The 57373-nt window shown below is 62.3% G+C and carries 53 protein-coding genes (1 of these 53 cut by a window edge); 23 read left to right on the top strand and 30 right to left on the bottom strand.

The features are described 5' to 3' along the window. On the top strand, positions 1-1288 hold the 3' portion of the coding sequence (locus tag BHE01S_RS25140; RefSeq protein WP_042268749.1) for an acyltransferase family protein. 734 nt of this gene lie to the left of the window's left edge; 1288 of the gene's 2022 nt are visible here — the last part of the coding sequence; its start codon lies beyond the left edge, outside the window; the stop codon is at positions 1286-1288. Positions 1289-1444: 156 nt separating this feature from the next. Here BHE01S_RS25140 and BHE01S_RS37100 read toward each other — a convergent pair whose 3' ends face one another. Continuing rightward, positions 1445-2257 carry a Fic family protein gene (locus tag BHE01S_RS37100; protein ID WP_084069183.1) on the bottom strand — a complete coding sequence of 271 codons (813 nt, stop codon included), beginning with the start codon at positions 2255-2257 and terminating at the stop codon, positions 1445-1447. A gap of 280 nt (positions 2258-2537) precedes the next feature. Between BHE01S_RS37100 and BHE01S_RS25130 the strand changes: the two genes are divergently transcribed. From BHE01S_RS25130 to ureG, 7 genes are all read left to right on the top strand, one after another. Continuing rightward, positions 2538-3443: an urease accessory protein UreD gene (locus tag BHE01S_RS25130; protein WP_042268726.1), complete on the top strand. Its 906-nt coding sequence runs from the start codon at positions 2538-2540 to the stop codon at positions 3441-3443. Between the two features lie 246 nt (positions 3444-3689). Then, positions 3690-3992 (top strand): urease subunit gamma, encoded by a 303-nt coding sequence (gene ureA, locus BHE01S_RS25125; RefSeq protein ID WP_017773123.1) that lies wholly within the window; start codon positions 3690-3692, stop codon positions 3990-3992. Positions 3993-4009: 17 nt separating this feature from the next. Continuing rightward, on the top strand, positions 4010-4315 hold the full coding sequence (locus BHE01S_RS25120; RefSeq protein WP_042268725.1) for an urease subunit beta: 306 nt from the start codon (positions 4010-4012) through the stop codon (positions 4313-4315). A 41-nt stretch (positions 4316-4356) separates the two neighbouring features. Next, complete coding sequence (ureC, locus tag BHE01S_RS25115) at positions 4357-6075, top strand: urease subunit alpha (protein ID WP_042268724.1); 1719 nt, start codon at positions 4357-4359, stop codon at positions 6073-6075. A gap of 9 nt (positions 6076-6084) precedes the next feature. Then, positions 6085-6750: an urease accessory protein UreE gene (gene ureE / locus BHE01S_RS25110; protein WP_042268723.1), complete on the top strand. Its 666-nt coding sequence runs from the start codon at positions 6085-6087 to the stop codon at positions 6748-6750. Next, the gene (locus BHE01S_RS25105; RefSeq protein ID WP_042268747.1) at positions 6737-7417 is read left to right on the top strand and encodes an urease accessory protein UreF; all 681 of its coding nucleotides are present in this window, start codon (positions 6737-6739) and stop codon (positions 7415-7417) included. Before ureE ends, BHE01S_RS25105 begins: the two co-directional genes overlap by 14 nt. A gap of 14 nt (positions 7418-7431) precedes the next feature. Then, positions 7432-8091: an urease accessory protein UreG gene (gene ureG / locus BHE01S_RS25100; RefSeq protein WP_042268722.1), complete on the top strand. Its 660-nt coding sequence runs from the start codon at positions 7432-7434 to the stop codon at positions 8089-8091. A 10-nt stretch (positions 8092-8101) separates the two neighbouring features. Here ureG and BHE01S_RS25095 read toward each other — a convergent pair whose 3' ends face one another. The 17 genes from BHE01S_RS25095 to BHE01S_RS36255 form a co-directional block, all read right to left on the bottom strand. After that, entirely contained in the window at positions 8102-9145 is a 1044-nt protein-coding gene (locus tag BHE01S_RS25095) for a CgeB family protein (RefSeq protein WP_167337708.1), read from the bottom strand. 66 nt (positions 9146-9211) lie between these two features. Beyond that, positions 9212-10519: a lipid IV(A) 3-deoxy-D-manno-octulosonic acid transferase gene (gene waaA / locus BHE01S_RS25090; RefSeq protein WP_042268720.1), complete on the bottom strand. Its 1308-nt coding sequence runs from the start codon at positions 10517-10519 to the stop codon at positions 9212-9214. Positions 10520-10628: 109 nt separating this feature from the next. Beyond that, the gene (locus tag BHE01S_RS25085) at positions 10629-11513 is read right to left on the bottom strand and encodes a Kdo hydroxylase family protein (protein WP_042268719.1); all 885 of its coding nucleotides are present in this window, start codon (positions 11511-11513) and stop codon (positions 10629-10631) included. Positions 11514-11703: 190 nt separating this feature from the next. Beyond that, on the bottom strand, positions 11704-12705 hold the full coding sequence (waaC, locus tag BHE01S_RS25080) for a lipopolysaccharide heptosyltransferase I (RefSeq protein WP_245639854.1): 1002 nt from the start codon (positions 12703-12705) through the stop codon (positions 11704-11706). A gap of 181 nt (positions 12706-12886) precedes the next feature. Beyond that, positions 12887-13969, bottom strand: a complete 1083-nt coding sequence (locus BHE01S_RS25075; RefSeq protein WP_245639853.1) for a pilus assembly protein TadG-related protein — start codon at positions 13967-13969, stop codon at positions 12887-12889. 48 nt (positions 13970-14017) lie between these two features. Next, a complete protein-coding gene (locus tag BHE01S_RS25070; protein WP_322787330.1) occupies positions 14018-14395 on the bottom strand; it encodes a TadE family protein in 378 nt (125 codons plus the stop codon). A gap of 182 nt (positions 14396-14577) precedes the next feature. Further along, positions 14578-15546: a type II secretion system F family protein gene (locus BHE01S_RS25065; RefSeq protein WP_042268716.1), complete on the bottom strand. Its 969-nt coding sequence runs from the start codon at positions 15544-15546 to the stop codon at positions 14578-14580. Between the two features lie 45 nt (positions 15547-15591). After that, positions 15592-16569: a type II secretion system F family protein gene (locus tag BHE01S_RS25060; protein WP_042268715.1), complete on the bottom strand. Its 978-nt coding sequence runs from the start codon at positions 16567-16569 to the stop codon at positions 15592-15594. Positions 16570-16600: 31 nt separating this feature from the next. Continuing rightward, positions 16601-17992, bottom strand: a complete 1392-nt coding sequence (locus BHE01S_RS25055; RefSeq protein ID WP_042268714.1) for a CpaF family protein — start codon at positions 17990-17992, stop codon at positions 16601-16603. Between the two features lie 12 nt (positions 17993-18004). Then, complete coding sequence (locus BHE01S_RS25050; protein ID WP_042268713.1) at positions 18005-19213, bottom strand: AAA family ATPase; 1209 nt, start codon at positions 19211-19213, stop codon at positions 18005-18007. A 64-nt stretch (positions 19214-19277) separates the two neighbouring features. Beyond that, a complete protein-coding gene (locus BHE01S_RS25045) occupies positions 19278-19571 on the bottom strand; it encodes a hypothetical protein (RefSeq protein WP_042268712.1) in 294 nt (97 codons plus the stop codon). Between the two features lie 21 nt (positions 19572-19592). Then, a complete protein-coding gene (locus tag BHE01S_RS25040; protein ID WP_084069181.1) occupies positions 19593-21479 on the bottom strand; it encodes a type II and III secretion system protein family protein in 1887 nt (628 codons plus the stop codon). Positions 21480-21584: 105 nt separating this feature from the next. Further along, positions 21585-22421, bottom strand: a complete 837-nt coding sequence (gene cpaB / locus BHE01S_RS25035; protein ID WP_042268744.1) for a Flp pilus assembly protein CpaB — start codon at positions 22419-22421, stop codon at positions 21585-21587. Between the two features lie 83 nt (positions 22422-22504). Further along, positions 22505-23059 (bottom strand): A24 family peptidase, encoded by a 555-nt coding sequence (locus BHE01S_RS25030; RefSeq protein WP_407669550.1) that lies wholly within the window; start codon positions 23057-23059, stop codon positions 22505-22507. Positions 23060-23118: 59 nt separating this feature from the next. Continuing rightward, positions 23119-23289, bottom strand: coding sequence for a Flp family type IVb pilin (locus BHE01S_RS36265; protein WP_062859882.1), 171 nt, complete (start codon positions 23287-23289; stop codon positions 23119-23121). A gap of 76 nt (positions 23290-23365) precedes the next feature. Next, complete coding sequence (locus BHE01S_RS36260; RefSeq protein ID WP_062859881.1) at positions 23366-23536, bottom strand: Flp family type IVb pilin; 171 nt, start codon at positions 23534-23536, stop codon at positions 23366-23368. Between the two features lie 97 nt (positions 23537-23633). Further along, the gene (locus BHE01S_RS36255) at positions 23634-23804 is read right to left on the bottom strand and encodes a Flp family type IVb pilin (protein ID WP_062859880.1); all 171 of its coding nucleotides are present in this window, start codon (positions 23802-23804) and stop codon (positions 23634-23636) included. A gap of 788 nt (positions 23805-24592) precedes the next feature. Between BHE01S_RS36255 and BHE01S_RS25025 the strand changes: the two genes are divergently transcribed. The 4 genes from BHE01S_RS25025 to BHE01S_RS39585 all read left to right on the top strand — a co-directional run bounded on the left by BHE01S_RS25025 (position 24593) and on the right by BHE01S_RS39585 (position 28558). Next, on the top strand, positions 24593-25798 hold the full coding sequence (locus tag BHE01S_RS25025) for a glycosyltransferase family 87 protein (RefSeq protein WP_052406088.1): 1206 nt from the start codon (positions 24593-24595) through the stop codon (positions 25796-25798). 15 nt (positions 25799-25813) lie between these two features. Beyond that, positions 25814-27085 (top strand): glycosyltransferase family 87 protein, encoded by a 1272-nt coding sequence (locus BHE01S_RS25020; protein ID WP_084069179.1) that lies wholly within the window; start codon positions 25814-25816, stop codon positions 27083-27085. Between the two features lie 48 nt (positions 27086-27133). Then, positions 27134-28192 carry a glycosyltransferase family 2 protein gene (locus tag BHE01S_RS25015; RefSeq protein WP_084069191.1) on the top strand — a complete coding sequence of 353 codons (1059 nt, stop codon included), beginning with the start codon at positions 27134-27136 and terminating at the stop codon, positions 28190-28192. A 66-nt stretch (positions 28193-28258) separates the two neighbouring features. Continuing rightward, positions 28259-28558 (top strand): superinfection immunity protein, encoded by a 300-nt coding sequence (locus tag BHE01S_RS39585; RefSeq protein ID WP_042268710.1) that lies wholly within the window; start codon positions 28259-28261, stop codon positions 28556-28558. Positions 28559-29011: 453 nt separating this feature from the next. On the opposite strand, the gene BHE01S_RS25005 is transcribed toward BHE01S_RS39585, so the two are convergent. Together BHE01S_RS25005 and BHE01S_RS25000 are read right to left on the bottom strand one after the other, a co-directional pair. Then, positions 29012-30292, bottom strand: coding sequence for a glycosyltransferase family 87 protein (locus BHE01S_RS25005; RefSeq protein ID WP_084069177.1), 1281 nt, complete (start codon positions 30290-30292; stop codon positions 29012-29014). A gap of 408 nt (positions 30293-30700) precedes the next feature. After that, positions 30701-31963 (bottom strand): glycosyltransferase family 87 protein, encoded by a 1263-nt coding sequence (locus BHE01S_RS25000; RefSeq protein ID WP_245639852.1) that lies wholly within the window; start codon positions 31961-31963, stop codon positions 30701-30703. Positions 31964-32253: 290 nt separating this feature from the next. Here BHE01S_RS25000 and BHE01S_RS24995 point away from each other — a divergent pair, with 290 nt between their 5' ends. Next, the gene (locus tag BHE01S_RS24995) at positions 32254-33507 is read left to right on the top strand and encodes a glycosyltransferase family 87 protein (protein WP_052406081.1); all 1254 of its coding nucleotides are present in this window, start codon (positions 32254-32256) and stop codon (positions 33505-33507) included. Positions 33508-33716: 209 nt separating this feature from the next. Here the strand turns inward: BHE01S_RS24995 and BHE01S_RS24990 are convergent, their stop codons facing one another. Continuing rightward, positions 33717-35111, bottom strand: a complete 1395-nt coding sequence (locus BHE01S_RS24990) for a phosphomannomutase/phosphoglucomutase (RefSeq protein ID WP_042268737.1) — start codon at positions 35109-35111, stop codon at positions 33717-33719. A gap of 248 nt (positions 35112-35359) precedes the next feature. Between BHE01S_RS24990 and BHE01S_RS24985 the strand changes: the two genes are divergently transcribed. From BHE01S_RS24985 to BHE01S_RS24975, 3 genes are all read left to right on the top strand, one after another. Then, positions 35360-36622, top strand: a complete 1263-nt coding sequence (locus tag BHE01S_RS24985) for an oligosaccharide flippase family protein (RefSeq protein ID WP_042268709.1) — start codon at positions 35360-35362, stop codon at positions 36620-36622. After that, positions 36622-37461, top strand: coding sequence for a glycosyltransferase (locus tag BHE01S_RS24980; RefSeq protein ID WP_157025617.1), 840 nt, complete (start codon positions 36622-36624; stop codon positions 37459-37461). Before BHE01S_RS24985 ends, BHE01S_RS24980 begins: the two co-directional genes overlap by 1 nt. Positions 37462-37789: 328 nt before the next feature. Continuing rightward, positions 37790-39076, top strand: coding sequence for an O-antigen ligase family protein (locus BHE01S_RS24975; protein ID WP_042268707.1), 1287 nt, complete (start codon positions 37790-37792; stop codon positions 39074-39076). A gap of 38 nt (positions 39077-39114) precedes the next feature. On the opposite strand, the gene BHE01S_RS24970 is transcribed toward BHE01S_RS24975, so the two are convergent. Then, positions 39115-39858, bottom strand: coding sequence for an LrgB family protein (locus tag BHE01S_RS24970; protein WP_245639851.1), 744 nt, complete (start codon positions 39856-39858; stop codon positions 39115-39117). Then, complete coding sequence (locus BHE01S_RS24965) at positions 39855-40226, bottom strand: CidA/LrgA family protein (RefSeq protein ID WP_042268706.1); 372 nt, start codon at positions 40224-40226, stop codon at positions 39855-39857. Before BHE01S_RS24965 ends, BHE01S_RS24970 begins: the two co-directional genes overlap by 4 nt. Before the next feature lie 184 nt (positions 40227-40410). Here BHE01S_RS24965 and BHE01S_RS24960 point away from each other — a divergent pair, with 184 nt between their 5' ends. The 4 genes from BHE01S_RS24960 to cysC all read left to right on the top strand — a co-directional run bounded on the left by BHE01S_RS24960 (position 40411) and on the right by cysC (position 44952). Beyond that, positions 40411-41838 carry a mannose-1-phosphate guanylyltransferase/mannose-6-phosphate isomerase gene (locus tag BHE01S_RS24960; protein ID WP_042268705.1) on the top strand — a complete coding sequence of 476 codons (1428 nt, stop codon included), beginning with the start codon at positions 40411-40413 and terminating at the stop codon, positions 41836-41838. 79 nt (positions 41839-41917) lie between these two features. Continuing rightward, positions 41918-43078 carry a glycosyltransferase family 4 protein gene (locus BHE01S_RS24955; protein WP_042268704.1) on the top strand — a complete coding sequence of 387 codons (1161 nt, stop codon included), beginning with the start codon at positions 41918-41920 and terminating at the stop codon, positions 43076-43078. A 32-nt stretch (positions 43079-43110) separates the two neighbouring features. Continuing rightward, the gene (gene galE / locus BHE01S_RS24950; protein ID WP_042268703.1) at positions 43111-44142 is read left to right on the top strand and encodes a UDP-glucose 4-epimerase GalE; all 1032 of its coding nucleotides are present in this window, start codon (positions 43111-43113) and stop codon (positions 44140-44142) included. A gap of 189 nt (positions 44143-44331) precedes the next feature. Continuing rightward, complete coding sequence (gene cysC / locus BHE01S_RS24945; RefSeq protein ID WP_245639850.1) at positions 44332-44952, top strand: adenylyl-sulfate kinase; 621 nt, start codon at positions 44332-44334, stop codon at positions 44950-44952. 73 nt (positions 44953-45025) lie between these two features. Here the strand turns inward: cysC and BHE01S_RS39245 are convergent, their stop codons facing one another. Further along, positions 45026-45727, bottom strand: coding sequence for a hypothetical protein (locus tag BHE01S_RS39245; protein ID WP_245639849.1), 702 nt, complete (start codon positions 45725-45727; stop codon positions 45026-45028). Here BHE01S_RS39245 and BHE01S_RS24935 point away from each other — a divergent pair. Beyond that, on the top strand, positions 45716-46102 hold the full coding sequence (locus BHE01S_RS24935; protein ID WP_042268702.1) for a GtrA family protein: 387 nt from the start codon (positions 45716-45718) through the stop codon (positions 46100-46102). The two genes, BHE01S_RS39245 and BHE01S_RS24935, sit on opposite strands and share 12 nt — an antisense overlap. Before the next feature lie 67 nt (positions 46103-46169). On the opposite strand, the gene BHE01S_RS24930 is transcribed toward BHE01S_RS24935, so the two are convergent. The 6 genes from BHE01S_RS24930 to BHE01S_RS24905 all read right to left on the bottom strand — a co-directional run bounded on the left by BHE01S_RS24930 (position 46170) and on the right by BHE01S_RS24905 (position 54173). Beyond that, positions 46170-48053 carry a polysaccharide biosynthesis protein gene (locus tag BHE01S_RS24930; RefSeq protein WP_042268733.1) on the bottom strand — a complete coding sequence of 628 codons (1884 nt, stop codon included), beginning with the start codon at positions 48051-48053 and terminating at the stop codon, positions 46170-46172. 5 nt (positions 48054-48058) lie between these two features. After that, the gene (locus tag BHE01S_RS24925; RefSeq protein ID WP_042268701.1) at positions 48059-49093 is read right to left on the bottom strand and encodes an MraY family glycosyltransferase; all 1035 of its coding nucleotides are present in this window, start codon (positions 49091-49093) and stop codon (positions 48059-48061) included. 8 nt (positions 49094-49101) lie between these two features. Next, positions 49102-50058 (bottom strand): UDP-glucose 4-epimerase family protein, encoded by a 957-nt coding sequence (locus tag BHE01S_RS24920; RefSeq protein ID WP_042268700.1) that lies wholly within the window; start codon positions 50056-50058, stop codon positions 49102-49104. After that, positions 50055-50900, bottom strand: coding sequence for a glycosyltransferase family 2 protein (locus tag BHE01S_RS24915; RefSeq protein ID WP_042268699.1), 846 nt, complete (start codon positions 50898-50900; stop codon positions 50055-50057). The genes BHE01S_RS24920 and BHE01S_RS24915 overlap by 4 nt, the downstream gene beginning before the upstream one ends. Positions 50901-51060: 160 nt before the next feature. Beyond that, on the bottom strand, positions 51061-53064 hold the full coding sequence (locus tag BHE01S_RS24910) for an ArnT family glycosyltransferase (protein WP_157025613.1): 2004 nt from the start codon (positions 53062-53064) through the stop codon (positions 51061-51063). A gap of 134 nt (positions 53065-53198) precedes the next feature. Continuing rightward, the gene (locus tag BHE01S_RS24905) at positions 53199-54173 is read right to left on the bottom strand and encodes a glycosyltransferase family 2 protein (protein WP_042268697.1); all 975 of its coding nucleotides are present in this window, start codon (positions 54171-54173) and stop codon (positions 53199-53201) included. Between the two features lie 686 nt (positions 54174-54859). On the opposite strand from BHE01S_RS24905, the gene BHE01S_RS24900 reads away from it, so the two are divergent. Then, a complete protein-coding gene (locus tag BHE01S_RS24900; protein ID WP_042268696.1) occupies positions 54860-55732 on the top strand; it encodes a sulfotransferase family 2 domain-containing protein in 873 nt (290 codons plus the stop codon). Positions 55733-56036: 304 nt separating this feature from the next. Continuing rightward, entirely contained in the window at positions 56037-57176 is a 1140-nt protein-coding gene (locus BHE01S_RS38020) for a methyltransferase domain-containing protein (protein WP_157025611.1), read from the top strand. Positions 57177-57373: the final 197 nt, after the last annotated feature.

The following is a 57373-nucleotide window of genomic DNA, read 5'->3' as shown; positions in this document are numbered from 1 at the left end:
GTTCGAAGGCGTCGGCCTTGCCCTGATTACGCTGGCTATCGTGCGCTTCAACTCCCGACTGATCTGGCCTGGCGGCTTCGCAATTGTGCCCGTGCTCGGCGCGGCGCTGGTGATTGCTGGATCGAGGCAGCGCTCGCCGTTCACCGGCAACGCGCTCGCACAATGGCTCGGCACCCGTTCGTATTCACTCTACCTCTGGCACTGGCCAGTGTGGGTGGTGCTGTTCTACGTCGATCGGCAGCATGATCCCGTGAGCATCGCGGGGGGTATCGCCGCAGCAATGCTGCTCGGCGAAGCTTCTTATCAGCTCGTCGAACAGCCTTCGCGCAGCTATCTCGCACGGGTTGCGCGGCCCGCGCGCCTTTTGCGTCTTGGCGCGGCGCTGGCGGGCTTGACGCTCGTTGCGGTGGCCGCCCGGTATCAGCACGTGCCGAACCGGGTGCCGCTCCAATGGAACATGGCCGAAGACGAGCAACTCGATTACAGCCCGATGCGCGACCGGTGCCTTGCCCGATCCGGCGGCACATCGCCCGCATGCATGTTCGGCAGCGGTCCGTTGCGGGCGATTGTCCTCGGCGACAGCCACGCGGACGCAATGGTGAGCGCGGTCCAGAATGCCTTGCCGGCTGGTGCAGTCATGGAACTGAGTTATGCCGGCTGCCTGACCCTCTTCGGTCAGCACGTGATCCCGGGCTCGCCCGCCACCCTGGACTGCCCCGACTTCAACAACTGGGCATTGCGCAAGCTGGCCTCGCTCGACCCGGCGATCCCGGTGTTTATCGTCAACCGTACGTCGGACTATGCGTTCGGGCCGATCGACGACAGCGCGTTCAGCCATCATCCGCTCGTCTACTTCTCCCGACGGTACGATTCTGCGACGCCCGCGTTCCTCGCGGAATTTGCGCAGCATCTGGTTGCATCGACCTGCCAGATCGCAAAGTTGCATCCGGTCTATCTGGTGCAGCCGGTGCCGGAAATGCCATTCGAAGTCCCGCGGGCGATGTCGCACCAATTGATGTTCGGGTGGGGCACCGGCGACCTGTCCATTTCGCTCGACGACTACACCAGGCGTAACGAGTTCGCGCGCACGGCACAGGAGTCTGCGGCAACACAATGCGGCGTGAAGCTGCTCGACCCCAGGCGCTGGATGTGCGACCACGGACGTTGCTGGGCAACCCGGCAGCTAAGGCCGTTGTATTACGACGCGGATCACCTCAGCGAATTCGGCAACAAGCGGCTGATACCGATGTTCCGCGAGGCGTTCGCGCACTCCCCGGTGGCGCACTGAATCAGGGGAGGGCATGGCGTCAAGCAGGATGGCCGGTCGACCAGCGCATTAACTCAGGATATCTGTTACCCGATCGTGGTCGTTGCCTCATGTATTTTGCTACCTGCCATTGGTGCTCCATCCTCGAAAAACTGTCGCGCCACGGAACTCCGGCTCTCAGGGCTGCGAGGATTCGTCGTCACCGCTGGTTTGCGCCGATGCCGGGTTGAAAGCCTCGCGCACCACCTCTTCAATGCGGGCAATGACCTCATCGGGCAGATGCGGGTACGTCTTGCGTTTGTTCGACGACAACCTTCCGTTGTTCGATTGCACCATGCGGATGAGCGCCGACAGGTCCGGGCGCGGAAGATTGAGTTCGCCGTTCAGCTGCTCAAACGCGGCGTCGAATCCGCTTGGCCAGTGCAGCTCGCGTGGCAACTCGGTCCTCACGGCCTCGATGAGCATGCGGTGCAGGAAACGGACTTCCCCTGTCGCGTCGAAGAACCGGTAGGGTCGCCCACCCGGTGACGAAACCACGTGCGGCGCGTCCTCGCCGGGCGCATATCGCCACAGTCGCGTGGTCGGGCGGGAGAACCCGTTCAGCACGTCAAGATACAGGTCTTCGTGGCGCCTGAAGACCGCTGAGACCGGCACGATGGCCCCGCCATTCAATCGCCGGGCACCGTTGATCACATGGTGAATAAGGAAGCGGTGAATACGCCCGTTCCCATCCAGAAAGGGATGCAGGTAGACAAATCCAAAGGCTGCACAAGCGGACCGCACGAGGACGTTGGGGCACCGATATCCGCCAGCGCCGGTCTGCTCGTTGATGAACGCCTCCCAGCCTCGCATGGCGCGCGCAAGGTCTTCGGGCGGTGGGGGGAAAAACGTGACACGCCCCGTTCCATCCTCGAGCCAGTTCTGTTTCCAGTTCGGCCATATGACTCGAAAAACATTCAGAAGTCTCGAAATATTTTCGCAAATAGCCATTTCGAACGAAGAATACTCGAAAAATCGTCGCTACAAGCCTTGTTGAAAGGCACTCCCCCGCCGGTATCGTTGCGGCAGGAAAAGCCTTTAGCGGCAGAAAAGCCGCGCCTGGATCGCGAGAGCTTTTCGCGTTCTGGATGTACAAGACGTCATCCGTCTGGGCACCGAACCGCCGGCGTGATATGCAAACGGCCCTGATACGCACGCTTCCCCGGCCCGTTATCCGCGCTCGGGCGCGCGTGCTATCCTCCACGCCATTGCCCCGTCCCCCTCGCCACGCATGTCGCTCCACGTCGATCACGCCGCACTCGCCAATACCACCTTTCGCAGCACTGCTCACCAGGAATGGGCCGCGAAACTCGAACTCGGCTTCGAGCGCCAGGGTACGCGCACCGCGCTCACGCATCGCCTGCACGCGGGGCCGTTGCGCGTGCAACGGCCGCTCTACCCCGAAGGCGAAGCAATCTGTCACGCGGTGATCGTCCATCCGCCGGCAGGCATCGCGGGCGGCGACCGGCTCGACATCGACGTGAACGTGGGCGACGGCGCTCACGCCGTGCTCACCACGCCGGGCGCGACCAAGTGGTACAAGTCGAACGGCCGCGTGGCGCGCCAGCGCATCAACCTGCGCGTGGGCGCGGGCGCGAAGCTCGACTGGCTGCCGCAGAACAACCTCGTGTTCGACCACGCGCACGCCGAACTCGAATTCGCACTCACGCTCGGCGCGGGGGCCACGGCCATCGGCTGGGACGCGACGCAACTGGGCCGCCAGGCCGCGGGCGAGCGCTGGTCGGCGGGTATGGTGCGAGCGCTCACGCGCGTGACGCGGGCGGCGTCTGAAGGCGAAGACGACGATCAACTGCTCTGGCTCGAGCGCGCCCTCATCGACGCGAACGACCCGCTGCGCGACGCGCCGCAAGGCCTCGCGGGCTACCCCGCTTTTGGCGTACTGTGGGCCATCGGCCCCGCGTGCAACGAGGCGCTCGCGCAAGACCTGGCCGCCATCCTGCCTTTCGACGACGCGCTGCGCTCGGGGGCGACCTGCATCGCGCCCGGCGTGGTGCTCGTGCGTGTGGTCGGGCGTTCGATGGAACCGCTGCAGCACACGCTCACGCAGTGCTGGACGGCGCTGCGGCCGTTCGTGCATGGCGTGAAGGCAGCGCCGCTGCGTTTGTGGACGACCTGAAGGCACATTGCATTGGCATGCACTGCATCGGTGCAATACGGGCCATCTGCGCACGATAACGCAGCGCAACAACGTCAGCTCGGTGCATGAACGCATCGGCATTGGTGCAACCACGCTGTCCCCTTCATTGGCACACACCTTGCTCGGAGCTTGCATCGATTCGTGCGCGCCGCGCACGAGGCCGCAAGCTGCGCGTAACCTCGCTCCCTTAAGCTGGGTCGACAACTTGCCCAACTGACCAGAACGATGAAGCTCACGCCACGCGAGAAAGACAAGCTCCTGATCTTCACCGCCGCGCTGCTCGCCGAAAGGCGCCGCGCCCGCGGCCTCAAGCTCAACTACCCGGAGGCGGTTGCCTTCATCAGCGCGGCGCTGATGGAAGCAGCCCGCGACGGCAAGACCGTCGCCGAGGTCATGCATTACGGCACGACGCTCCTCACGCGCGACGACGTGATGGAAGGCGTGCCCGAAATGATCCCCGACATCCAGGTCGAAGCGACCTTCCCCGACGGCACCAAGCTCGTCACCGTTCACCATCCGATCCCCTGAGCCGGGAGGAGCCAGCCATGATCCCCGGCGAAATGCTGATCGACGACGGCGAAATCGAACTCAACGCGGGCCGCGAGACCGTCACCGTGACGGTGGCCAACACGGGCGACCGCCCCGTGCAGATCGGTTCGCACTTCCACTTCTACGAGGTCAACGCGGCGCTCTCGTTCGACCGCGAAGCCGCACGCGGCTTTCGCCTGAACATTGCCGCGGGCACGGCCGTGCGCTTCGAGCCAGGTCAGGAGCGCACCGTGGAACTCGTGGCGCTCGCGGGAGACCGCGCGGTATACGGATTCAACGGCCGCGTAATGGGCCCGCTCTGAGCGCGGCCAGCGAATTCAGGCGATTTCATCAGGAATCCGACATGACATTGAAGATCGGCCGCCGCGCCTACGCGGAGATGTTCGGCCCCACCACCGGCGACCGCGTGCGTCTCGCCGACACCGAACTCATCATCGAGATCGAGCGCGACTACACCGTCTACGGCGACGAAGTGAAGTTCGGCGGCGGCAAGGTGATCCGCGACGGCATGGGCCAGTCGCAGCGAGCCCATGCGCAAGTCGCGGACACCGTCGTCACGAACGCCGTGATCGTCGATCACTGGGGCATCGTGAAGGCCGACATCGGCATCAAGGACGGCCGCATCTGGAAGATCGGCAAGGCCGGCAACCCCGACGTGCAGCCGGGCGTGACGATTCCCATCGGCGCCGCGACCGAAGTGATCGCGGGCGAAGGCCAGATCGTCACGGCGGGCGGCATCGACACGCATATCCACTTCATCAGCCCGCAACAGATCGACGAAGCGCTCGCCTCGGGCGTGACGACCATGCTGGGCGGCGGCACGGGCCCGGCCACGGGCACCAACGCCACCACCTGCACGCCGGGCCCGTGGCACATGGAGCGCATGCTGCAGGCCGCGGACGGCTGGCCGATCAACCTCGGCTTTCTCGGCAAGGGCAACGTGAGCCTGCCGAAGCCCGCCGAAGAACAGATCGCCGCGGGCGCGATCGGCCTGAAGCTGCACGAGGACTGGGGCTCGACGCCTGCCGCCATCGACAACTGCCTGAGCGTGGCGGACGCGACCGACACGCAGGTGGCCATTCATACCGACACGCTCAACGAGTCGGGCTTCGTGGAAGCGACAGTGGCCGCCTTCAAGGGCCGCACGATCCACACGTACCACACCGAAGGCGCGGGCGGCGGCCACGCGCCCGACATCATCAAGGTGTGCGGCGAAGCGAACGTGCTGCCCTCCTCGACGAACCCCACACGCCCGTACACGATCAACACGCTCGACGAGCATCTCGACATGCTGATGGTGTGCCATCACCTCGACCCGTCGATTGCCGAGGATATTGCGTTTGCCGAGTCGCGCATCCGCCGCGAGACCATCGCCGCCGAGGACATCCTCCATGATCTCGGCGCGCTGTCGATGCTCTCTTCGGATTCCCAGGCGATGGGCCGGGTGGGCGAAGTGATCATCCGCACCTGGCAGACCGCGCACAAGATGAAGGTGCAGCGCGGCGCCCTGCCCGAAGACGGGGGTGCCGGCAACGCGCGCCACGACAACTTCCGCGTGAAGCGCTACGTGGCGAAGTACACGATCAACCCGGCGCTCACGCACGGCATCGCGCACGAAGTGGGTTCGCTCGAACCGGGCAAGTGGGCCGATCTCGTGTTCTGGGAGCCGGCGTTCTTCGGCATCAAGCCTTCGCTGATTCTCAAGGGCGGCATGATCGCGCTCGCGCAGATGGGCGACCCGAACGCCTCGATTCCCACGCCGCAGCCCGTGCATTATCGCGAGATGTTCGCCACGCGCGGGCGGGCGCTCGCACAAACGTCGCTGACCTTCGTGTCGCAGCTCTCGCTCGACAAGCGCATGCCCGAGCGCTACGGCCTGCAAAAGCGCGTGGTGGCCGTACGCAACTGCCGCAGCGTGACGAAGGCCGACATGATTCACAATGCCTGGCAGCCCACCATCAGCGTCGATCCCGAGACGTACCAGGTCGTCGCCGACGGCCAGTGGCTCACCTGCGAGCCCGCCACGGTGCTGCCGATGGCACAGCGTTACTTCCTGTTCTAAAGTTTAGCCATGCGCACGATCGACAAACGACTCACTGCGAAGCTCGCGCCGGTGCTCATGCAGCGTGCCCCCACACTCACGCTGCCCTACGACGCGCGCTGCAAGAGCCGCCTGGCGGCCACGCTCGACACGGGCGAGGAAGTGGGCGTGGTGCTGCCGCGCGGCACGGTGCTGCGCGACGGCGACATGCTCGTGGCCGACGACGGCGGCCTCGTGCGCGTGATCGCGGCGAGCGAAAGCGTGTTGCGTGTGCGCGCGCCCGATCGCCTCACGCTCACGCGCGCCGCGTACCACCTCGGCAATCGCCATACGCCGGTGGAAGTGGGCGTGGACGAACTCAAGCTCGAAGCGGACCCCGTGCTCGAGGACATGCTCAAGCGGCTGGGCGCGCAGGTTGAGCGCGTGCAGGTGCCGTTCCAGCCGGAATCGGGCGCTTACGGAGGCGGCCACCGCCACGGCCACGACGAAACCTTTGCCGACGACTACGCGCTCGCGCAACGCGTGTACGACGAGCATCATGGTCACGCGCATGCGCACGACCAGACGCACGACCATGCGCACGGTCATTCGCACAATCGCGCTCATGGCGACGATCACGCGCACGACCACGGCTGCGGACACGACCACGGTCATTGCGACGGCCATGCGCACGACCACAGCCATGAACATCGCTGAGCTCACAGCGCTGCTGCATCTCGCGTCGCCGGCGCTGCCCATCGGCGCGTTCAGCTACTCGCAGGGACTCGAAGCCGCAATCGATGCGCAACTCGTCACGAACGCCGACGACGCCGCGCACTGGATAGCAGGCGGCCTCGCGAACGTGCTCGCCTGCGGCGAGCTGCCTTTTGTGGCGCACCAGATGGAACGCTGGCGCACGCACGACGCGCGCGCGCTGACCGTTGCGAACGAAGAATTCGTCGCGAGCCGCGAGTCGGCGGAACTACGGCGCGAAACCGCGCAGATGGGCTGGTCGCTGCGCCAGCTCTGCGCGCAGCTCGAATGGGGCGACGCACAGCGGCGCGCCACGCTGGAGCGCATGACGCCCGTTGCGCAACCCACGGCCTTCGCATTCGCCGCGTGGTGCCACGAGGCCGCGCCGGGCGCCGCGCTCGCCGCCTATGCGTTCAGCTGGATCGAAAATCAGACGGCCGCCGCACTCAAGGCGGTGCCGCTCGGCCAGCTTGCAGGCCAGCGCATCATCGTCGCACTGCGCCCGGCAATCGAAAAAGCCGTGGCGCGCGCGCTCGCGACGCCCCCCGAGGCGCTCAACACTTTCGCGCCTCAGCTCGGCGTGCTTTCCGCGCGCCACGAATCGCAGTACTCGCGGCTCTTCCGCTCCTGAAATACACACGAACCATGAATTCGCACGCACCCAGCAAACGAACGAAGAAACTGCCGCCGCTGCGCGTCGGCGTGGGCGGACCCGTCGGCTCCGGCAAGACCACCCTGCTCGAAATGCTCTGCAAGGCCATGCGCGAACGTTACGACCTCGTCGCCATTACCAACGACATCTACACGAAGGAAGACCAGCGCCTGCTGACCGTCGCGGGCGCCCTGCCCGCCGAGCGCATTATGGGCGTGGAAACAGGCGGCTGCCCGCACACGGCGATCCGCGAAGACGCTTCGATCAACCTCGAAGCCGTCGACCAGATGCTCACGCGCTTTCCCGATGCGGACATCGTCTTCATCGAATCGGGCGGCGACAATCTCGCGGCCACCTTCAGCCCCGAGCTTTCGGACCTCACGATCTACGTGATCGACGTGGCGGGCGGCGAGAAGATTCCGCGCAAGGGCGGCCCCGGCATCACGAAGTCGGATCTGCTCGTCATCAACAAGACCGACCTCGCGCCGCTCGTGGGCGCGAACCTCGACGTCATGGCCTCCGACGCGAAGAAAATGCGCGGCGAGCGGCCCTTCGTCATGTGCAACCTGAAGGCACTCGACGGGCTCGGCGAGGTGATCGCGTTCATTGAAAAGCGCGGCCTGCTCGTCACGGACAACGCGTCAGCACGTTGACGTCACCCCGTCAACGCACTGCGCTGAACGTCGCGAGCAACGCCTGAACCCGATGGTCGCAAGTATGGCGCTGTACCACTTCCCGGAAACCATTTGCGCTGATTCGCAAACGCTCGTCCTCGTTGTCGAGGAGCCATCGCAGCTTTCGCTGCATGTCCTCGAGATCCTGATAGACGCACAAATGCTCGTTGTCGGTGAAATAGTTGTGAAGATCCCGGGCGTTATCCGTCAACAGGCATGACCGGCTGGCGAGCACCTCGAAATACCTCATGTTCAGGCCGAGCCTGACCGTCCGGTCCGCATTGAGGACCACACGTGCCTTGTTGTGAAGCGCATTCAGAGGCGCACCGAGGATTCGATCGCCTTTGTGGATACGGCGCAGCATATCGCGTGGCAGCCGGCTTTTCTTGATCCACGAATGTCCATATAGCGCGATGTCCTGAGTCACCTCGAATGCGCTGGCAATGACCTGATCGCGCCACGGACTCCAGGCACCGAGGAATACCAGGTCGATCTCCTTCGTACTGCCGGCAATCGGGTAATGCTGACGAACATTGGCACCGTGCGGCAAGTAGCGAGCCTCGCGGCCGTGCGACTGAATCGCCTCGACGACAGCGGGTGCGAATGCAAAGTAGAAGTCAAAGTCGCGCGTGGCCCGTTCCACTTCGGACCAGTTGTCGTTTTGCTCGACCCACCAGCCTGCCTTCGTGACTTTTGATTCCCGCAGCTGGAAGATTTCGGCTCTTTTGCCATGAATGCAAAACACGACATCGGGCTTATAGGCAGCCACTTCTTCGCTGAGCCGGGTCGCCAGATAGTTTACCTCGCCCAGGTGATGCTTGCGGAACAAATCCGTCCCTCTTGGGACAAGGCGAAGCGTACGGGCGAGCTTGTTGATCCTGCGAAAAACATAGCGGTAGGCCCAGTGGACATGATCCTCGATGATGAAGGTCTTCGCCTCCACACCAGCCTTCTCGAAAGCATCGGCGTAGTCTTCAGCCAACGGCGGAAAGCGGGGATGCGCGATGAGGATTCGCGAGATCGTCTTCGTCATAGGCGCCTGTCCAGCAGTGTCCATGTTGTCGTTGTGCGCCTTGCGCATGCGCTGCTGCACGCGAATTTATGCATCCGGGACGAGCGCCTGCACAACATCCACCGTGCGCGCCGTCGCGCCGCGGTGGCGTGACGCAAACGCCGCCGCGGCTGCACCCATGGCGACCCGGCGCGGTCTGTCGTGGAAGAGTTCGCGCAAGGCGCGCGCGAGATCGGCGGGGTCCTGAACCTGAAGGGCCGCGCCCGCGGCCGTGGCGTCGGCGGTGGCCTGGGTGAAATTGAACACGTGCGGCCCGATCAGGACCGGTACGCCAACAGCACACGCTTCGATCAGGTTCTGCCCGCCGAGCGGCAAGAGACTGCCGCCAATGAACGCGAGATCGGCGGCAGCGTAGTAAGCGCCCATCTCCCCCATCGAGTCGCCGAGCAGCACGCTTACGTCCTGCGGCAACACGCGCACGCCCGCATGCGCAGAGGCCGCGGCAGCCGCGGCCGGCGCCCAGCGCGAGCGCCGCTCGACCTTGAAGTTCCTGCGCTCCACGAGCGCCGCCACTTCGTCGAAGCGCTGCGGATGGCGCGGCACGAGGATCAGCAGCGCGTCCGGTACATCGAGTGCCGCGAAGGCCTGCAGCACGAGTTCCTCTTCACCTTCGCGCGTGCTCGCCGCCACCCACACCGGCCGCTCGCCGATCGCGCGCCGCCACTCGCGGCCACGCGCGATCAGCGCCGGCGGGCTCGCCATGTCGAACTTGAGGTTGCCGAGCACCGCCACGTTGCGCGCGCCGAGCGCGGTGAGGCGCTCCGCATCCGATGGACTTTGAGCGAGTACGCGCGTGAAGCCGCCGAACACCTCGCGCGCGCCCGCGCCGAACTTCGCCGCACGCCTGAACGAGCGCGCGGACATACGCGCGTTGGTCAGCACGAGCGGCATGTCGGCGCGCTTGCATTCGTCGATGAGTGTCGGCCAGACCTCGGTCTCCATCACGAGACCAAGTGATGGCCGCCATGCGTGCAGGAAGCGCCGCACCGCATGGGGCATGTCGTACGGGAGGTAGCAGCGCAGCACGCGATCGCCGAAGAGCTGCTCGCCGGCGGCGCGGCCGCCTGGCGTCATGTGCGTGAGCAGAACGCGTGCGTCGGGCCGCGCGGCCATCAACGCGTCGACAAGCGGCTGCGCCGCGCGGGTCTCGCCCACGGAGACGGCATGCACCCAGATGAGCGGCGCGTCGTCCTCGGGCAAGCGCCCTGCCGCATAGCCGAAACGCTCGCCAATATGTTCGCGATAGCCGCGCTCGCGGCGCGAGCGGATGAATAGCCGCAGCACCGCGAGCGGTGCAATGAGCCACCAGGCTGCACGATAGATCGCCCTCAGCATCGGACCTCCGCGTCGGCCGGGGTCATGCGAAACGCCGCGGCCGCGCGGCAGGAGGCGTCGATTGGTGTGTCGATTGGCACATTGATCGGCAGGCTCATCGCGCGTGGATTCAAACCAGTTCCTTGCCCTTGAGGCGTTCTAGAATGCCGAGCGGCGCCCATTCGGGATGCACCATCTCCTTCACCGGCAGGAAGAAAGTCTGCTCCATCATGAACTGGCCGGACATCACGGCGTGCGACGTGTGATCGGAGAAGCACACCCACACGCTGCCCGGCGGAAAGCCGATGGTCTCCTGCGGGCTCGACTGCTGATAGCCGAGATCGGCCTTCATGCCGTCGTGGAGATTGAGCATCAGATGGTCGTACTCGCTGCGAGGCGACTTCGTGATGTGCAGCAGATTCTGCAGCCATGCCGAGCCCGGAAACTGCGGCTTGATGTTGGGCAGGAAGCGCTTTGCCATGTCCTCGAACGGCTCGCCCACGCGCCACACGCGCGGCACGCCGTTCGGGTTGACGTTGGTGAACACGCGCAGGATGCGCTCGCCGTAGTTCGGACGCGAGGGGAAGGCATCCACGTGCAGGCGCGAATCGTCCTTGCGCCACGAAGTCTGGCGCGTTTCCACCTGATGCAGGCGCAGGCTCGTGGGCGCCACACGCAGCTTGCCGGTGTACTCGGGAAAGAGGCCGTCCACCAGCGTGCGAGCGCACGTCTGGTAACGCGCGATCAACGCGCGCACCGCCGTCTGCGTGACGGTGTCGCCGAGCACACCGTGCAGCGCGCCGCCGTTCGGGTCGAGGCTGATGTTCTTGCGCTTGGGGTCGGCGATCGCGGGGTCGAGCAGCGCGCGCTCGCCGCCTTCGATCGCAAAGGCCAGGTTCGGAAAATACAGCACCTTGCCCTGCTCGACGGCGTTTAGCAGCGTCTCGCGCGGTTGCGAGAGCTGCTGGCCGTGCCAGTCGGCGGAAGTGATTTCGATGATCTGGGATTCGTTCATTTGGTCGCCCCTGGAAGCGATGGATCTGATTGCCTGCCGGTGTGGGCCCATGCCGGCCAGGCCCTGGCGCTCGCTCGTGCACGTTTGTGCACCCTCGTGAGCGCCGATTCTTATACCCGCAGCCTCCGGAGTGCGCCTTGACGCGCCGCAGCCCCTCAGTCGGTCAGGCGCCTGCGCCGCGGCCGCGCCGCTACAGCAGCCCGAAGCCCGCCAGCGCGCCCTTCACCTGCGCGAGCGTTGGCGGCTGGCCTGCCGTGCCCAGATTGACGACGTTCGGCGACCAGTAGCCGCCCGTGCGCCAGGCGGTCGCGAAATTGTACAACTCGACGCTCGGGCGCTTCAGCGCCGCCGCGATGTGCACGAGCCCGGTGTCCACGCCCACCGTGGCCGCTGCGCCGTCGATGAGGCCCACCACGGCAGGCAGCGAGAGCCTGGGCGGCACGATCGCCGCTTCGCCGAATTCGCGCGCGAGGCGCTCGCTCGTGGCGCGCTCGGCCTCGCTGCCCCAGGGCAGCACGAGCGACGCGCCGCGCCGCACGAGCGCCTGGCCCAGTTCGATCCAGTGCGGGTCGGGCCACTGCTTGTCGGCGCGCGACGTGGCGTGCACGAACACCACGTAGGGCACCGGCAGATTCAGCCCGACTTCCGCGAGCGCCTGGGCGGCGCGGTAGGTGTCGAGACCGAAGTCGATGTCGTCGGCGCTGGAGGGCGGCGGGAGGTCGAGCGCGCCCGCAACCAGCTGGCGCGTGCGCTCGACCACGTGGGTGCGCGGCTCGATGCGGATCGAGCGGTCGTAGAAGAAGCGCACGGGCCATTCGTAGCCCGCGCCGTCGGTGCGGTTGCCGAGGCCGACGAGCGGCCCGCGCGCCCAGCTCGCCACCCAGGCCGTCTTGATGAGCCCCTGGCAGTCGATCACGAGGTCGTACTTCTCGGCCGCGAGCGCACGGCGAAACGCGCCGATCTCGCGCCAGTTGGCGCTCGACAAGAGCCCCTTGCGCCAGCGGCGCAGCGAAAACGGAATCGCGCGGCGCACGCCCTCCACGAGCTCGACGAGCGACTGGAAGCTCTCTTCGACGAGCCAGTCGATCTGGGCGTCGGGGTACCGCCGCCGGATATCGGCGATGGCGGGCATGTTGTGGACGACGTCGCCAAGCGACGACACGCGCACGATGAGGATCTTTTGCACGCTCAAGGCTCTTGGTGCGGACGAATTAAAAAGGTCCGCAATTTTAGCGCGCCGGGCGAAGTCAAGCGAAAAAGTGGGGGAAAGGGTGAGCATGGGTGCGGAAATCGGCACCCCCCGAAAGGCATTGAAGAGGGGCAAAACGCCGGCACGCGCAATGGCGAGGCGCCGGCACTGCGGCAACCTGTCCTTACTGGACCAGTCTCGGCGGTGTGTAAGCCCCGTAACTCGGCCCCACCCCTCCCGAATTGGCTGTCTCGCAGTGGCTCATGTCGTTGGACATCTGCACGAGCACATAAGGCGTGGAACCGTTATTGGCATCGAGAATGTGCAGGCAGGCGAAAGCCAGGACCGGCTGAAACCCGCTCGTCGTCGGATCGTTCACCACGACCACCGTCGCCCATGCGCATTGCCCATTGCCCGCAGCGCTGCAGGCGGCAGCATTCTTGAAGACCGAGTTTTCCTCGCCCGTCTGGATCCACGTCCCAGGAGAAGCCCCGACCGAGAACGTGGTGCTGTTGCCGCTGGTCAACAGGCCAGTGGCATAGCTGGCGCTGTTATTACTGGAATTGAACGTCGTCCATTGGCCGGATTGACAGGTGCCGTACTGATAACTGGATCCGATCTGGAAGATGTACGGCTGCCCCGCAACCTGAGGCGTCGAGAAGCCGGACACGTTGCCGCTGGTGGGCGAGAGCTTGGGCGAATTGGTCGACGAATTCCAGTAATTGTTGTATAGGCACTGCGACATCGCCAATGGAAACAGCCCGCCTGGTCCCACATTGCCAGGCGAAGACAGGACGGCTGTCGCTACCGCGCTGGCTTTGAGGATATTGACGCCGAACACGCTGCTCAGAAAGCCTCTCACCGATCCGTTCGCGTTCGAGCCGTCTTTGCGGATCGTCACCTGCACCGCAGCCAGGTCGTTCGCTCCCGGTGTGAACGGCAACGCCTCGAGGCCGTATGGCGTTCCCGTAGCGTTCCAGTATCCGGTCGCGACCGTACTCGTCTGCACATAGGCACCCTGCACCCGGTTGGTCGAAGTCGAGGTCGAGAACGTCGACGCCGTCGCTGAGGCCGTCGTGAAATCCGGCTGGGTCGCGGTGCTGTTGCTGCACTCGGTACGCGGCTTCAGGCACCCTGCACCGGCAAGCGCGGCCGCATCGGCGGCATTCTGCAGTTCGTTTCGGGCGACCATCAGATTGCCGATGTCGACGGCCAGCGCCGCGGTTCCCAACAGAAAGATCATGAACACCGCGACCGTGATGGCCACTGCCCCTTTTTGCTTCCTTCTGCTCCCCGTGCGCATGATTGCCCCCCTTTATTCGTTGTTCATGACGGTTGTGGCGGACAGCGTAATTGCACCCGTGATGGGCGCCACCATCCGTCCCAGAGCCAAACCGTTGTACTGATAGGAGACGGTCACGGAAAGCGGTTGACCGAAATTGCCGCCGGCGCCGGTCGTGACGACCACCGGCGTATTCTGCTGACCGAACGTCAGCAGATAGCTCGACGTGTAGTTCGTCACGACCGTCTGAACGTCGCTTGCGGTGGGCTTCGGGCTCTTCAGCACGACTCCGGCGCGGGCGCCTTCCCGGGCGGCATTGGTGATCACGGCCTTGTCGTAAAGGAACAAGCCCATTTCGATGATGCCGAACAGCAAGATCAGCAGCACCGGCAGCACGAGGGCAAACTCCACCGCAGCCACGCCGCGCTGCGCGTGCCGGCTGCGTCCACGCCACGGGCTCCCTGCGCGCCCTTTTCCCCGTCCCGCGCGTAACGGAAGCGCCGCCGCGCCGGTCTTTGCTGTTTTCATAACTCCCCCGATTGAATCACCCGTACAGGGCCTGGTCTGTTTCTGCCAAATGCTCCGGCCGCCCGCTAGCCGCCGTTCATGGTCGGCAGCATCGTCCGATAGATATGCAGCATCGCCGGCCCCATCAGCACCACCATCAGCGCCGGAAAAATGCAGAACATCAGCGGAAACAGCAGCTTGAGCGCGATTTTCGCGGCCTTTTCTTCTGCAAGCATGCGCCGGCGCGTGCGCAGCGTATCCGAGAGCACGCGCAGCGAATCGCCGATGCTCGTGCCGAAACGCTCCGCCTGGATGAGCATCGTGCTGAAGGAGTCGACATCTTCAACACCCGTGCGCATGGCGAGGTTGCGCAACGCTTTTTCCTTCGAGTAACCCGAGCGCATTTCGAGGAGCGTGAGATCCAGTTCGTCGGCGACGACCGCGCTGCGCAACCTGATTTCCTCCGCCACGCGCATTAGCGCCGCATCGAGACCGAGGCCCGCCTCGACGCAGACCGTCAGCAGATCGATGGCGTCGGGGAAGTCCTCGAAAATCGCCCGCTTGCGCTGCGCGACGAAGCGCGCGAGCACCAGACCCGGCAGGTAGTAGCCAAACACCACAAGCGACACGAGAACCACCGCGAAACGCGTAACCGAACTCGCCGCTCCGCCGCCGCTAATCAACCACATGGCCGCAAGCGTAGGCAGCAACAGCGCCAGCACCGTGCGAGTGCCGAAGAAAATCGCCACGGCACCCGGCGAGCGCCAGCCCGCATTCATCAGCCGTACGCGCAGCGCCGAGACCTCCCAGCCTTCCTTAGGCGTCGAGAGCCGGGAAAGCGGCTCGGAAATCTGCACGAGCTTTTCATACCAGGCCTCGCTGGTGGCATCCGGCTGCGCACCGGGAACAGGCGCGCCGCGACCGCCGCCCACTTGTTCGATGCGCCGGCGCATGGTCCTGGGTGCAAGGACATACATGCCGGCCAACGACAGGCCGAATACGCAGGCAAAGAGACAAACCAGCAACAACAACCGTGTCGAATCGAGCGCTAACATGGCTCCCCCTTTGGAATTTTGTCGATGGTGCGAGACATGGCGTCGTCAGACACGAATCCGCACGATGCGCCGCCCCCAGAACATCCCGGCCGCCAGTAGCGCGCTACCGGCTTGAAGCATCATCACGCCTGCCGGGTCGCGCCACAGCACTTCGAGAAAGTCCGGATTCACGAGGGAGATGGCCCCACCCGTGACCACCGGCAGCAGACCCAGCACCCGCGCCGAGAGAACCCCCTCCGCGGCGAGCACACGCACCTTGTCGAACAGTTTGAAGCGCTCGCGCACGAGGCCCGCAATGCCGTCGAGCAACTCGGCCAGGTTGCCGCCCGTCTCGCGCTGGATCAGCACGGCGATGACGAGATAGCGCAGATCCCCCACCGGCACGCGCTGCGCCAGCGCCGTCAACGCCTCGTTGAGCGACACGCCATAGTTGATCTCGTCGAACGTGGTGCGGAACTCGGCGCCCATCGGGTCGGCGAACTCGGTGCCGACCAGGTCGATCGCGCCGGAGAACGCATGGCCCGAGCGCAACGCGCGCGCAAGCATGTCGCAGGCGTCGGGCAACTGCTTCTGGAAGCGCCGCATCCGCTTCGTGCGCCTGTAGCGCACGTACGTCAACGGCATCAGCGTGGACGACGCGGCAGCGGATGCCAGCATGGCGAGCGGCACATGAATGAACATCCCCGCGACGATTACGACGACCGGCATGAGCGCGCACATCGCGATGACGCGTGAGGCCGTCCAGCTGATGCCAGACTGCTGCACCCACGCCTCGAACGAGCGAATGCCGGGAATGAGCAGCAGCATGCGCTGGCCAAACGTCGAGCCATCGAGCTTGCGCGCCTTGAGGATGGACATCGCCTCCTTGCGCCCCACGCCGCCCGTCGCCACGGCCTCGATGCGCGATTCGAGGCGGCGCGCAACGGCGCCATGCCGGCTGTTCCACCATTCCCACGCGCCCTGGCTGGCAAGCACTACCGCTACGAAGAGCAGCAGAATCGCCAGAATGAAGGTTGTACTCATGCCACGCTCCCCCGGATGAACGTCGTAAATGTCAGACCGTGTCGTAACGGCGGCCCGGATCGAAAATCTGCTCGGGCAGGTTCACGCCAAACGCCGCGAAGCGCTCGCAGAATTTCGGCCGCACGCCAGTCGCACAGAAGTGGCCGCGCACGTTGCCATTCGAGTCCATGCCGGTGCGCTTGAACGTAAAGATCTCCTGCATGTTGATGATGTCGCCCTCCATGCCGGTGAGCTCCGAAATACTCACGATCTTGCGGCGGCCATCGGTCAGGCGCGCGGCCTGCACGACCACCGAGATCGCGGAGGAGATCTGATGGCGCATCGTGCGCGGCGGCAAGGCGAGGCCCCCCAGGCTGATCATGTTCTCGAGGCGCGTGAGCGCATCGCGCGGCGTGTTGGCGTGGATCGTCGCGAGCGAGCCTTCGTGGCCGGTGTTCATCGCGTTGAGCATGTCGAGCGCTTCCGCGCCGCGCACCTCGCCGAGGATGATGCGGTCGGGACGCATACGCAGCGCGTTGCGCACGAGCGCGCGCTGAGTGATCTCGCCTTTGCCTTCGATGTTCGGCGGACGCGTTTCGAGCCGCAGCACGTGATCCTGGCGCAGCTGAAGTTCGGCCGCGTCCTCGATCGTCACGATGCGCTCATCGTTCGGAATGAAGCCCGAGAGCACATTGAGCATGGTCGTCTTGCCGCTGCCGGTGCCGCCGGAAACGAGAATGTTGACCTTGGCGCGTGCGAGGCCCTCCAGCACCTGAGCCATGGGCGGCGTGAGCGTTTGCAGCTCGATCAGGTCGGCGACCAGCAGCGGCTTGACCGCAAAACGCCGGATCGACACGAGCGGACCGTCCACGGCCGAAGGCGGAATGATGGCGTTCACGCGCGAGCCATCGGGCAGACGCGCGTCCACCATCGGACTCGATTCATCGATGCGCCGCCCCACCCGCGAGACGATCTTTTCGATCACCTTCATGAGATGGGCGTCGTCGTAGAAGTTGACGTCGGTGAGTTCGAGCTTGCCGCGGCGCTCCACGTAAGTCTGGCACCACGTGTTCACGAGAATGTCCGAAACGGTGGGGTCGCGCAGCAGCGGCTCGAGCGGACCGAAGCCGAACATCTCGTCGTACACGTCGATGGCCAGCTGCTTGCGTTCGAGGTCGTTCGCAAGCGCCTTCTGCTCTTCGAGTATGCGGCCCACGAGCGCGTTGATCTCGCTGCGAATCTGTTCCTGCGGCATGCGTGAGAGACGCTCGAGTTCCACCCGCTCGAGCACGGCATGATGCGTGTCGTATTTCAGCTTCTGGTACGCCTCGGTCTTCACCCGGGACGGCGTCGCCGGGGCCGTGGCGGCGCCGCCGCCCGTATCGGTGCGCTCGACGATCGTCGGTTCGAGGCGCTGCGCAAAGATCTGCTCGCGAAGAGACATGACTTTTCTCCTTTACATCAATCCGAGTTTGGCCGGCGCCTGGCGCCCGAGCATGCGCGCGAACAGCGACTCGCCCTTGCCCCGCGCGGCCGCACCGGTCGCGTTGGGTAGCGCGACGCTCGACGCCAGCGTGCGCAGGCAACGCGTCACCGCGCTGCCGGGCGCTGCCACGGCAATCGGCACCCCCTGATTGACGGCTTCGGCAACGGCGCGCGCGTCGTCGGGAATGACGAGGAACGGCTTCATGGCGAGCACGCTGTCGGCGGCCTCGCGCACGCGCTCGCCGTGACGCGTCTGGCGGTTCAGGAGCAGGCGCAAGCGATCCGGCCCGTAGCCGAGCGAGTGCAGGATCTCCTGCAAGCGGCGTCCCGCCTGAAGATGCGGCATGCTCGCCTGCAGGACGACGTGGATCTCGTCGCTGCGATCGAGCGCGAGCATGGAAAGCGGATTGATCGTCTGGCCGAGATCGAGGATCACACAGTCGTAACGGGGCGCGGCGACGCCGAGCACCCATTCGAGCCTGTCCTGACGCATCTCGCCCGCCTTGATCGGATCGCCCGCGCCCGCGAGGATGTCGAAGTTCTCCGCTGCATGCATCACGCTCGCCTCGAAGAGCGCCACGTCCATGCGGTCGACTTCGGCGCACAGCTGCGGAAGCGTCGAGGGCGGCGTCTCCGCCGTCACGAGAAACGCCGCGTCAGCGTAGAGCTGGTTCAGGTCGATCAGCAGCACGCGCCGGTCCTGCGTCTGCGAGACGATATGCGCGACGTTCGCCGCGATGAAGCTCGTCCCCACGCCGCCCTTGCACGACATGAACGACACGATGCGCGACGCGCGCGTGCTCCCATGCGCACGCTGACCGATTGCACGCTGCAGCGCTTCGCCGATCGTGCGGCCGTCCGGCGGCCCCGTGACGACGTCGCGAAAGCCCGCGCGCATTGCCGCGATGAGTTCGTCAGGCGAAGCCTCCGGAATCAGCAGAATGCATGTGAGCCGTTCGCAGCGACGGCACAGCTCGCTCACGGAAGGCAACTGGGCCTCCTGCAAACCCCGCGCGTCGACGATCAGGACATCGAACGCGTCGAGCGTGTCGCCGCGCTCGACGAGATCGAACGGCGTGCCGACACTACGCGTCGTGCGGTACGGGCCGCATCCCGCAATCGTGCGCATGATCTGCGCAAGCCGCTCTGCGTCTGTCGAGGTAATGAGTATGTCGATCATGATCGTATGTCCCCGCTGTTGTTTCCTTCTCCGGCCAGTTGCGCGCGCGTGTGCTTGACACCGCTCATTGGCTACCGCTGCTCACACCAATCGTGTAGGGGTTCGCAGATGTCACCGGATGCTGGAACGACTTGTCATAGTTATCCATCGCCGATGCCGCCGACTTGCCGTCCACGCCTGGCTGCGATGCGTGTCGGCCTGCGTCCGGGTCGATGATTTGCGCCTGCATCGAGTGGCGCACGGCTTGCCCGAAGTGCGCCTCCCAGATCGGCGAGCTGGTCATGCAGCCGCCGAGCGCCGCGACGAGCGGTGCGATCAGCAGGAACCGGCGAACGAATGCAAAGTTTTCGAGTTTCATTTTGGTCTCCTGATCGCCAGGTCAATGAGCGGTGACTTCGTTCGACGCGATCCGTGCTGCCTCGCGCTCGATTCGCTGCGCGCGTGCCGCGCTGTCCTCGCCTGGCGGTGGCACAAGGACCTGCGCATCTACCTGCTGCGTGGGTACGGGCTGCGCGAGCGCTTCAGCGGGCGCCGGGCCTTTCGGTGCCGGCGACGCCTCGCGTCGCGAAGAGACCTGCGGTGCGGGCAGCGCGGCCGGCGTCTGCGGCGCGGCCGGTACGGCGGGCGCGGCTGGCGCGACGGGCGTTGTGCCAGGTGCGGGTTCAGCCGGTACGGCCTGCGTGCCAGCGGGCGCGGGCGCGGGCGGCGCAAAACGACCCTCGTTGCGATGGGCGCGGCCTTCCATGTTGCCCGTTGCATACACGTCGGCTTCGTGGACCTGCGAGAAGCTGTCAGTAGGCATCTGGAGTTGCGCGACATCCGCCACCGGCTTCACGAGGTGCGGCGTGACGATGAAGATCAGCTCCGAACGATCCTGCTGGAACGAGGTGCTCCTGAGCAACGCCCCCAGCACCGGAATCTCACCGAGGCCCGGCACGGCCTTTAGCGAGCCGGTAATGTTGTTGCTGATGAGCCCGCCGATCGCGAACGACTCGCCATCATGCATCTGGACCGTGGTGGAAGCACGCCGCGTCGTAATGAGCGGCAGGATGCTGACGCCGCTAACGTTCGACGCGCTCAGCGTAACGCCCGTGGGCGACAGTTCCGAGACTTCCGGCGCCACCTTCAGGTTGATGCGCCCGCCGTTGAGCACCGTGGGCGTGAACTTGAGCCCCACGCCGAATTCCTCCTGCTGCAGCGTGATCGCCGTGGCGGACGTGCCGCCGCCGCTTTGCGGCACGGGGATGAAGATCTTGCCGCCAGCGAGGAAGGTGGCTTCCTGACCGCTGATGGTGACAAGGTTCGGCTCCGCCAGGATCTTCACGAGGTTGTCGGTCTTCTGCGCGTCGATGGCGAACTTGAGCGGGTTGTTGTTCGCCTTCGAGAAGCCGAATGCGCTTGACACGCCTGCGAGCAGATTGCTCACCAGCGCCCCCGTCCAGGATCCGAAGCCGCCCTGGATATTAACGGCTGAGCCGAGCTGGTCGATCAGCGTCTTGTCGACTTCGGCGACCTTCACTTCGAGCATGACCTGCTGCGGCGAATCCACGCTCAGCATGTTGATCACGCCGCCCGTGTGTGCGCCGTTGTTGCTCTGACCGCTCACGCCGAACACCTGGGCGATTTCCACGGCCTGCTGGGCGGCCTGCGCGCTCGACACATGGCCGGCGAGCACGATGTTGTCGGCCGCCGTCGAAACGCGGATGTCGCGCTCTTGCGGCATGAGTTGCGCAAGCGCCGCCTGAAGGCCGCCGGCGTCGGCGCTGACGATCACGTCGATCACCTGGCATGCGCCGCTCTTGCCCTGGACGATCATGTTGGTCGTCCCGACCGCCTGGCCGACGATGTAGAGCGTTTGCGGCGAAACCATGGTCGCCTGGGCGACCTCGGGATTGCCGAGCGTACGGTTGCGCACCGGTTCGTCGATCGGCACGAGCATCGACTTGCCAAGCGGCACGACTACGCTGCTCTCGTTGCGAATGGCGCCCACGCAGTTCGGTCCGCGCAGCGGTCCCGCCACGGCTTTGGGCGGCGCGCTGCTGCCTTGCGCCGGTCCCATGCTGATGGTCATCTGCACGGGGCCCTTGCCCATGGGAACCGCAGCGCTTGCGGCCGGCTTCCCCTGCGCTGCGTTCGCGTTTGATTGCTGTGCCCAGCCCGGAGTCGAAGTCATCAACCCGGCGCAAACCCAGGCAAGCGTTGCGACACGCCACGGACGAACGCCGTTGCGGGCCCCCGTGGACCCCACGTTTACTTTGGTATCCATATCGTTATACCCCGTACTTACCTGCGTTTTAATGGCGGCTATACCGCTCACTCGCCTTCTGCCCGGATGGTCATCGCCGGGCTCAGGCAGCCGTTCTGCCTTGTTTCAGAAACACTCCTGACTGCCGGTCACACCCGACAGCACACCGATACAGTTGCGCTTTGCCGGCGCACGCTCGGCGTACTTCACACGCACCGGGTGCGCCGGTTCCGGCAGCGGCACGGGTGGCGGCAGCGGGCCACCCAGCAGAGTCTGCTTGGTCGCGCCGTCCGTCATGAGTTTGTTGTCGTCCACCTGGTTGCGCAGCACGAGTGAGAGCGTGCCCACGCTGCGCGCCAGATCGAGCTTCTCCGCCTGCTCGGGCGTCACTTCGAGCGTCACGGCGTTCACGACCTTGGGCGCGGTATCGTCGCGATTGACCTGCTGCGCGACGGCCAGCACCAGAATTTTTTCGAGCACGATCTTCGAGATGCTCTGCTGCTGGGTATCGGCTTTCTTTTCGGGCTCCTGCGTATTGACGATCACGTCGACGTAGTTGCCCGGCAACGCGAAGCCCGCGACGCCCACCACATCGTTCACGCGGACCGTGATTGCGCGATGCCCTTCACCGATCACGGCGGATAGTCCACCTTTGGTGCCCACGGGCGCCAGCTTCGACTCGAGCACCGGCTCGCCACGCGTGAGGCTTGCGCGCACCACCCGTCCGTCGAGATCTTTCGGTACTGCGAATGTGCCTGGCGGGAGGCTGTCCTTTGGCCAGCTGACCGTTCTGATCATCGTTTCATTGATCGGCTGACCGAGATTGATGTCGTCCGATGCGACGGCAACGGGTACCGTGGCCCCCGACGACGTTTGAAGCAACCATTTGGAAGCGAACACCACTGCGGCCAGACCGGCCAGCAGAGCGATCGCGAGCATGACAAACGCGCGGCTGTTTTTCATGACATCCCCCGTAAGCATTCCATAACATTAGTTATCGACGAACCGAAAATTCGGCCCTCGTCCCGCGGACACCGGGCAGCACTTCAGTTCACCATCGTGAACAGCGCCGCAACGGTCCCCCCGGCGATCGCGACACCATACGGAATCGATCCGACCGATTCACGCACCGTACCTGGCGATACACCTGCCATGCGCCCGGCGCGGCCCGCTCCCCCAAGCAACGCTGCGACGTTTCCCGTCAGGCGGCCCAGTTGCCCCCGCATCAGGGCAACCCCTAACGACCACACCCCGCCGATGATGAACGTGTTGACTGCGATATCGACGGTCGCCGCCGCTCCGAGCCACGCACCCAGCATCGTCAGCAACTTGACGTCGCCGGCCGCCATGCCGCGTAGCAAATAGAACGGCAGCAGAAGCGCAAACCCGGTCGCCGCGCCTGCCAGCCAGATCGTGCTGCCTGGAACGGCGCCGCGCAGTGCGACCTGCGCCACGAGCGCCGAAACAAGACCGGCCACGATCAGCAGGTTCGGAATCCGGCGGCTAACGATATCCGTGCTGGCCGCAAGGATCGCCAACGCGCTCACGCACAGCGGAACCGGCTGCGGCGGCAGGGAAACAGACAGCATCGTGAATTCCATTTTTCGCTCCCTGGTTACATCTGCTTTGTCATGGCCCACCTCCCTCGCCAGCGCGCGGGTTATAGCGTATTGACAATGTCGGAGAACACGCTCTGGAGCGTAGTGCCAATCGATGCGATGCTCGCCATGATCAGCACCGTGATCAGGGCCGCGAGCATCCCGTACTCCAGCGCCGTAATGCCGTTTTCGTCACGAGCGAACTGCTTTGCCTGAGCGATGATCTTTTGCATTTTTTGATCCCCTGTAAGGTGTGTGATGCAGGGCGAGTGCAGCTTGCGTTGCGTACCCACTCGCCCCGCGCATCCGTCAGATCGCGATGGCGACGTCGGAGAACACGTTCTTCAGCGTCGAGCCGATCGATGCGACGCTGGCAATGATGAGCACCGTGATGAGACCGGCGAGCATCCCGTACTCCAGCGCCGTGATGCCGTTTTCGTCACGCGCGAAGCGCTTTACCTGAGCGATGATCTTTTGCATTTTTGATCTCCAGCCAGTTATGAATATGTTTAATAGCGGTCCATCCAGCGATTGGAGCGAGTGAGGCTTGCGTTGCGTACCTACTCGCCCGAGCCGCTCAGATCGCGATAGCAACGTCGGAGAACACGTTCTTCAACGTCGAGCCGATCGATGCGACGCTCGCGATGATCAGCACCGTGATCAGACCCGCGAGCATCCCGTACTCGAGGGCCGTGATGCCGTTTTCGTCACGAGCGAAGGCCTTTGCGTGAGCGATGATCTTTTGCATTTTGTGATCTCCAATCGATGTGTACATGGTTAACCCCCGATTCCGTTTCCATGTGGTTTTGAGGGTGAGTTGGGCTACGTCACCGGATTCGGCGTTGCAGCCACAGGCGCAGTTCTACGCGTGTCAATCTGATGACTTTGTGCGCTTTGCCACACGCGCAACAATTTCCTGTTCCCAACCACACCAAATCGGAAAAATTGACACGCCACATGTGACCCATCGCTCTCAAATCGACAATGTCACCTCGGCCGTCACCATGCTTTATCCACTACTTTCAGCGTTGCCTGATCACGACACATTTCCTCGATCGAAAAACTTGATGCGTATTTACCCCTGATTTTTCCGGTCATTCTCACATTTCAACCAATACGATCGTTCGTCACAAATCTTCATCGGCTTCCTATTACGTTGACATATCAACTATATTTTTAATTAGGATTGCGAGCGTTAAGCAAACACTTATACCAAACCCATGACGCACGCTCGCTGCAGAATCGGTAGTTACCCGACCACATCGGACCCTTCGACGCGAGACATGACGCATCTTTTTTTTCAGCGCTTTATTCATTGAAGGTGACGCTGTGCGCGAGTGTTAGCGCGCGAACATTGCCAATGCACTCTGCATTGCTCCTGACGCGCACGTCTCCCAATAATCAGGCAACACGCAGGGACTGCCATACACCGCACTGCTTGCGTGTTCGGGGGAAAAAATAGGCGGCAAAGCCGCCAACTGAAAATATTCAACGGGGACCGAAAAAATGCGACCACTTGAGCGGGATGGCTTACGCTTGCAGCCGACGGCGTGCTCCTGGCTTTCGCGCGAGAGACTCATTGCCTACAGCACCGCCATGCTCGTCATCGGTGTCGGCTTCGTAACGCTCTGGGCCTGGGTGACTCATGGCTTTGCAGCTACGGGCGGCTGGCGTCCGGGCTCCGACCTGCTCGTGTTCTGGTCGGCCAGCCACGCAGTCCTGCATGGCCAGGCTTCCACCGTCTTCGACTACTCAGCGTTTTCCCGGATCGTGGCCGCGGTGACGGGCGGCCTGCCCAAGAGCGCATTCATTCCCTGGCTTTATCCGCCCACGTTCCTGTTGTTCGTCACCCCACTCGCGCTGTTGCCGCTTCCCCTGGCTTATTTCGTTTTCCTGGGCGCGAGCGCATCCGCGTTCGTCTGCGCAACCGTTCGCGTTTCCGGCCTCGCACAAAGCCCGCTTGGCACCGCGACCGCCCGGTATGTCGTGCTCGCCATGCCGTGTGTGATGGTGTGTGCCATCTTCGGGCAAAACGCGCTGATTACCGCAGCGCTCGCCGCGTTTGCAATCGCCTCGATCGACCGTCGCCCCGGAATCGCCGGGATTTGTATCGGACTGCTGGTGATCAAGCCGCAGCTCGGCGTTCTGTTCCCTCTCGTTCTGGTCGCGGCACGGGCATGGAAAGTCTTCGGATACGCCGCTGCGACGGCAGTGCTCTTTTTTATTGCAAGCATGGCGCTCTGCGGGTACCCATCGCTTCAGCTGCTCGCAGGCAACGTCGGTATGGCGCGCGAGCTTATCCTCGAGCACGACGTCCGTTTCTGGCTTGCCTCTCCGTCAGTGTTCGCGTCGCTGCGACTCATTGGCGCCTCGCTGCTCGCAGCGGGACTGATGCACGCCGCGATTGCCGCCATCGCGGCATGTGGCGCATGGAAGGTCTGGCGCACGACGTGCGACACCGCCCTGCGTGCAGCCGCGCTCGGGACGGCCACGCTCATTGTCACGCCCTATGTATGGCATTACGAACTAACGTGGGTGGGCTTGTCGTGTGCGGGGCTGCTCGCGACCGGATTGCGTCGCGGCTGGCTTCCTGGCGAGCAGCCCGTGCTGCTTCTCGTGTGGCTCCTGCCAGTGTTCGAGTTCACCAACCAGATTTTCAGGCTGCCGCAGACCGGACCGGCGATCCTGTTGCTCATGCTGCTTGCGCTGCTCCGCCGCACACGCATCGATTCCGCTCTTTAGGCGAGAGACCACGCCATGAACCAGACTACCTTCCGCGATTCCATGAGCACGGCCAGGGCCGCGCACGCTAAGCCCCCCGGCACTCACCAGCCCCGCTCGCACTGGTTGAGCGGCCAACGCCTGTGGATCTACCCGCTTGCCGCGCTTGTCTACTATTTCTGCGTTGCGCTGGCTTACGTGTATCACCTGGTATGGCTTAAGGATCCGCAACTGAGCGTGCTTGCCGTGGACTGCCTGCCATTCTGGAGCGCTTCGCATCTCGCCCTGCAGGGACACGCAGTGGATGCCTATAACTTCAGCATCCTGAAGCCCGTCGAGGAATATGCGGCTGGCCACCCCGTCGGCATCCTTCCGTGGCTCTACCCGCCAACGTTCCTCTTGTTCGTGTATCCGCTGGCACTGCTGCCGTTCACGCTATCTGCACCTATCTTCCTGTTCGGCACACTCGCCCTCTTCGTCAAAGTGGTGAAGACGATCGCGCCTCACCCGCGCACCGCGCTCCTCGCAATCGCCTTCCCGGGTTCCGCGCTTGTTCTGACGGCGGGCCAGAACGGGCTGCTCACGGCATCACTGGTGGGGCTCGGATTGATTCTGCTGCGCAGCCGCCCGATACTCGCGGGGTTGTGCTTTGCTCTCGTCGCCATGAAGCCGCAGCTTTGCGTGCTCATTCCGCTCGCGCTACTCGCTTCGCGCTCGTGGCGCGCACTGGGCGCGATGAGCGTTGGCGTGGCGATTTCGCTGCTGGCCTCGGTCCTGGCGTTTGGCAGCGAAACGCTGGTCGCATGCATTCATAACATGGGCCTCGCCAACAGCTTTGTCGAGACGGGACGAGCCCACCTCTTTCGTGTACCGACTGTGTTCGGGGCGCTCAAGCTGCTTCATGCGCCAACGGCGCTAGCCAGTACTGCGCAAGCCGCGTCCGCCCTGTGCGCGGCCGCCGCCGTCTGCTACGCGTGGGGCCGGCCCAGCGCCTTCGGACTGCGCGCCGCCGTGCTCGTATGCGCCAGCATGCTCGTGAGCCCATACCTCTATGACTATGACCTGACGTGGTACGGAATCCTGATCGCATGGGTCGTCTACCACGCGAGGGAGCACGGCTTTCAGCGCGGACAGCGCGAATGGCTCGCCGTACTCTGGCTCGCCCCTATCGCCGGTCTCACGCTCGTTTCTCATCTGCACGTTCCGTTCACTCCGCTCATCTCGATTGCCACGCTCTGGATGCTGATTGCACAGATCGCGCGCGAGCGAAGCGTGCAGGCAATCTCCGACACCGCTGCCTCGTCGTAAAAGGGAGACAACATCATGAACATGTTTATCGGCGAGGAAGCGCGCTGCATCAAAACCGCGCTTGAGACCCCGCTCATCTCTGTCGTCGCTCCGTTCTATAACGAGGAGGACGGCGTCGAACTGTTCTTCGAACAGATTATTGCGACGATGGAGTCCATCGAATGCGTGCGCTTCGAGATCGTCTGCATCAACGACGGCAGCAGGGATGCCACGCTTGAAAGACTGGTTCTCGTCAGCCAACGCGACAGGCGCGTCAAAGTCATCGACCTCACGCGCAATTTCGGCAAGGAGTCTGCACTCACTGCGGGTCTCCACGAAGCGGCCGGCGACGCTGTCGTCGTCATCGATGCAGACCTGCAGGATCCGCCTTCATTGATTCCCGAAATGATCCGACATTGGCGCCAAGGCGCGGAAGTCGTACTCGCACGGCGTGCCAGCCGCACCTGCGATTCCTTCCTCAAGCGCACAACCGCAGCATTGTTCTATCGCATCCACAACGCGCTTTCGGAGCTGAAACTCCCCGAAAACGTTGGTGACTTCAGACTCATGGATCGCCAGGTCGTCAACGCGCTGCGCGGTCTTCCGGAGCGGCATCGGTTCATGAAGGGTCTGTTCGCCTGGGTCGGTTTCAACACCGTCACGCTCGACTACGAACGCACGCCACGCAGCGCAGGCGAAACCAAATTCTCGGGCTGGCGCCTGTGGAATTTCGCCCTTGAAGGCATTACAAGCTTCAGCACCGTGCCGTTGCGCGGCTGGACATATATCGGTGGGACGCTGGCCGCGCTCGCGCTTTGCTACGGCACGTTCATGGTTGGCCGCACGTTGCTGTTCGGCAATCCCGTTCCGGGCTATGCGTCCCTGTTCTCCGTCGTGTTGTTCTTGAGCGGCATCCAGCTGGTCGGCATCGGAGTCGTTGGCGAATACATCGGGCGCATCTACGACGAGTCAAAGAAGCGGCCGGTCTACCTCGTGCGGCGGCGTTACGAGTCGTGTGCCACGATCAGCGTCCTGCCGGTTGAACGTGTGGAGACCCGTACCCATAGCGTGCCGCTGGAGCTGGTTCGCTGGGGTGGCGCGTCCCAGGTGCGGGCGGCGGGCCGATGACGATGTTTCGATCATCAGGAGGCGCGTCATATGATTTGACGCTTCCGCTGACTTACGGGGGATAACATGTCTGACTATCAATCCAGATCCGGTGCCGAGGACTCACCCTGTGATCCGGGTGGACTTCTCGTCATCTTCGTGTTGCTGTACTTCGCTCCTTCGATCGTCGCCTTCCGTCGTATGCATCATAAGCGACGCGCAATCACCGGGCTTAACAGGCTGCTCGGATGGTCAGTGCTCGGCTGGATAGTCGCTTTACTGTGGGCACTGACTGGGGTTCAGAAAGAGGTGCCTTGCAATGAGCAAACGCGCACACATAACACCCAGAGTCGGCGAGAAGGCGAGGACGGGTTCTCGCTCATATAATCCGTATGCGATCAATTTTGATGGTCCTCGGAGTCAATGCCGACCGGGCGCGTGGATTGTGTTCGCGGCGGTGGTGCAGGTGCGCCCAGGACGGAGGGTGCCTCACGCTCACAAGAAGCGCGCGTGCGCCGAAGGACATCGCGTTCTCGCGCACGGTCGGTCCGGGAGCGGGAGGCACATGCAGTACGCCTCGTCGTCGCCCTTGTTGCGGAGCTAGCGACTGCTTCTGCCCATCGTGCTCGTGCCCGGAGAGATATGATCGCTCGGCACGAATCGGTGTCGCAGGGAAGGACTGACTATGCCCTCGTGAGAATAGCGTGGTTCATGCCCCTTCTGTCGTGCCTCCCTCCTACGGACGAGCAACTATTACCTCAGCACGAGTCGCATACCTGAACGAAGAACGCGCGGTATTGGAGACATGCGCAGGATCTTCCGCAGACTTGACAAGCCAGCTCAGCGCGAGCCGTTATGCCCGGCAACGGCAACCATGACGGCCCACTTGCTAACGCGCACCTTCCGTTGGGCCACATAGCGCCGCACGACGACCAGCAGCAACGCCAGGACGATGACCGGCACATAGGCGCTCGCCGCCCACTCCCCCGGCGTGTAAATGACAATCGGCGAAATCCAGGCACTCACCAGCACGACGCCGTCGCCCCGAATCCAGCCGTTGCGGCCACCGTCCCGCACGAGCCACAGAATCGGCAAGCCAAGCAAAAGCAGGTCGTAGGGCATCAGATAGGTCGGCACCAGTAACGTCGCCAGCGCCAGTGCCGACGCCCGCAACTCGAAAGTCGCGCGCACGGTCCAAAGCCAGACAACGGCGCTCACAGCCAGTGCCGCCACAACCGCGTGTAGCATGTATGCGGTCGGCGCGGTCACGCCAAAATGTCGCGCGACGCCAAACGCCGTCGAAATTCCACGCGGCCAGCGGTCCGAATACTGGATGACGAAGTGGTTAAAGGCGGGCAACGCTTCGGCGAATCGCGCAAATGTCGCGAATCCAAGCAGCAGCCCCGCGAGCGCGCAAAAAGCGCCGACTGTCACTACCGAGGATACGACTGCACGCCAGTTTCTGCCGCATAGCAATGCAATTGGAATCACGAGGCCCAGTTGCGGTTTGATGGCAAGTAGACCGAATAAAATTCCCGCAACCCATGGCCGTCTGTCGACACAGACGAGACCAAACCCAATCAGGGCGAACGTCAAAAATGCGTTCTGTCCGGCAGATGCAGCAGCCCAGAATGCGGGAAATGCGACAACCGGCAGCCACCAGGACCGGTCCCGCAACCGCGGCAGGATCCGCACGCAGGCCTGAAACGCGAAGGCGATCCAGACCAATACGTACGCAACGTACGAGAGCGCGAATGGCAACAACGCAGCCGGCAGCATAACGAGCAGAAACGTCGGCGGATAGGTCCATGGGGTGACAAACGGCGTCGGTAGCATGTTTTGCAGGGGCAATGCGATCGGCTCGATGAGGGCCGTGTCGAAGGCATTGACTGCCGGACCGTGTAGCGCGAGCCAGGACGCGCTCCAGAACACGGCAAAATCCCACCCCGGCGGACTGACGTTTGGAATTGGCTTGACCAACCCGTACCAAATCCTTAGTGAAAAGAAGCCAATATTCACCAGCAGAAAAAAAGCAGCGTAGGCGCGGATACGCTGCGCGTCGAGCCAGCGTGGCGGTCCAGACAACGGCCGGGAAGTGGAATGAACGGTATCGTCGTCCATGGTCAGGCCACCAGTTCGGCCCGCAAAACGTAAGACAGCGCGAGAATGCAGACGGCGCCAGATGTTCCAAACCTGATGATATGCGGCATCCCCCGTCACTCCTCGAAGTGCACGACGCTTGAGCCGGAAACTCGCGGCGCCCACTTATCAGGCGGCGCGCCTTGTGCCGGTCTTGCTTCGCGATTGCTTGTATCGCGAAGTATGGAGAAACTGGAAGCCTCGCGGAAGCCAGAATAGGCATGGAATCGTCCGCGAGACCACACAGGGTAGCCAAATCCGCCATGTGCGCCTCAACGTCCGCTCGCCGCGCTGTAATACTGGCCCGCCTTTGCCAGGACGACAGCTTACGGCCCGGATTCCCGGAAAGGATCCCCCTTGAAGCCTGTCTGAATGTGCGCGAGAACGGCGTCATTGTCCGGCTCGAAGCACACCACCGTCACGAGCTTGGTGCTCGACGAATGCGCGAGTCAAGATAGTCAGAAGCAACACGGGTAACAGGACGCCACCCCACTCCGTGCGGCCCATAAGGATCCCAAGAAAGGCCGGGATCGGAAGGAACCATGCGAGTGCAACGACCGTCGATTCCCAGAGGCTCCGATGCCCGGTCCTCTGAAAATCCTCACAGAGATACAGGACCGGCAACAGCAGCCAGACGAGGTCGTACTGGATCAAGTACGGAGTTGCCGTGAGTGTCGCGACAATGGCGGCTGCGGAGCTCAGACGTGATCCAGGCTGTTTGCTCCACAAGATCGCGGTGGCTACCACGAGCGGACCCGCAAGAATGAGGTGCATCGCGTAGGCGCTGTGCAGATTCGCTCCGAGAGAGCGAGCGATGGCGTAGATGGTCGGCATCGCGCGCCACAGGTCTGCGTAGTTATGCGTAAGGATCGCACTGTTGAACCATGACAGCGTCCCGAAAAATTGTCCCCAGAGCGGAAGGCCGAATGCGAACGCGCTGGCGCTGCAAATGATGGCGACTGTCGCTGCGGCAGCCGCAACTGCCCGGAATTGGCGAGCACACAGGAAGAAAAGTGGCAAGAGCAGCCCAAGCTGCGGTTTGACCGCGAGCAGCGCGCCGGCACACACCCCCGCAAGCACCGGGCGAGGCTTGATTTGCGCGAGTGATATAGCTGCGAGGGAGAGGGTAATCAATGAATTCTGGCCATGAATTGTGGCCACCCATATTCCAGGGAAGGCGATGACGGTAATCCACGGCAACGCCTTTGACGCCATTGCCGACCGGCATGCGAACAGCACCATTGCTATACACATAAAGCAGTAGACGGTGTAGGAAATCGCGTATGGCAGCAGCGCGAGCGGGAGGATGAGTGCATGGAAGGGCGGCGGGTAGACCCATGGCGCGAAATGACCGGCATCGGCAAAGTTCGTCCCGTCGTACAGATGGGCCTCAACTGCTGCCATCAAGTCCGGATTGAAAGCCGAGATCATGCCGCTATGCAGAGAGACGAAGGAGGCGCTCCAGAAGACCCTGAAATCCAGGCCAAGTGGGGGCACAGTCCGAAGATGAAGAACCCAGCTTGCGAACGCCCATATGCCTAGCTGGATCAACTGCATGGCAAGAATGGCACCGCTGTAAATCACAAGTCTTTCACGAGACAGAAAGCCTGAAACGCTTTGGAGCGCTCCCGGCTGCTCGACGGCTGTTGCCATGAAGACCTCCAGTTGAATGGAGATATGGGATTGTCCGGAGCCAGCATTGTCGACCTGGTCTGACGAATCGGATGTGTGACAGCCCACGCCCAAATGGAGGTTGAGTTAGCAGCCGCCTGCTGGTCTGCTTCTTCTTTTTTGGGGATCCCATGTGAGAAAGGAGCCATCCGCTTCGATGGGTGATCGCTCAACTGTTAATTCGGTGTCCGCTGGCACACGTTTCGTTTCGCTCTATCCCCCCAGAATGTTCAGGCGGGAAAATCGCCATAACATCTTGATCGGGGCTCGTCTTGAAGGCCATTGTTGGGCAGGAGATTCAACGAACGGCGTTCTTCACACGGGAAAGAATCGCCGTGTACAGCAGCGCATTACTTGTAGGCCAAATCGGTGTGATCGCGGTCTGGGTCACGTCGTGCTGGTTGTTCCACACACGCTACGTGCCACCCCCTGGCATTGACTTCCGTGTATTCTGGAGTGCCTCTCTTATTTCCATACACCAAGGGGCCATTGCTGCATTCAACCCGGATCTCCTGTGCGCAGCCGAGAATACTCTGCTTCAGGGAACCGGGGTGGAATGTGCTTGCGCCCTTTGGGTCTACCCGCCGCCTTTTCAGCTGCTCATCTTTCCGCTCGCGATACTTCCGTACCCTGCCGCGTATGCGCTGTTCTGCTGCGCAAGCATCTCATGCTGTCTGTTCGCGTGCGCGCCATTGATGAAATCCAGTCCGCTGCCGTGGTCAACCATCATTGCGTTTCCCGGAATTTGGGTTGCCGCCATACATGGACAGAACTCGCTGATCACCCTCGCGCTCGCTGCCGGCACGCTGGGGTTGCTCGAGAAACAGCCGGTTGCGGCCGGCGTGTGTGCTGGACTTCTTGTCATCAAGCCGCAACTCGCGCCCATCTTCCCCCTGCTCTTTTTGTTCGGTCGAAACTTCAAGGCACTTTCTGCGGCGGCGTTGACGGCGGCATTTCTCTGCCTCGTGAGTGAAATCATCTTCGGGATACCGCTATGGATTCGCTTCTTCGAGATGGCCACGCAGTTCAACTCAGCAGTTCAAAATAACTGGGCCGACCTCTGGGACGCTATGCCCACCGTCTTCGTTATCGTGCGTCATTTAGGGGGCGGCATCGGCATCGCATACACGCTTCACGCAGTTGTTGCCTTGGGCTCCCTAGCGTTCACGATCTTGCTATGGCGCCGAAAGCCGCACTCATCGCTGGCCAATGCGGCAGCCGCTACGACAGCATTGCTGATACCGACTTACTTGCTGTACTACGATCTAGCGTGGCTCCTCTTGCCCATTCTCTATCTCGCTGCGGACTCGAAGAAATCGCTGAGAGCCACACGCGTCGAGCATGTCATTATAGTGCTTGCATGGCTCGCCCCTCTCGCGTCACTGATAACGTGGTTCATGCCATTCAAGAGCCGATGGGCAGTCATCGTACTGATCGCCTTGATGGTGCTCATCGCCCGTCGCTTCTTTCAGGAAGCCCGCGTAGAGCCTCGTCATGCAACAGGACTGCCTGCCCGCACCAGGTAATGCGGTAAGCTGTGGCATCGCAGCGCCTCGTGCAGCAAGCAGTCCTCCGATGATCACGATACAAACCATCACCGCTCTTGAGTTGACGGCAGGCGCGAAGACGCGCCGGAGCGGAAAACGCAGCGGCGCCGGGCGGTAGAACCGCGCGGCGCCGCATTTGCTTTGACTTCGAAGTCCGCGTCAGAACGGCGTCAAGCCATACGGAAGCCTCAGAACGGCAGCTTCGCGTCCGGCTTCTCGGCAAGAATCACGCGCTTGAAGTCCGCCTGGATGCGCGCGAGCGCGGCATCGTTGTCGGCCTCGAAGCGCATCACGACCACGGGCGTGGTGTTCGACGAGCGGGCAAGGCCAAAGCCGTCCGGGTATTCCACGCGCAGACCGTCGATGGTGATGACCTCGTCGGCGCCCGTGAACTTCGCGTTCTTCTGCAGCTTGCCGATCAGTTCGAAGTTCTCGCCCTCCTCGAGCTTCAGCTGCAGCTCGGGCGTAGCGTGCGAGTTCGGCAGGTCGTTGAGCAGCTTGCTCGGATCGGCCACGCGCGAGAGGATTTCGAGCAGGCGCGCGCCCGTGTACAGGCCGTCGTCGAAGCCGTACCAGCGGTCCTTGAAGAACACGTGGCCGCTCATTTCACCCGCGAGCGGCGCGCCGGTTTCGCGCAGCTTCGCCTTCACGAGCGAGTGGCCGGTCTTCCACATGAGCGGCTCGCCGCCCTTTTCCTTCACCCACTTCGCGAGATTGCGCGTGCACTTCACGTCGTAGATGATCTGCTTGCCCGGGTTGCGCGAAAGCACTTCCTCGGCGAACAGCATGAGCTGGCGATCGGGGTAGATGATCTGGCCGTCCTTGGTCACGACGCCCAGGCGGTCGCCGTCGCCGTCGAACGCGAAGCCGATCTCCGCATCCGTTTCCTTCAGCGCCCGGATCACGTCCTGCAGGTTCTCGGGGTGCGCCGGGTCCGGATGGTGGTTCGGGAAATTGCCGTCCACCTCGGTGAAGAGTTCGACCAGCTCGCAGCCCATCGCCTTAAAGAGACGCGGCGCCAGGTCGCCCGCCACTCCGTTGCCGGTATCGACCACGAGCTTCATCGGGCGCGCGAGCTTCACGTCGCCCAGAATGCGATCGACATAGGCGTCGGCGATGTCGTACTTCGTGTAGCTGCCCTCGCCCGCGTCGAAGCGGTCCGCGACGATACGGTCGTACAGCGCGAGGATCTGGTCGCCGTAAATCGCCTTGCCGCGCAGGACCATCTTGAAGCCGTTGTAGTCAGGCGGATTGTGGCTGCCCGTCACGACGATGCACGAGTCCACGTTGCGCTCGCCGCCCACCAGCTTGAGCGGCACGCTTGCGGCGAAGTAGCCCACGGGCGTGGGCACCATGCCGACGTCGACCACGTCCACGCCGGCTTCGCACAGGCCGTCGGCCAGCGCACGCGAGAGATCGGGACCCGAGAGCCGGCCGTCGCGCGCGATCACCACGGCGTCGCCGCCCTGCGCACGCACTTCGCTGCCGAAGGCACGGCCGATGGCGCGTGCGGTGTCGGTGTCGAGCGTCTTGCCGATCACGCCGCGGATGTCATACGCCTTGAAAATCGATTTGGAAATCATGTTGAGGCTCACGTCCTGATGGGGATTCGGGTCTATTCGTAACACAGACAGGCAACTGTAAGCCTCCTGCGTTACGAAAAGTGGGATCCGTTACAAACTATAATTGCCGTTTTTCGGCAGTGGTATGCACCCATTTTAATGCTTCACCGTTTCCTTTTATCGCCAAAATATTCGTCAAAAAAGGCGCCGAGATCGCGCATGCCGCGTGCCCGCCCCTTTTTTAGCGCCTCCCGCCGTGGCGAGGCACGATGCTGAGCCTCAAGCGCTTCGGGAACCCCGACGTCGCCCGTGCGTTCGCAAACATCGTGTGGCTCGGGCTCGAGCGCGTGACGCAGATCGCGGTGGCCATCGTCATCAGCGGCGTGCTCGCGCGCTATTTCGGCCCTGACGTATTCGGCAAGTGGCAGTACGCCAACACGCTTTTGCTCGTGCTCGCGCCCGTGACCTGGGTCTGCGGCGCCGAGATCCTCGTGCCCACGATCGTCAACCGGCCGCCGGAACAGCTCGGCACCGTGCTCGGGAGCGCGTTCGCGCTACGCATCGGCGTTTCGGCGGCGGCGCTGCTTCTCACGTGGGCCGGCATTGCGCTCGGCGTGACCGACCCGATGGTCGGCGCCATGCTCGCCGGGCTCGCGGTAACGATGCTCTTTCGCGAGCCGTTCGTGGGCGTGATCAACGCGTGGCTGCAGAGCATGACGTACAGCAAGCCGCAATTGCTCGCGAGCATGACGACCGCCGTGATCAAGGCGCTGCTCGTGTATCTGCTTGCGCGCGCGGCTTTCGCGCCCGCCACCTTCGGCTGGCTCTGGGCGCTCGAATCGGCGGCGATCGGCGCGGCGCTCGTGCTCTACTTCCGACGCCGCCACGGCGGCAAGCTCGGCTGGCACGTGGACCGCTCGCTTTTCAGGCATTTCGCGAGCGCGGGCACGGTGTTCTGGCTCGGGCTCATCTGCATGTACCTGTTCCTGAAACTCGACCGCCTGATGCTCGAGCGCACGATCTCGTTCGCCGATCTCGGCCGTTACTCGGCTGCACAGCAGCTCAACGAGAACTGGATCACGCTCGCGCTCATGCTCTCGCAGACGATCGCGCCCGCCTTCGTCTACCGCGTGCAGCAGACCGCCCAATTGCGTCGCAATCTCCTGCGTCTCTTCGCGATGACCGCGGTGCTGATGGTGGCCGGCGCGCTCGTGCTCGACGCGCTCGCGGGCTTTATCATCGGCCGCGTGTTCGGGCCGGACTACGAAGGCGCGATCGGCATCTTCCGCTGGGCCGTGTGGCTTTCGGTGCCGGCTGGGCTTGAGGCCATCGGCAACCTCGTCGTGCTCAAATATCAGGCGAAATTCGTGCTGCTGGCGAAATGGCTGCTCGCGCTCGCGGTGGCGTTCGCCGTGAATCTCGTCGCGATTCCGCGACTGGGCTCGTACGGCGCGCTATGCGGCCTCGCGGCGGGTTATCTCGCGGCGGCCTGCGTGAATCTCTACTACATCCGCTTCAAGCTCGTTTCATGATGAATTCCGCCGCGCTCCCAGCGAGCGACGCACGCGAAGGCACGCTCGCCGACGTCGCCGTGCTCATGCCCGCGTACAACGGCCAGGACGACGTCGCGCGCACGCTCGCCTCGTTCGATGAGGACGCAACCATTTACGCGGTCGTCATCGACGACGGCAGCACGCCGCCCATCGTCTCGCCCGAGGTGCCGGGCATGCGTGTGGAAGTCTTGCGCATGCCGAAGAACGGCGGCATCGAGCGCGCGTTGCAGGCGGGCGTCGAAGCGCTTGCCGCGCGCGGTTTTCGCTATGCGGCGCGCATCGATGCGGGTGATCTTGCCGCCCCACAGCGCCTCGCGAAGCAGCGCTCGCGCATGGAAGCGGAGCCTGCGCTCGCTGCGCTCGGCACGTGGACTCAGGTGGTCAATCGGGCGGGTGAGCCGCTTTTCATGCTGCGCCCGAGCGCCGATGCACGCGCGCTGCGCCGCACGCGCCTCCTGCGCTCGCCGCTCGTGCATCCTTCGGTGATGCTGCGTGTCGATGCCGTGCTCGCTGTGGGCAACTATCGCGTGAAATATCCGGCCGCCGAGGATCTCGACCTGTTCCTGCGACTGATGGAGCGCTACGAGTGCGCGAATCTGCCGGAACTCGGGCTGTACTACGAACTGAACGAAAGCGGCATTAGCGCGACCAGGCGGCGGCGGCAGATCGTTTCTACGCTGCGCCTGCAATTGCGCTATCTGAATGTGATGAACTGGCGCGATTGGGCCGGCGTGGCGAAGAGCCTGCTGCACTTCGTGACGCCGTATCGCACCTTGCACAAGATGAAGCGGGCTTTGTTCGCTAGCGGCACGAAATGAGCCTCACCGTCGGCGCGACGCCGATTCCGGTAGGGGGCCGCATCAGCTACGATGTGCACGCGCTCCTCGCGCGCTTTCGTGTTTGCTGTCGATTTTTGTAGGACGAAAGATGTTCTCGACCGCTGACGCGGTTGTTAACTGAACCCAAAATAAAAAGGGACCCCGAGTGGATTTCCTGGCGCAGGCGCAGGCGCAGATGCGAGTGAGGAGATTGTGTGCGTACAATATCGGGTTTCGCGTCACACGCCTCATCAGCAAAGCTGCGCAGATGACATAACGCGAGGGCTTGGTGAAACCAGCCCCCTTTCCCGACAAGAGCAGTGTAGCGATGCCCACAGCAGTTACGATTGATTCCCGACGCACCGCGCCCAGCGACTGGCTGACCGCGGCTTTCCTGCTCGCTTTTCCCTCGATCGCCATGCTCGTGCAAGGCGCTTCGAGCGCCGTATCGATCGGGGCGGGCGTCATTTCGCTGGCGGCACTCTGCTCGCGGCCCGCAGGCGCGCCCTATGGCTACGCTCCGCTCGAGCGTCGCGCGCTCGCGCTTTGCATCGCACTTTGCGGCCCCGTTGCCGCCGTGGCGCTCAGTACGCTTTCCCATGGACATCCCATGTTCCGGACCTGGGATTCGCCATCGCGATTCCTGCTCGCGATCCCGATCTTTCTCGCGCTGCGGCGCGCGCCGCAGCGAGTCTTCGTCTGGGCAGACCTCTCCTTTACGCTGGGCGCCCTGTCCGCACTCGTGCTGGCTCTCTTCATGCCGCGCAATTGGGGCGACGGCCGCATCGGCAGCGCGTTCCTGAATCCGATCCATTTTGGCGATCTGGCGCTCGCGCTTGGCGTGCTGTCGGCGATTGCGCTCAACTGGTGGCGCAAGGACTCGGCGCTCTGGCGCGCTTTCAAGATCGCGGGGCTGTTCGGAGGGCTCGCGGCTTCGCTGTTGTCTGGCGCGCGCGGCGGCTGGGCGGCAATTCCGCTCGTCGCCTTGCTGATCGTGTGGGAAGTCGGCCGCAACAAACCGCTCCACTGGAAAGTGCTAATGCCGGTGGTTGTCACGCTGCTGCTCGGGCTCGTGTACGGGCTTTCGGGAACTGTGCGCGACCGCGTCAACAGCGTGTCGTCCGACCTGACGCAATACACGCAAGGCCATCGCGACACGTCGGTCGGCATCCGTCTGCAGCTTTATGAGGCAGCGGCCACGCTGATTGCCGAACATCCGGTGCTAGGCCTCGGCGGCGACGGGTTTCGGGACAAGATGGCCTCGATGGCGAACCAAGGGGCGCTCACCCCCATGGCGGCGGCGTTCGGCGAGGGCGAAGTGCACAACCAGCTGCTCGCCTACATGGTCAACTACGGTATTGTGGGCGGTCTCGCACTGCTCGCGATCTACATCGTGCCTGCCGTCTTTTTCGCGGCGAAGCTCAAGTCCGCATCGAGGACGACCCGGCGCACGGCGCTCATGGGGCTGACTTTCGTCCTGATGTTTTTCGTGTTTGGGCTGACGGTCGAGACTTTCGACCTGAAGAGCACGGTGTCTTTTTATGCGACCGTGCTGGCTGTTCTTGCTGCGATTGCGGAACGCACAGGTGCCAAACCTGCCCCTTCCCAAGGCTGACCGTCAAGCCCGACGGTGAACGAGGGCGTGCGGGCCACCTACATGCACCGCAGAAGCACGGGTAGCAAAACAGGTACGACGAAAGCCGTGAACACACCATTGAGGCCCATACCGAGGCCCGAAAACGCGCCCATCTCCTCGCTCACCTGAAACGCACGTGCGGTGCCGATGCCATGCGAAGCCACGCCGATCGCAAAGCCGCGCACCTCTGCCTCACGTACGCGGATCGCGTTGAGTATCCAGCGCGCGGTCACCGCGCCGAACACGCCCGTCGAGATCACGAGCACAGCGGTGAGCGACGGGATGCCGCCGATCTTGTCGGCAACGGCCATGGCGATCGGCGTGGTGACGGACTTCGGCGCGAGCGACGCAATGGTCTGATGCGATGCGCCGAAGAGCTTCGCGACGCCGACCGCCGACACGATCGCCGTGAGCGAGCCTGCGACAAGGCCGCCGAGCAATGGCAGCGCGCCGCGCTTGAGCTTGTCCCACTGACGATAGAGCGGTAGTGCGAGCGCAACCGTGGCGGGCCCGAGCAGGAAATGCACGAACTGGGCGCCTTCGAAATACGTACGATACGGCGTATCCGTGATCTTGAGCGCCGCGACGACGAGCGCCACGGCGATTAGCACCGGGTTCGCGAGCGGATTGTGCTTCGCTCGCGCGTAGATATTGATGGCGATGAGATAGGCGACGAGCGTGACGGTCAGGCCGAGGAGCGGCGTGGCGGCGAGGTAGACCCAGATTGCATCGAGCTTCGTGATGGGCAGGTGGCTGTTCACGATGCGCCCTCCCCGGCCGTCGTGTTGCGGCGCTGACGACGCAGCAGCGCGCGCGTGACCAGCGCTGTCACCGCGATGCCGAGCGTCGTGCTCACGACGAGGCTCGCGATCACGGCAAGCGCCTCGCCTCGCACCGCCTGCGCGGACACCATGATGCCCACGCCCGCCGGAATGAAGAGCAGCGAGAGATGGCGCAGCAATTCGAACGCGGTCGGCTCGATGGCCTCGACGGCGGCGGGCCGCATCAACGCGAAGGCGAACAGCAGCAGCATGCCGATCACGGGGCCGGGCACGGGAAGCGAGAAGACGTAGGACACGCTCTCGCCCAGACACTGGAAGATCAGGAGGGCGGCAAGGGAACGAAGCATGATTCAGGTTGACGCGAGGCCGAATGGCGGAGGTAGGCGCGCGCAACGCGCGCCATGGTGCGGAAGTCTACCGGAACCTGACATGCGTCACAGCGCCAACGGCCCGAAGCAAAAAAACTCATGAATGCGGGCCAACTGCCGATAATCCCGATAAGGGAGTGCTTAATCTGACCAGGCTGACAACATGAATATCTTTCCGGTCGTTCTATGCGGCGGCAGCGGAAGCCGCCTTTGGCCGATGTCGCGGGGCGGCTATCCGAAGCAATATCTCAAGCTGAATGGCACGCAGTCGCTAGTTCAGCAAACGGTCTTGCGCCTACAAGGCATTGAAGGCATCGCGGCGCCAATTGTCATCACGAACAACGAGCAGCGCTTCGTCGTGGCCGAGCAATTACGCGAGGCGGGAGTGACACCCTCCTCGATCGTGCTCGAACCGTTCGGCCGCAATACCGCACCCGCTATCGCGGCAGCGGCGCACGTCGCGCTACAGCAGAGCGCCGACGCCCTTCTGCTTGTATTGCCTTCCGATCATGTGATCCGCAACGAGAACGCGTTTCGTGAGGCAATCGAAACGGCGGCTGAAGTCGCCTTGGAACAGTACCTTGTCACGTTCGGCGTCGCGCCCGATGCGCCGCATACCGGCTATGGCTATATTCGCCGTGGGAGCGCACTGAACCGCAGCGCCTCTGCGTACACGGTCAGTTCATTCGTCGAGAAGCCCGATGCGCAAACAGCCGCACGTTTTCTCGCAGAAGGACACTATGACTGGAACAGTGGCATGTTCATGCTCAAGGCCTCGACGTATCTGGACGAACTACGCCGCTACGCACCGGACATCGCCGATCAAGCCGAACTGTCTTTCGATCATGCCCAGAGAGACAACGACTTTCTTCGCCTCGAGCCCGAGGCATTCGCCGCCTGCCCGAACATCTCCGTCGACTACGCCGTCATGGAGAAAACCTCGCGTGCGGCGGTCGTCGTGACGCATGACCTCGGCTGGAACGATATCGGTTCGTGGACGGCGCTGTTCGATCTCACGGATCTCGACGAATCGGGCAACGCCCTGCTCGGCGACGTGCTCGCGGAGTCCGTCTCAAATTCTTATGTGCGCGCCGAACATCGCATGGTGGCGGCCATTGGCGTGGACAACCTGATCATCGTCGAGACGGCCGACGCCGTCCTCGTCGCGCATCGCGACAACGCGCAGGATGTGAAGAAGATCGTCGAGCGTCTGAACGCTTCTGGCCGCCGCGAATCGGTTACGCAGCGCCGCGTGGTTCGCCCCTGGGGCTCGTATGAAGGCGTCGACGAGGGCGATCGCTTCCAGGTCAAACGCATCGTCGTGAATCCGGGCGCACAGTTGAGCCTGCAAATGCACCATCACCGCGCCGAGCACTGGATCATCGTGAAAGGCACGGCGCGCGTGACGAATGGCGACAAGACCATCCTGCTCTGCGAAAACCAGTCGACCTTCATTCCGCTTGGCAACAAGCATCGGCTGGAGAACCCGGGCAAGATTCCGCTGGAGCTCATCGAAGTCCAGTCGGGCTCTTATCTCGGCGAGGACGACATCGTTCGTTTCGAGGACAGATATGGACGGCTGTCGTCTTAGTCTGCGCGTGCTTTCCCGGTAAACTACCGCCTTCTCCGGGACTCCCGCCGGTCTCGCCAGAACCGGCACGCAAGCTTTCGTGAAATTCAAACACAACAGGGCCTCCTCGCGCGCCCGTACGCTTCACGTCGCCCTCGTCTGCAACACTGCCTGGGCGATCTACACGTACCGCCGGGGACTGCTGCGAGCGCTGACGCAAGGCGGCGCGCGCGTGACCATCATCGCCCCGCGGGACCGCACGTTCGAGCCGCTCGAGCAAATGGGCTGTCGCTGCGTCGAACTGCCGGTGGCCTCGAAAGGCACCAACCCGCTTCACGACCTGCGTACTCTCCTCGCGCTCTATTGCCAGTATCGCGCGCTCAAGCCCGACGTCGTCTTCCATTACACGATCAAGCCCAATATCTACGGCTCGATTGCCGCGTGGCTCGCACGCGTGCCTTCTGTCGCTGTGACGACCGGACTCGGCTACGTATTTATCCAGAAGAGCCGGGCGGCCGAGGTCGCCAAGCACCTCTACCGCTTCGCGTTTCGCTTCCCGCGCGAAGTCTGGTTCCTCAATCGCGACGACGAAGCCGCCTTCAAGGAAGGCAATCTCCTCGCGCATCCGGAGCGCGCCAGGCTACTCCATGGTGAGGGCGTCGATCTCGATGACTTCCCGTTCACTCCTCTGCCCGCGAGCGCCGAATTTGCCTTCGTTTTGATTGGCCGATTGCTGTGGGACAAAGGCGTTGGCGAATATGTCGAGGCCGCCCGGGCGCTGCGCACACGTTATCCGCATACGCGCTTTCAGTTGCTCGGCCCGGTAGGCGTCGACAACCCGAGCGCCATTTCGCGCCAAGAAGTGGCCGCATGGGAGCGCGAAGGCGTGATTGAATATCTCGGCGAGACGGCGGACGTGCGCCCCTATATCGCCGCCGCCGATTGCGTCGTGCTCCCGTCGTACCGCGAAGGCGTGCCGCGCACGCTGATGGAGGCGAGCGCTATGGGTCGTCCGATCGTGGCCACCAATGTGCCCGGTTGCCGCGAAGTCGTCGCCGACGGCGTAAACGGCCTGCTGTGCGCGGCGCGCGACGCGGACTCACTCGGGAAGGCGCTCGCCCGCATGCTCGAACTCGGTAACGCCGAGCGCGCCGCCATGGCTGCGCGCGGCCGAAAAAAAATCGAAAAAGAATTCGATGAGCGCGTTGTGGTACAACGCTACCGGGAACTGATCCGGGAAATTACCGGGTCGACGTTTTGATCGAAGCTGGATTTCACGGGAACGAAAACGGCATGACTGCGACGAATTCAAAGGGCACCATCCTCGTCACCGGCGGCGCGGGCTACATCGGCTCGCATACCTGTGTCGAACTGCTCAATGGCGGCTATGAGGTGGTCGCCATCGACAATCTCGTGAACAGCAGCAGCGAATCGCTCAAGCGCGTCGAGCAGATCACCGGCAAGCAGGTCGCGTTCTATGAAGCCGACGTGCGCGACGCGACCGCCCTCTCGCGCATATTTGAGGCGCATGGCATCACTGGCGTGATACATTTCGCGGCGCTGAAGGCCGTGGGTGAGTCGGTGGCGAAGCCCATCGAGTATTACCGAAACAACGTGGATGGTCTGCTGGTCGTACTCGATGTGATGCGCCAGCACGGTGTAAAGCAGTTCGTGTTCAGCTCATCGGCAACGGTATACGGCGTGCCCGAGAGCTCGCCCATCGACGAATCGTTTCCGCTTTCCGCGACTAATCCGTACGGTCAGTCGAAACTCATCGCGGAGCAGATCCTGCGCGATGTCGAGATGTCGGACCCATTGTGGCGCATTGCCGTGCTGCGCTATTTCAATCCGGTAGGCGCGCATGAAAGCGGGTTAATCGGCGAAGATCCGTCCGGCATTCCCAACAATCTCATGCCATATGTCGCGCAGGTTGCTGTCGGCAAGCTCGAGAAGCTGCGCGTGTTCGGCGGCGACTACGCGACGCCGGATGGCACGGGCGTGCGCGACTACATTCACGTGGTCGATCTGGCCAAGGGTCACCTCAAGGCGCTCGATGCGCTTGCGTCGCGCGAGGAAGGCTTCGTCGTGAATCTCGGCACCGGTCGCGGCTATAGCGTGCTGGAAGTCGTGAAGGCATTCGAGCAGGCCTCGGGGCGGCCCGTGCCCTACGAGATCGTGGCACGCCGGCCCGGCGATATTGGCGAATGCTATGCGAATCCGGTTGCAGCAGAAAAGCTCATCGGATGGAAGGCCGAGTTCGGGATCGAGCAGATGTGCATCGATCACTGGCGGTGGCAAGAGAAGAATCCGGCCGGGTTCAGGTAAGCGGTCCGATTCGGTCGCACCGGCTTCAAAGCGGGTGCCACAATGGCAGCGGCCTCGTCCGACGACGGCAACATTCGAAACATTTAATACAAGTGCGGATCGAATGTTGCAGTTTATTACAAAGCCGTTACGGCAATTAAAAAGCCGTTACAATGCCGCCCATATGCATCATCGAACTGGGGTGGCTCCGTGGACATTTCCGCACCCAAGGGCGTAGTGGTCTGGCTTACCGGGATGTCAGGGGCTGGAAAATCGACTATTGCTCATGCTTTTGTTACGCGAATGCAAACGTTTGGCTTGCATTCAATCATGCTCGACGGCGACGTCTTGCGCGCGGGACTGAACTCGGATCTCGGCTTCAGCGACGAGGAGCGTACAGAGAATCTGCGGCGCGTCGCGCACGTCGCCGCGCTGTTCTGCAATGAAGGCTTCATCGTCGTCACGGCCACGATCTCGCCGAACCCCGAACATCGTGAAAGCGCCCGGCAAATCATCGGCGAAGATAATTTCGTTGAAGTGTTCGTCGACACGCCGTTCGACGTTTGCGAGTCGCGCGACCCCAAGGGTCTGTACAAGCTGGCGCGGCGTGGCGAAATCAAAGGTTTCACCGGCATCGCATCCCCGTACCGTCCGCCTACGAATCCCGACGTCATACTTCGAACTGAAGACACCGACGTCGATAGCTGCGTGGCAAGAATTACCGAGTATCTCAGGCAATCGCGCAGCGATACGCTCGAACTGCGCCCGCTCCACAACGTCACACTCCGCGAGGAAGAGGCGTTTATCAAGACCGGCACGAACGGCCGCTAATACTCACGCGCCCAACACAAAGACGCGATCAATCGCGTCCTTGTCGAGACTACGCGACCCGCGATTGCGCATTTCAGTAGCAGTCGAACACCACTTCAACCGTCTGGTCTGTCACGCCCCTTATCCCTTCCGTATGTTCGGCGACGACGTGCAATTGCCTGTCGTGGTCCTTGCAGTAGGTCGCGGCATACTTCATCCCGGCAGATCTGACGTGGTTCCACGACGTGAAGGTCCATCGCGTGCGACTCGTGAGGCTCAGGTGGCCGTCTTGCCGTGAGTCTATGTTCGACACCGTGGTGCATGCAGATAGGACGCTGATGCCCGCAAGGCGCGCGCTTCTTCTCATTGCTCCCCGCCAAAGTGAGTCACGCACCGGCATAAGCGTGGATCCTGCAAAACGGCGATTGATTAAAGGTCCAAGCATGCGTGGTCGGTCAATGCGATGTTGCGGCAGCGCGATTGTATCGGAGGAATGGGCCTCGTAGATTGTCACGCCAAGTCCGTGAGCTTCGGGCAATTTCGCGGCACGGCCACGCCGGAGGGTAAAATGCCGCCCAACAGATATTGCACCTGGGTCAGGGCGCATTGCCACCTGTCCTTTCGCTGCGATATCGCCGACTATCGTGAAGCCATCAAAAACCGCCATCTTGCCTTTCGCCGACCATGTGGCAACCCGAAATGATTTCGCGCGGACGCCATCAAGCTGCGCTATGCCTTTCTCTGTCGCGCAAAGATCACAGATTCGACTGGAGCGTTCAATAGCATGCGCCAGCAAGTGATTCGATTCGTGATCGCCGGCGTAGCAGGTTTCGTCGTGGACGCCGGCATCCTGTATCTCGCGCTCGCCGTTGGCCTCGGCTATTTCGCCGGACGCGCGGTTTCGTTCCTGTGCGCCGTCTGGGCCACCTGGCAGATCAACCGCCGCTACACCTTTACCTCGGCCCGCAACGAGTCGGCCTGGCTTGAGTGGTGGCGTTATCTTGCCGCGATGTCGGTAGGCGGCGTCGTCAACTATGGGGCCTACAGCGCGACCGTGCTCGCGCTCAGAGGGTTGCCGTTCCTGCCCATCGTTGGCGTCGCTATCGGGTCGTTGGCAGGCATGGTCGTCAATTTTGCCTCGGCCAAGCTATGGGTCTTCAAGCACCGCTGATGAAACGCCCGCGGACCTGGAAAAAGGCGCTTCATGAAGCGCCTTTTTTATCCCAATGTGCGCGTCACTACGACGCGCGAGCGCTCGCCACAGTAGGCACGCTCTGCAGCGGCGGCGCCAACGTCGGCTGATATTCCGGCACCCAGCGACGCAGGTCACGTCGCACATCCTGATCGGACAACACGCGGTGTTGCATCAGCCAGGGCAACAGGTCGTCCAGCAGATTATCCGGCACGCCACGCGCCTGAGCGACCCGCAATTTGGGATGCGCCGTACGCGTGGTGGTTTCGTCGTCGGCAAGCAACTCCTCGTACAGCTTCTCGCCGGGCCGCAACCCCGTGAACTCGATCTCGATGTGCTCCTCGCTGAACCCATAGAGTCGTATCAGATCGCGCGCCAGATCGACGATCTTGACCGGCTCGCCCATATCGAGAATGAAGATCTCGCCGCCGCGTCCCATGCTCGACGCCTGCAACACCAACTGCGAGGCTTCGGGAATCGTCATGAAGAAGCGCGTGATCTCCGGATGCGTCACGGTGACCGGACCGCCCTTGGCGATTTGCTGCTGAAACTTCGGGATCACGCTGCCCGCACTACCTAGCACATTACCGAATCGAACCGTCTCGATCTGGGTGCGCGTAGTGGTTTGCTGCAGGGCTTGACACGCCATCTCCGCGAGACGCTTGCTCGCCCCCATGACGTTGGTGGGGTTAACAGCCTTATCGGTAGAAATCAGAACGAAGTGCTTCACGTTGTGACGAATCGCGGCCCGCGCCACGCGGTAGGTCCCCAGCACATTGTTGCGAACCGCTTGCCACGCGTTCTGCCCTTCCATCAGCGGCACATGTTTGTAGGCCGCTGCGTGAAAGAGGATATGCGGAGCATGCCGCGACAGCACCGAATCGAGCAGTAAAGAGTCCTTCGCGTCACCGATCACCGCCACCACCGGCAACCCCGGAAAGCGGTCGTGCAGTTCTTCCGTAAGCTTGTAGATCGCGTATTCGGACAGATCAAAGGCAATGAGTTGCGCCGGTTCGAAGCGCAGGATCTGGCGGCACAGTTCCGAACCGATCGAGCCGCCCGCTCCCGTCACCATCACGACGCGATTGCGAAGCAACGCTTCGACGTGTGGCGTATCGATCTTGACCGGGTCACGGCCCAACAGGTCTTCGAGGTCGATCTGCCGGACCTGCGAAAGGAACGCCTGACCTTGCGTCAGCGCTGTCAGGTCCGGCAAGACCAAAGCGCGCACCCCGGCGCGCACGCACAGCGTCGCGACGCGGCGTTGCACTTCCACTGGGGCAGACGGAATCGCAATGATCGCGTATTCGGTCTTGAGCGACTCCGCCAGTTGCGGGAGTTGGCTGAACGAACCCAGCACCTTGTAGCCGTAGATTTCGCGCCCATGTTTGGCGACATCGTCATCCAGCAGGCCAACGAGGCGCCATTCGCTAGAACGCGACAGCTCTCGGGCGAGGCTAGCCCCCGCGGAGCCCGCGCCGAGCACAACCACGGGCTTGCCCTCGCCAACGAGACCACCGTATAGATAAAACTCCTTCGTCGTGCGATAGAGCGCGCGGGAGCCGCCCATGACAAGGAACAAAAGCAGCGGGGAGACGAGGAGTACAGAACGCGGCACGATCGGCATAGGCTGAACCATCACCGACACCACCATCGTGACCACCGCACCGACGACCACGGACTTTGAAATCCGCACGAGATCCGGCAGGCTCGCGAACACCCACATGCCGCGGTACAAACCGAAAATGCGAAACATCAAGGCATAGATCGGCAGCACCCAGAATAACGAATGCACCGCACCACGCATGAAATCAGGCGGCACAGAACCGTTGAAGCGGATAACGTAGGCACTCAGCCACGTCGCAGAGACCGCGAGCAGATCGAACAGGAAAGCACTGAGGGACAGCAGCGAGGCTTTACTTTTAAACATCAGCGTCATACCTCAGAGGGTTGCTCGGACAGTGTTGATTCAAAGCGACGCCAACGCCGATCCACTGCCGCTCCCAATAGCAAGAGAACGACGATCCACGCAGCGACAACGCACCATTGAACAGCCGGGCGCAGCCCAAGTGCAAATAACGCAAGTGCGATCCCCACCGCCATCACCGCGTACCAGATCGTGGCGGTTTTGGCATGCCCTATCCCTGAACGCACCATACGCTGATAGTAGTGCTCCCGGTGAGCTTGCCAGAACTTTTCACCACGCAGCAAACGGCGCGCCAGGGTCACCGAGGCATCGACGATAAAGGGCGCGAACACCCCAGCCGGAAACCAGATGGGCCAAATGCCGCGCAGCCATCCCCAATAGCCCAGGGCGCCGGCCAGGAAGCCTAACGAAATCGAGCCGGCGTCGCCGAGGAAAATCCGCGCAGGGTGGAAATTGAACAGCAGAAAACCGAGCGCCGCGCCGGCCACCAGAGCGCAGGACAGTGCCAGTTCGGGCTCGGGATGCGCGGCCGTCAGCGCCGCCACGGCATAGCCGCCGAAGCCAAACAGGGCCATACCGCCGGCGAGGCCATCCGCGCCGTCCATGAAGTTGTAAAGATTGACCAGCCATATCATCAGGAACGATAAGGCGGCAAGCAACGGCCAGGGCACCGGCGCCGGATAGCTCGCCACGAAGCCGACAACCGCGATCAGGTGGGCTGCAAATCTGGCACGAGCAGGCAGCCCGCGCCGGTCATCGACCTGGGAGACGGCAGCGAGGAACGCCGTTGCCACCGCCGCGCACCAAAGGCTCGGTGCGGCCAGCAGAACGCCCGCCACGGCGACCGGCACGATACCCCAGCCGCCCACTCGTGGCGTCGGACGGACGTGAAGCGAGCGATCGTTTGGAATATCGGTGGCGAGGCGCCACGCGAGGCCCGTTCTCATCAAAACCAGCAGAATCACGGCGCATGCGCTGGCGGCTGCGAGAGCGACCAGGATAGGTCCCGCCCAGAGTGTCGTTGTGGAAGCTTGCATGACCATAGACGACCTCAGTGCGTCGCTCGATACCAGCGGGCCGTAGCGGCCAGCCCCTGGTCAGTTGAAAACGGAGGACGCCAGTCGAGTACGGTGCGAATGTGATCCGTGTCCACCTGCAAACTGCCAATCAGACGATCGACCTGCGCCGAACGGCCGGTCAAACGGCCTGCCAGGCGCAACCAGCCTGAAGGCACCGGCAGGAAGCGAGCCGGCGCCTGGAGATGCCTGGCCAGGGAGTGGGCCAGTTCAGCTACGGTCAGATCGTCGCCATCCGCTACGAGGAAGCACTGACCCTCTGCCCTCCTGTCCGTCGCGCAATGCACGAGCGCGTCGGCGAGATTCTCGACGTAGACGAGACTGCGCTTCGCGCGTATGGCACCAAGCGGCAAGGGCAAGCCCTGGGATATGGCCGTCATCAGGCGAAGGAAGTTGGCGCGCACGCCGGGTCCATAGACGAGCGGCGGCCTGACGATCACGACTTCGAGCCCAGACTCCTTACCGTACTGGATCAAGGCTCGCTCGGCCTCGTATTTCGACTGCCCATACGGATCCTGCGGAAGTGGAGGCGCATCCTCGCGCAGCGGGTGACCCTCATCGGCTTCCGCCATCGCCTTGACGCTGCTGACGAAGACCATGCGCCGAACACCCTTCGCGTGGGCGGCTTTGGCGACCCGCAAGGTCCCATCGACATTCGTCGCCCGGAACTCCGCAAGCGGATCCGAAGCCACGTCCTGCATGAAGTGGACTCGCGCCGCGAGGTGCACGACGCAGTCAACCTGAAGCGCCGCGGGCCAGGCCTCGGGCAGCCCCGCGAAGTTCATCCCCGTGTGAACCCATTCCTGCGTACCGGCCACACATCCGCCCGGCTGCCTGATCAGGCCGGTCGTCGAATGACCGGCGCGCGAAAACGCAACGCACAAGGCACGTCCGACGAAGCCGTTGGCACCGGTGATAAGGACGTGACTCATAGCCACTTCCAGCCGAATCGATTAAAGAACTTGAACGCCGACGTGACGAACATTTGAATATGCTTCGACCCTTTACGCGACGCGCCACCGCCATGATGCAGCACCCGCACAGCGGGCGTATAAACTACGCGCGCACGCTCATGCGTGCGCAAGCTCAGATCGTAGTCCTCGAAATACAGGAAGTAGCGCGGATCGAAGCCAGCGAGCCCTTTGAGCAACGCGGTGCGAAATAGCATGAAGCATCCGCTCACGATGGGCGGGTCCCAGACAACGTCGCGATCGTTGATGACGTCGCGCATTTCGTAACGCGAAAGCCGTCGTGCGAACAGACGTCTGATCCTGCCCGGCACGAACCCCCTGACGAATAAATCCAGCAGCGTCGGATAACGGCGGCACAGATACTGAAGCCGCCCTTCGTCGTCGCCGATCCGCGGGGTCAGAAGGCCTGCTTCAGGATGCTTCGCAAAGAAGTCGAATGCGTTCACCAAGGCGGCGGCGTCGAGATCAATATCGGGGTTCAGGACGAGGTGGTACCGGCTCGCGGACCGTTCTATCGCGAGGTTATGGCCGCGCCCATACCCCACGTTGCCGTGGCCGCTGATCACGACGGACGGGATGCCACGATTGCGCAGTCCGGCCAGCTGCGCGGAGACGTCCGGCAACTCCCCATTGTCGACCAGGTAGAGGACAACCGGAAAAGTCGGATTATTGACGCGTAAGGCGTCGCAGGCAGCTTCCAGACTCGACAACGTACGAGCGAGGAGTGCCAGATCCGGCCGGTATACGACAACAGACACGGATAAGCTTTCGGTCTCAGGGGGCGGCGCGTTTGTAGCTGTCATGTGCGGTAGTGGGTGTCGTCTTGGCGACACTTGTCTAGTTTGGCCCACGACGAACCCTCAATTTTGCTCAAACTGAGGGTATTCGGCAACCTGGCTTTCCTTTTGTTACCCCACGAAACGTGGCGGTAAATATTGTGGGCGCCGGACGTGGGCCTCTCATTCAAGGCTTGGGTGGGGCCTCTATCAGTTCGATGGAGCGCAGCCTGAACGATCTAAGGCGATTGTCAGCATCGATTTGCGGCTTGAAAGCAACATGATCGCTTGCCGTCAGATCAAGCTGGAAAGCCCTGGCGACCGGCCAATTTGCGCAGGTCAGCGGAAGCACTACGGTCTGTACCCCTTGCTTGGCGAGCGACAGCGTCTGATCCAGGCACCCGGGACTTGTCAGGTGAAGGCTCGGTAGCTTCGGCGCAATGCCCCGAAGGAGTTCATCCGGCACCTCGAAAGTCAACCTTATGGCGTTCTCGTTCGAGCGCTTGAGCATCACTGTCGCGTCCATACCCACCCACGCGTCACGGTCACTTTCTCGCTGAAATATGCCCCGTCTATGCGAGTAGTCCCCTTGGGAGAAGTCGAATCCGGCGGACAGGTTGGCTGGATCGCGGTCTTGCGATGCGAATGGGGCATATGGTTGGATGGAGCCAAGCTTGTACAAAGCGCCTCCATTCAGTTTCACGATCGTACGGTACTGCGATCGATCCAGGACATTGTGGATCGACGATTGACTTATCCCCTCCGTGTACATGTCCGTCACGAAATACTTGTCCGGGAGCGCATTCACTTTCGCCGACGACCAGTGCTCGAAGTTCATGAAATGCCGGTGCGAAAACAGAGAAATGATCGGGGCCTGCCACCAGCCAGTACCGAAGATAGTCGCATCGCTCGGCAATTCGCGCACCTTGTTCGCCACGGTCAACATATCCAGAGCGTAACCCGGTGGCTCCGGCGGACGAGTTACGGTTTCGCCATTTCGAATCAGAAGTAGCTGGCAACCCACCACTGGAATGAGCGCAAGCAGCATGATCGCACGCACACCCTTGCGATTCGGCACATGACGGCCAGCGCCCCCACTGGGGCGGCACCATGCTTGCGTCAACACCACGACGATGAGGCACTGCAACAGCAACAAACCATCGACGATTCGGCGCAACCAGGTCATCGCATCCGGACTGATGAAGAGCCACCAGAAAAAATACAGCCCAGTGACGAAGACCAGCACTCCGAGAACCAGGCGGACATGCGCAGGTCTTCTGCGATCGACAGCAAAGATCAGTCCGAGCGCAAGCGGTACGACGACGCATACGGCCAGCATGGGCGCGGGGACACCCGTCATGCCGGCAAGAATTGACAAATGTTGCAAGCCTTTGCCCAGAAAACCATGAGCAACGTCGTTGTGCCTGACGCCCGATTGCGCGCGAATCTGCTCGAGCTGGAACCGCCACCAGTCAGCATAGGCATGCGCAGATCCCACTTCGGCAAAGCGGAATAGCTCCCACGCGACCACGGGCACGCCAAACCCGATCCCAAGAGCAAACACGCGGCGCCATTTGTGTGGCTGCGTGAAAATCACACACGCGAGGATCAACATCGCGGGCGCAACGCAAACGAGTGCGACGACCTTCGTCAGGTAGGCCATACCGAACAACAGGCCGGCGAAAAACAATCTGCGATGGTCAGGAATTCCACGCACTTTGGCGGGCGCCAACACGAAAATCCCGGCCAGAAACCAGACAAGCACCGGAATCTCCCCGTATCCGTTCATCGAGTATTCGATGAAACCCGGGGTCGTGATGCATGCCAGCGCGCCAAACAGGGCAAGCCAGAGCGGCACGCCCACGCGGAGGACCAACGCTACCACCATGCAAATCAGTGCTACCACGTAGACGAGGTTGACGACCTGGCTTGTGAATGGCGTAATTCCGCCTACCCAGAATGCGAGCGCTGCGGGTAGTATGAATGGCCCATCGGTTTGCGCCGGAAACGAGAAGAACTGATCGTAAAAGAAGCCGTAGCCATCCCCGCGAACAAACGACGCGGCAGTGTTGAGATTCATCGCACCGTCGAAGCTTGGCGGCGCCACCATCGCGTAACGCACCAGACCGACGAGGATATAGGCAATGAGTGCAGCAAACGGCACACTTGCCAGAATCCCAACGATTGACACCTTCGTTCGACTCGATGCTTGCATCTGCTATTGAATGGGGAGTTATCGTGCCACGCGGAAACCTTCGCGTGGCACTGGGTATTGGCAACTAGACGCCCGTGCGTACTACGATTCCAGAAAGCTTCTGCTCTGGTTCACAAGGTGCGGTCCGTGTCGCTGCGAATCGCACGATCATTTTGACGCGTTGAAGAACTCGGTCCTGGTATAGCCAGGTACGCGAAGCGTTTCGCTTCAAGCCTGCCCTTCGTAACCGTGTCGAGCACAAGTCCGCAAACGAGAAACAGAAAGCCCAACAGGCCGAGTGCAACACACAGTAGCGCGGTCGGCATGCGAGGCACCAACCCTGTCTTCACATAAGTATCGAAGATGGGAATAGCGAGGACGATCGATAGCAGCAAGCTTGCGGCGAAGCAGATGGAAAAGAATGCCAGCGGACGCTCCAGCTTGAACAGCTTGAGAATGGTCATCAGAATCCTGAAGCCGTCCCGGTAGGTGTTGAGCTTGCTGACGGACCCTTCTGGACGACTACCATAATGGGTGTCCACCTCGGCCACGGGCATACGCAACTCAAGTGCGTGCACGGCCAGCTCCGTTTCGGTTTCGAAACCTGCAGCGTGGGCGGGAAACGATTTCACATAACGGCGTGAAAAGATCCGGTAGCCGGACAACATGTCGCGAAACGTACGACCAAAAATCGATGCGGCGAAACCGGTGAGCATGACATTGCCGAAACGATGCCCGGCACGGTAAGCTGCAGCCTCGTCCGTCACACGGCAACCCACCACCATGTCGAGCCCGTCATTGACAAGTGTCTCGATGAGCTTGGGAGCAACACTAGCGTCATAGGTGTTGTCACCATCAACCATCACGTAAACGTCCGCTTCGACATCGCCGAACATGCGACGAATCACGTTCCCCTTACCCTGAAGCGCGACGCGACGCACCTCGGCACCCGCCGCACGGGCGACCTCGGACGTCCCGTCAGTCGAATTATTGTCAAATACGTATATGCGTGCGTTCGGGAGATACCGCCGAAAGTCCGCGACGACCTGTGCGATGGTGCTCGCCTCGTTGTAGCACGGCAAGATGACAGCTACGTCGTGATCCACTTCTTCCCCCGATCGTCCTCGGTATTGCCACGGCGTGCACGGTTCGCGCGCGCAAACCCGCCCTAAAATACCGAGAGTTGTTGTTCAAAACCCTGCATAATACCCGTCCTTCTGTTTGAAATGATCGGCTATCGGGCAGAAAACCCCCGCTAGACTCAAAAAGCGACAGTTTTGCGATAAGGCCTTGCGCGCGAACTCAAATGGTATGCAGCAAGAAATATCAAGTCGATACCCCGCATGCCCCAGCGCCTCAATAATCCGTCCCCTACGCTGGGAGTCCTTTCAGCGCCCACGCCCGTCGAAGGCAGGGCATCAAATATCCGCCGCTGAGGCTTTCGGCTGCCTCACTGCAAGCGGATATCCGGAAAGCATCTGCATGCGGTATACCGCCTTCACTATGGCCAAACCTTACAGTGCGCCGATCGACACCGGTACTTCCGTTCAGCATTGTTCATCGGCTCAGTGTTACGCCCGGTCAGTCAGTAACGGGCCGGACACTCCCTGTTGTACCGGTGCACGGCCGACGGATTGATCCCTGACGTCTTCGTTCTGCGCTACTACCGGCCGCAAACGCGAAGATCACAGCATAATGCGACTGGAATATTTTCACCTTCATACATCCACAGTTTCAAACAAGATCAGCGCGTTATCTTAATTTTTAAATATTATCTTCGAGAGTCATTAGAATGCGGACTGTAATCGTTCACTACCATCTTTTCAAAAACGCTGGCACAACGGTCGACGGCATTCTTAACCGAAATTTCCCAGGTGAGGCTCATGGCCACCTGGAAGGCCCCTACCCTTGGTCCACCGTGAGCTCCAATGAAATATTGGACTTTGCACTTTCGAAGGCGGACCTGCGCGTCATCTCCAGCCACCAGGCCCGCTTGCCGCTACCGCAGCACCCCTCGGTCACCTTCGTGCCGGTCTTGTTCCTGCGCCATCCAATTGACCGCTTTGCGTCCGTCTACGAGTTTGAGCGTCGGCAGCCGGCAGATAGCCTCAGTCCGAGCGTCGCAGTTGCACGAAATGGCAACCTGGCCGCCTTTGCGGAGTGGACCGTCGCCCGCGAAGCGACGGCCGTTTGCAGAAACTTCCAGGTTGCTCACCTGGCAGGTGCCCAGAGCGACATGCGGTATGCGCGCGCCACGCACGACGACTACCTGCAGGCGCTCGCACACCTCAAGAGTCTTCCGTTCTTTGGGATGGTCGAGTCGTTCGAAGAATCATTGGACTCATTGCAGGAGTTTGTCCGACCTCATATGGGCGAGCTCAATATTGATTTCTTGATCGAGAACGTCAGTCCTGGGCGCAAGGCGACCCTTGAGAGCCGGCTGGAGCATATCGAAAGCGAACTCGGAGCGTCGCTATACCGAGAATTGCTCGAACTCAATGCTCTTGATCTCCTGCTGTACCATGAGGCGAAACATATGTTTGCTGCGAACCGTGCGCGCCTGCGCAACGTGCACGAAGCATCATCTGCCACAGGACGGAAAACCCTTTGGCAACGCATCGCACAGAACTTTAGGAGAGGTGCCAATTCAGCTGAACGCGCGTGACTCCAGCGGCTCGCCCCCACTTCAAAGTGCCATCAGCGGTCGACGTCTCTTTTGCAGAACTCTGTTGCTTTCTCCGGCGCCTCTCGCGTTGAACGGCGACCAGTTTCGAACCTCGTTGAGCACATCTAAATCGAGCGCCTGCGCTCAAATCCATCCCTTTTGGTGGCAGTTGTCCGAAATTGGTTGAGCAGGCAAGCTGCCTGCAGCAAGCACGCTTTGTGCCAGGACGGGATTTGTCACCCAGCAATACGTCCGGGCACATTTTCCGGTGATAATGCACGGGGAGATTACGTAAGTTACAGCAATGGAAGCACCCGAACGATTCGATAACACGCTGCACTATGTGCGGCAGGAGGCGAAGATGATTCGATGCGTAGTCTGTGGGTCGCACGCTGTAGACAACTACAAGAAGATAGATGACGTCGAGTTCTACACATGTCGAGGATGTGGCTCACTCTTTGCGGATCCGGGATTCCTGCGCGCAGTGGAAGAAGGCGACGTCTCGAACTACAGAGATACATACTGGGAAACGGAGCTGCGCGCCGCAAAGGAAAGGTCGTACGGTTCGTCATTGCAGCGCGTCGCGGAGACGTTCTTCTATAGCCGGATTCCAATCACCCGGTTTGTTGATATCGGTTCCGGACCAGGATATTTGCTAGATGCACTTGCCGCTGCGTTGCCCGACGCAGCCAATATGTTCTACGGAGTGGAACTCTTTCCGCCCGAGTCGGCATTTCGGTCAAAACACCCGAACTACATGCTGTGCCCTCTGGCGGACGTCGGTCAAAAGTTCGAGGCGGGTGTCTGTATCGAAGTTATCGAGCATTTAACGCCATCCATGCTCGACAGACTGGCGAAACAAATGGCACAGACATCCGCACCCGGCGCGGTCTACTTGATCAATTCTGGTCAGCCCGACTATGTACTAACTGAAGATCCCGGATATCTGGACCCTCACGGCCGAGGGCACATCCTTTCCTATTCGCTTGAGGGAGCCAGACTGATATTTGAACCACACGGTTTCACGGTAATCCCGTTACCAGGACGCCATTGGGCTTTCCTTGTCGAGTACCAATCAGAGTACATATCCAAAGAGCCCATCGAGCAACTTGAGGCTCGAATCTGGTCCCCTATTCCAGAGAATGTCGTCACCCTGAGAGATGGAGGTGGGGGCTCTCTGATGTACTGCACTGGGCTGGAGTCAGCACGTTGTTACCTGGAACACGCGACCGTGATACAGCGCACGCGGTGGGCTCAATCACTCCAAGAGGAGATTGATCGATTAGCAGCGGAGCGAGAAGCGCAACGAGAAGCAGCCGAGCAAGAAGCAGAGCATGTGAACGACCCGCCCCCCAAAGAGATCCCTCGAGAGGCGAGCAGTCCCGTCGCTCATGCAGGACTCCTTGGGCGCGCGCGACGTTGGGTGCACCGCGTCGCAAGCTAACAGGGCGACGCCATCTGTCGCCCCCTGGGGCGCGATCTATTACCGCACGGACGTCGATCAGTGCCGTGCAATCGCCACCCTCTGGCCAACCCAGTACTCCACTTCCGTAGGCTCCGCTCTATTCTGCTCCGGCGCGACGGCCGCGAAATCGGTCGTCGCGCTCACCAAAGTGCACGGTCACAGTGTCGCCGCCTCGA

This window comes from Paraburkholderia heleia NBRC 101817, assembly GCF_000739775.1.
In the GTDB taxonomy this organism is placed as follows: domain Bacteria; phylum Pseudomonadota; class Gammaproteobacteria; order Burkholderiales; family Burkholderiaceae; genus Paraburkholderia; species Paraburkholderia heleia.
Note: the sequence above shows the minus strand (reverse complement) of the source record. Positions and strands in the feature narration are given on the sequence as shown.

What these genes read in the sequence shown, in the direction of transcription:
- BHE01S_RS37100 (WP_084069183.1), bottom strand. Translation starts at nt 2,257, where the DNA reads ATGGCTATTTGCGAAAATATTTCGAGACTTCTGAATGTTTTTCGAGTC.
- BHE01S_RS25130 (WP_042268726.1), top strand. Translation starts at nt 2,538, where the DNA reads ATGTCGCTCCACGTCGATCACGCCGCACTCGCCAATACCACCTTTCGC.
- ureA (WP_017773123.1), top strand. Translation starts at nt 3,690, where the DNA reads ATGAAGCTCACGCCACGCGAGAAAGACAAGCTCCTGATCTTCACCGCC.
- BHE01S_RS25120 (WP_042268725.1), top strand. Translation starts at nt 4,010, where the DNA reads ATGATCCCCGGCGAAATGCTGATCGACGACGGCGAAATCGAACTCAAC.
- ureC (WP_042268724.1), top strand. Translation starts at nt 4,357, where the DNA reads ATGACATTGAAGATCGGCCGCCGCGCCTACGCGGAGATGTTCGGCCCC.
- ureE (WP_042268723.1), top strand. Translation starts at nt 6,085, where the DNA reads ATGCGCACGATCGACAAACGACTCACTGCGAAGCTCGCGCCGGTGCTC.
- BHE01S_RS25105 (WP_042268747.1), top strand. Translation starts at nt 6,737, where the DNA reads ATGAACATCGCTGAGCTCACAGCGCTGCTGCATCTCGCGTCGCCGGCG.
- ureG (WP_042268722.1), top strand. Translation starts at nt 7,432, where the DNA reads ATGAATTCGCACGCACCCAGCAAACGAACGAAGAAACTGCCGCCGCTG.
- BHE01S_RS25095 (WP_167337708.1), bottom strand. Translation starts at nt 9,145, where the DNA reads ATGACGAAGACGATCTCGCGAATCCTCATCGCGCATCCCCGCTTTCCG.
- waaA (WP_042268720.1), bottom strand. Translation starts at nt 10,519, where the DNA reads ATGCTGAGGGCGATCTATCGTGCAGCCTGGTGGCTCATTGCACCGCTC.
- BHE01S_RS25085 (WP_042268719.1), bottom strand. Translation starts at nt 11,513, where the DNA reads ATGAACGAATCCCAGATCATCGAAATCACTTCCGCCGACTGGCACGGC.
- BHE01S_RS25065 (WP_042268716.1), bottom strand. Translation starts at nt 15,546, where the DNA reads ATGTTAGCGCTCGATTCGACACGGTTGTTGTTGCTGGTTTGTCTCTTT.
- BHE01S_RS25060 (WP_042268715.1), bottom strand. Translation starts at nt 16,569, where the DNA reads ATGAGTACAACCTTCATTCTGGCGATTCTGCTGCTCTTCGTAGCGGTA.
- BHE01S_RS25055 (WP_042268714.1), bottom strand. Translation starts at nt 17,992, where the DNA reads ATGTCTCTTCGCGAGCAGATCTTTGCGCAGCGCCTCGAACCGACGATC.
- BHE01S_RS25050 (WP_042268713.1), bottom strand. Translation starts at nt 19,213, where the DNA reads ATGATCGACATACTCATTACCTCGACAGACGCAGAGCGGCTTGCGCAG.
- BHE01S_RS25045 (WP_042268712.1), bottom strand. Translation starts at nt 19,571, where the DNA reads ATGAAACTCGAAAACTTTGCATTCGTTCGCCGGTTCCTGCTGATCGCA.
- BHE01S_RS25040 (WP_084069181.1), bottom strand. Translation starts at nt 21,479, where the DNA reads ATGGATACCAAAGTAAACGTGGGGTCCACGGGGGCCCGCAACGGCGTT.
- cpaB (WP_042268744.1), bottom strand. Translation starts at nt 22,421, where the DNA reads ATGAAAAACAGCCGCGCGTTTGTCATGCTCGCGATCGCTCTGCTGGCC.
- BHE01S_RS25030 (WP_407669550.1), bottom strand. Translation starts at nt 23,059, where the DNA reads ATGGAATTCACGATGCTGTCTGTTTCCCTGCCGCCGCAGCCGGTTCCG.
- BHE01S_RS36265 (WP_062859882.1), bottom strand. Translation starts at nt 23,289, where the DNA reads ATGCAAAAGATCATCGCTCAGGCAAAGCAGTTCGCTCGTGACGAAAAC.
- BHE01S_RS36260 (WP_062859881.1), bottom strand. Translation starts at nt 23,536, where the DNA reads ATGCAAAAGATCATCGCTCAGGTAAAGCGCTTCGCGCGTGACGAAAAC.
- BHE01S_RS36255 (WP_062859880.1), bottom strand. Translation starts at nt 23,804, where the DNA reads ATGCAAAAGATCATCGCTCACGCAAAGGCCTTCGCTCGTGACGAAAAC.
- BHE01S_RS25020 (WP_084069179.1), top strand. Translation starts at nt 25,814, where the DNA reads ATGAACCAGACTACCTTCCGCGATTCCATGAGCACGGCCAGGGCCGCG.
- BHE01S_RS39585 (WP_042268710.1), top strand. Translation starts at nt 28,259, where the DNA reads ATGTCTGACTATCAATCCAGATCCGGTGCCGAGGACTCACCCTGTGAT.
- BHE01S_RS25005 (WP_084069177.1), bottom strand. Translation starts at nt 30,292, where the DNA reads ATGGACGACGATACCGTTCATTCCACTTCCCGGCCGTTGTCTGGACCG.
- BHE01S_RS25000 (WP_245639852.1), bottom strand. Translation starts at nt 31,963, where the DNA reads ATGGCAACAGCCGTCGAGCAGCCGGGAGCGCTCCAAAGCGTTTCAGGC.
- BHE01S_RS24990 (WP_042268737.1), bottom strand. Translation starts at nt 35,111, where the DNA reads ATGATTTCCAAATCGATTTTCAAGGCGTATGACATCCGCGGCGTGATC.
- BHE01S_RS24985 (WP_042268709.1), top strand. Translation starts at nt 35,360, where the DNA reads ATGCTGAGCCTCAAGCGCTTCGGGAACCCCGACGTCGCCCGTGCGTTC.
- BHE01S_RS24980 (WP_157025617.1), top strand. Translation starts at nt 36,622, where the DNA reads ATGAATTCCGCCGCGCTCCCAGCGAGCGACGCACGCGAAGGCACGCTC.
- BHE01S_RS24975 (WP_042268707.1), top strand. Translation starts at nt 37,790, where the DNA reads ATGCCCACAGCAGTTACGATTGATTCCCGACGCACCGCGCCCAGCGAC.
- BHE01S_RS24965 (WP_042268706.1), bottom strand. Translation starts at nt 40,226, where the DNA reads ATGCTTCGTTCCCTTGCCGCCCTCCTGATCTTCCAGTGTCTGGGCGAG.
- BHE01S_RS24960 (WP_042268705.1), top strand. Translation starts at nt 40,411, where the DNA reads ATGAATATCTTTCCGGTCGTTCTATGCGGCGGCAGCGGAAGCCGCCTT.
- galE (WP_042268703.1), top strand. Translation starts at nt 43,111, where the DNA reads ATGACTGCGACGAATTCAAAGGGCACCATCCTCGTCACCGGCGGCGCG.
- BHE01S_RS24935 (WP_042268702.1), top strand. Translation starts at nt 45,716, where the DNA reads ATGCGCCAGCAAGTGATTCGATTCGTGATCGCCGGCGTAGCAGGTTTC.
- BHE01S_RS24930 (WP_042268733.1), bottom strand. Translation starts at nt 48,053, where the DNA reads ATGTTTAAAAGTAAAGCCTCGCTGCTGTCCCTCAGTGCTTTCCTGTTC.
- BHE01S_RS24925 (WP_042268701.1), bottom strand. Translation starts at nt 49,093, where the DNA reads ATGGTCATGCAAGCTTCCACAACGACACTCTGGGCGGGACCTATCCTG.
- BHE01S_RS24920 (WP_042268700.1), bottom strand. Translation starts at nt 50,058, where the DNA reads ATGAGTCACGTCCTTATCACCGGTGCCAACGGCTTCGTCGGACGTGCC.
- BHE01S_RS24915 (WP_042268699.1), bottom strand. Translation starts at nt 50,900, where the DNA reads ATGACAGCTACAAACGCGCCGCCCCCTGAGACCGAAAGCTTATCCGTG.
- BHE01S_RS24900 (WP_042268696.1), top strand. Translation starts at nt 54,860, where the DNA reads ATGCGGACTGTAATCGTTCACTACCATCTTTTCAAAAACGCTGGCACA.
- BHE01S_RS38020 (WP_157025611.1), top strand. Translation starts at nt 56,037, where the DNA reads ATGGAAGCACCCGAACGATTCGATAACACGCTGCACTATGTGCGGCAG.